The sequence below is a fragment of the Rubrivirga sp. S365 genome (assembly GCF_032248475.1).
GTDB classification, from domain to species: Bacteria; Bacteroidota; Rhodothermia; order Rhodothermales; family Rubricoccaceae; genus Rubrivirga; species Rubrivirga litoralis.
Genome location: NZ_JAVTTN010000004.1, coordinates 1 through 55319, shown reverse-complemented (window position 1 = coordinate 55319; position 55319 = coordinate 1). Strand labels below are relative to the sequence as shown.

At 75.1% G+C, this 55319-nt stretch carries 52 protein-coding genes and 2 pseudogenes; 31 read left to right on the top strand and 23 right to left on the bottom strand.

Translation table 11 applies throughout. The features are described 5' to 3' along the window. Both RQM47_RS16425 and RQM47_RS16420 read left to right on the top strand, forming a co-directional pair. Nucleotides 1-1025: pseudogene (locus RQM47_RS16425) on the top strand (class I SAM-dependent methyltransferase); the annotation flags it as partial. Next, entirely contained in the window at nucleotides 1022-1963 is a 942-nt protein-coding gene (locus tag RQM47_RS16420; protein ID WP_314009736.1) for a XamI family restriction endonuclease, read from the top strand. The pseudogene RQM47_RS16425 and the gene RQM47_RS16420, both read left to right, overlap by 4 nt. Before the next feature lie 88 nt (nucleotides 1964-2051). On the opposite strand, the gene RQM47_RS16415 is transcribed toward RQM47_RS16420, so the two are convergent. Together RQM47_RS16415 and RQM47_RS16410 are read right to left on the bottom strand one after the other, a co-directional pair. Further along, the gene (locus RQM47_RS16415) at nucleotides 2052-2378 is read right to left on the bottom strand and encodes a hypothetical protein (RefSeq protein WP_314009735.1); all 327 of its coding nucleotides are present in this window, start codon (nucleotides 2376-2378) and stop codon (nucleotides 2052-2054) included. A 763-nt stretch (nucleotides 2379-3141) separates the two neighbouring features. After that, entirely contained in the window at nucleotides 3142-3282 is a 141-nt protein-coding gene (locus tag RQM47_RS16410; protein WP_314009733.1) for a hypothetical protein, read from the bottom strand. A 398-nt stretch (nucleotides 3283-3680) separates the two neighbouring features. On the opposite strand from RQM47_RS16410, the gene RQM47_RS16405 reads away from it, so the two are divergent. Further along, nucleotides 3681-4154 carry a hypothetical protein gene (locus RQM47_RS16405; RefSeq protein ID WP_314009732.1) on the top strand — a complete coding sequence of 158 codons (474 nt, stop codon included), beginning with the start codon at nucleotides 3681-3683 and terminating at the stop codon, nucleotides 4152-4154. On the opposite strand, the gene RQM47_RS16400 is transcribed toward RQM47_RS16405, so the two are convergent. Next, nucleotides 4151-5491: an aminotransferase class I/II-fold pyridoxal phosphate-dependent enzyme gene (locus tag RQM47_RS16400; protein ID WP_314009731.1), complete on the bottom strand. Its 1341-nt coding sequence runs from the start codon at nucleotides 5489-5491 to the stop codon at nucleotides 4151-4153. The two genes, RQM47_RS16405 and RQM47_RS16400, sit on opposite strands and share 4 nt — an antisense overlap. 192 nt (nucleotides 5492-5683) lie before the next feature. On the opposite strand from RQM47_RS16400, the gene RQM47_RS16395 reads away from it, so the two are divergent. Together RQM47_RS16395 and RQM47_RS16390 are read left to right on the top strand one after the other, a co-directional pair. Next, on the top strand, nucleotides 5684-5884 hold the full coding sequence (locus RQM47_RS16395) for a hypothetical protein (RefSeq protein WP_314009729.1): 201 nt from the start codon (nucleotides 5684-5686) through the stop codon (nucleotides 5882-5884). Nucleotides 5885-5973: 89 nt separating this feature from the next. Further along, complete coding sequence (locus RQM47_RS16390; protein ID WP_314009728.1) at nucleotides 5974-6228, top strand: hypothetical protein; 255 nt, start codon at nucleotides 5974-5976, stop codon at nucleotides 6226-6228. Here the strand turns inward: RQM47_RS16390 and RQM47_RS16385 are convergent. The 4 genes from RQM47_RS16385 to RQM47_RS16370 form a co-directional block, all read right to left on the bottom strand. After that, a complete protein-coding gene (locus RQM47_RS16385) occupies nucleotides 6208-6597 on the bottom strand; it encodes a hypothetical protein (RefSeq protein WP_314009726.1) in 390 nt (129 codons plus the stop codon). The two genes, RQM47_RS16390 and RQM47_RS16385, sit on opposite strands and share 21 nt — an antisense overlap. Nucleotides 6598-6790: 193 nt before the next feature. After that, nucleotides 6791-7270, bottom strand: a complete 480-nt coding sequence (locus RQM47_RS16380) for a hypothetical protein (protein WP_314009724.1) — start codon at nucleotides 7268-7270, stop codon at nucleotides 6791-6793. A gap of 12 nt (nucleotides 7271-7282) precedes the next feature. Then, complete coding sequence (gene dnaG, locus RQM47_RS16375) at nucleotides 7283-8695, bottom strand: DNA primase (protein ID WP_314009722.1); 1413 nt, start codon at nucleotides 8693-8695, stop codon at nucleotides 7283-7285. 63 nt (nucleotides 8696-8758) lie between these two features. Next, nucleotides 8759-9145, bottom strand: coding sequence for a hypothetical protein (locus tag RQM47_RS16370; protein ID WP_314009720.1), 387 nt, complete (start codon nucleotides 9143-9145; stop codon nucleotides 8759-8761). Nucleotides 9146-9778: 633 nt separating this feature from the next. Here RQM47_RS16370 and RQM47_RS16365 point away from each other — a divergent pair. Further along, nucleotides 9779-10186 carry a hypothetical protein gene (locus RQM47_RS16365; RefSeq protein WP_314009718.1) on the top strand — a complete coding sequence of 136 codons (408 nt, stop codon included), beginning with the start codon at nucleotides 9779-9781 and terminating at the stop codon, nucleotides 10184-10186. 55 nt (nucleotides 10187-10241) lie between these two features. Here the strand turns inward: RQM47_RS16365 and RQM47_RS16360 are convergent, their stop codons facing one another. The 12 genes from RQM47_RS16360 to RQM47_RS16305 form a co-directional block, all read right to left on the bottom strand. Continuing rightward, entirely contained in the window at nucleotides 10242-10772 is a 531-nt protein-coding gene (locus tag RQM47_RS16360) for a hypothetical protein (RefSeq protein ID WP_314009716.1), read from the bottom strand. Between the two features lie 283 nt (nucleotides 10773-11055). Further along, on the bottom strand, nucleotides 11056-11412 hold the full coding sequence (locus tag RQM47_RS16355) for a hypothetical protein (RefSeq protein WP_314009714.1): 357 nt from the start codon (nucleotides 11410-11412) through the stop codon (nucleotides 11056-11058). A 456-nt stretch (nucleotides 11413-11868) separates the two neighbouring features. Next, nucleotides 11869-12168 carry a hypothetical protein gene (locus tag RQM47_RS16350; RefSeq protein WP_314009713.1) on the bottom strand — a complete coding sequence of 100 codons (300 nt, stop codon included), beginning with the start codon at nucleotides 12166-12168 and terminating at the stop codon, nucleotides 11869-11871. Between the two features lie 63 nt (nucleotides 12169-12231). After that, nucleotides 12232-12501 carry a hypothetical protein gene (locus RQM47_RS16345; protein ID WP_314009711.1) on the bottom strand — a complete coding sequence of 90 codons (270 nt, stop codon included), beginning with the start codon at nucleotides 12499-12501 and terminating at the stop codon, nucleotides 12232-12234. A 10-nt stretch (nucleotides 12502-12511) separates the two neighbouring features. After that, nucleotides 12512-12844, bottom strand: coding sequence for a hypothetical protein (locus RQM47_RS16340; RefSeq protein WP_314009709.1), 333 nt, complete (start codon nucleotides 12842-12844; stop codon nucleotides 12512-12514). Nucleotides 12845-12938: 94 nt separating this feature from the next. Then, on the bottom strand, nucleotides 12939-13433 hold the full coding sequence (locus tag RQM47_RS16335) for a JAB domain-containing protein (RefSeq protein WP_314009707.1): 495 nt from the start codon (nucleotides 13431-13433) through the stop codon (nucleotides 12939-12941). A 174-nt stretch (nucleotides 13434-13607) separates the two neighbouring features. Beyond that, nucleotides 13608-14321, bottom strand: coding sequence for a hypothetical protein (locus RQM47_RS16330; RefSeq protein WP_314009705.1), 714 nt, complete (start codon nucleotides 14319-14321; stop codon nucleotides 13608-13610). A 373-nt stretch (nucleotides 14322-14694) separates the two neighbouring features. Continuing rightward, nucleotides 14695-16167: a DUF6166 domain-containing protein gene (locus tag RQM47_RS16325; protein WP_314009704.1), complete on the bottom strand. Its 1473-nt coding sequence runs from the start codon at nucleotides 16165-16167 to the stop codon at nucleotides 14695-14697. A gap of 139 nt (nucleotides 16168-16306) precedes the next feature. After that, nucleotides 16307-19717, bottom strand: coding sequence for a strawberry notch-like NTP hydrolase domain-containing protein (locus RQM47_RS16320; RefSeq protein WP_314009702.1), 3411 nt, complete (start codon nucleotides 19715-19717; stop codon nucleotides 16307-16309). Between the two features lie 196 nt (nucleotides 19718-19913). After that, on the bottom strand, nucleotides 19914-20981 hold the full coding sequence (locus RQM47_RS16315; RefSeq protein WP_314009700.1) for a hypothetical protein: 1068 nt from the start codon (nucleotides 20979-20981) through the stop codon (nucleotides 19914-19916). 56 nt (nucleotides 20982-21037) lie between these two features. Further along, nucleotides 21038-21871 (bottom strand): hypothetical protein, encoded by an 834-nt coding sequence (locus tag RQM47_RS16310; protein ID WP_314009698.1) that lies wholly within the window; start codon nucleotides 21869-21871, stop codon nucleotides 21038-21040. Continuing rightward, nucleotides 21868-22533, bottom strand: a complete 666-nt coding sequence (locus tag RQM47_RS16305) for a hypothetical protein (protein ID WP_314009696.1) — start codon at nucleotides 22531-22533, stop codon at nucleotides 21868-21870. The genes RQM47_RS16310 and RQM47_RS16305 overlap by 4 nt, the downstream gene beginning before the upstream one ends. 354 nt (nucleotides 22534-22887) lie before the next feature. Here RQM47_RS16305 and RQM47_RS16300 point away from each other — a divergent pair, with 354 nt between their 5' ends. From RQM47_RS16300 to RQM47_RS16220, 17 genes are all read left to right on the top strand, one after another. Next, nucleotides 22888-23739: a ParA family protein gene (locus RQM47_RS16300; RefSeq protein ID WP_314009695.1), complete on the top strand. Its 852-nt coding sequence runs from the start codon at nucleotides 22888-22890 to the stop codon at nucleotides 23737-23739. Nucleotides 23740-23750: 11 nt separating this feature from the next. Further along, nucleotides 23751-24152, top strand: coding sequence for a hypothetical protein (locus RQM47_RS16295; protein ID WP_314009694.1), 402 nt, complete (start codon nucleotides 23751-23753; stop codon nucleotides 24150-24152). Continuing rightward, on the top strand, nucleotides 24149-24703 hold the full coding sequence (locus RQM47_RS16290; RefSeq protein ID WP_314009691.1) for a S26 family signal peptidase: 555 nt from the start codon (nucleotides 24149-24151) through the stop codon (nucleotides 24701-24703). The genes RQM47_RS16295 and RQM47_RS16290 overlap by 4 nt, the downstream gene beginning before the upstream one ends. Nucleotides 24704-24850: 147 nt before the next feature. Continuing rightward, nucleotides 24851-25459, top strand: a complete 609-nt coding sequence (locus RQM47_RS16285) for an ECF-type sigma factor (protein ID WP_314009689.1) — start codon at nucleotides 24851-24853, stop codon at nucleotides 25457-25459. A gap of 35 nt (nucleotides 25460-25494) precedes the next feature. Then, on the top strand, nucleotides 25495-28125 hold the full coding sequence (locus RQM47_RS16280) for a serine/threonine-protein kinase (RefSeq protein ID WP_314009688.1): 2631 nt from the start codon (nucleotides 25495-25497) through the stop codon (nucleotides 28123-28125). 124 nt (nucleotides 28126-28249) lie between these two features. After that, nucleotides 28250-29227 carry a P-type conjugative transfer ATPase TrbB gene (trbB, locus tag RQM47_RS16275; protein WP_314009686.1) on the top strand — a complete coding sequence of 326 codons (978 nt, stop codon included), beginning with the start codon at nucleotides 28250-28252 and terminating at the stop codon, nucleotides 29225-29227. A 145-nt stretch (nucleotides 29228-29372) separates the two neighbouring features. After that, nucleotides 29373-29711, top strand: coding sequence for a TrbC/VirB2 family protein (locus RQM47_RS16270; RefSeq protein ID WP_314009684.1), 339 nt, complete (start codon nucleotides 29373-29375; stop codon nucleotides 29709-29711). 94 nt (nucleotides 29712-29805) lie between these two features. Then, entirely contained in the window at nucleotides 29806-30138 is a 333-nt protein-coding gene (locus RQM47_RS16265) for a VirB3 family type IV secretion system protein (RefSeq protein WP_314009682.1), read from the top strand. Nucleotides 30139-30177: 39 nt separating this feature from the next. Next, entirely contained in the window at nucleotides 30178-32874 is a 2697-nt protein-coding gene (locus RQM47_RS16260; RefSeq protein ID WP_314009681.1) for a hypothetical protein, read from the top strand. A gap of 17 nt (nucleotides 32875-32891) precedes the next feature. Next, nucleotides 32892-33662, top strand: coding sequence for a hypothetical protein (locus RQM47_RS16255; RefSeq protein WP_314009679.1), 771 nt, complete (start codon nucleotides 32892-32894; stop codon nucleotides 33660-33662). 64 nt (nucleotides 33663-33726) lie between these two features. Next, a complete protein-coding gene (locus tag RQM47_RS16250) occupies nucleotides 33727-34266 on the top strand; it encodes a hypothetical protein (RefSeq protein WP_314009677.1) in 540 nt (179 codons plus the stop codon). A gap of 48 nt (nucleotides 34267-34314) precedes the next feature. Next, entirely contained in the window at nucleotides 34315-35349 is a 1035-nt protein-coding gene (locus RQM47_RS16245; protein WP_314009675.1) for a TrbG/VirB9 family P-type conjugative transfer protein, read from the top strand. A gap of 29 nt (nucleotides 35350-35378) precedes the next feature. Then, a complete protein-coding gene (locus tag RQM47_RS16240) occupies nucleotides 35379-36929 on the top strand; it encodes a TrbI/VirB10 family protein (RefSeq protein ID WP_314009673.1) in 1551 nt (516 codons plus the stop codon). Between the two features lie 11 nt (nucleotides 36930-36940). Further along, a complete protein-coding gene (gene trbL / locus RQM47_RS16235) occupies nucleotides 36941-37957 on the top strand; it encodes a P-type conjugative transfer protein TrbL (protein WP_314009671.1) in 1017 nt (338 codons plus the stop codon). 8 nt (nucleotides 37958-37965) lie between these two features. Then, nucleotides 37966-38904, top strand: coding sequence for a VirB8/TrbF family protein (locus RQM47_RS16230; RefSeq protein ID WP_314009669.1), 939 nt, complete (start codon nucleotides 37966-37968; stop codon nucleotides 38902-38904). Between the two features lie 4 nt (nucleotides 38905-38908). Beyond that, nucleotides 38909-40981, top strand: coding sequence for a type IV secretory system conjugative DNA transfer family protein (locus tag RQM47_RS16225; RefSeq protein WP_314009668.1), 2073 nt, complete (start codon nucleotides 38909-38911; stop codon nucleotides 40979-40981). Nucleotides 40982-41062: 81 nt separating this feature from the next. Continuing rightward, complete coding sequence (locus RQM47_RS16220) at nucleotides 41063-41743, top strand: N-acetyltransferase (RefSeq protein ID WP_314009667.1); 681 nt, start codon at nucleotides 41063-41065, stop codon at nucleotides 41741-41743. 53 nt (nucleotides 41744-41796) lie between these two features. On the opposite strand, the gene RQM47_RS16215 is transcribed toward RQM47_RS16220, so the two are convergent. From RQM47_RS16215 to RQM47_RS16205, 3 genes are all read right to left on the bottom strand, one after another. Next, complete coding sequence (locus tag RQM47_RS16215) at nucleotides 41797-42267, bottom strand: DUF6252 family protein (RefSeq protein ID WP_314009665.1); 471 nt, start codon at nucleotides 42265-42267, stop codon at nucleotides 41797-41799. A 40-nt stretch (nucleotides 42268-42307) separates the two neighbouring features. Beyond that, nucleotides 42308-45538, bottom strand: coding sequence for a relaxase/mobilization nuclease domain-containing protein (locus tag RQM47_RS16210; protein ID WP_314009663.1), 3231 nt, complete (start codon nucleotides 45536-45538; stop codon nucleotides 42308-42310). Between the two features lie 502 nt (nucleotides 45539-46040). Beyond that, on the bottom strand, nucleotides 46041-46586 hold the full coding sequence (locus RQM47_RS16205) for a plasmid mobilization protein (protein ID WP_314009661.1): 546 nt from the start codon (nucleotides 46584-46586) through the stop codon (nucleotides 46041-46043). Nucleotides 46587-46957: 371 nt separating this feature from the next. On the opposite strand from RQM47_RS16205, the gene RQM47_RS17525 reads away from it, so the two are divergent. The 4 genes from RQM47_RS17525 (at nucleotide 46958) to RQM47_RS16190 (ending at nucleotide 50785) form a co-directional block, all read left to right on the top strand. Next, nucleotides 46958-48058 (top strand): peptidoglycan DD-metalloendopeptidase family protein, encoded by a 1101-nt coding sequence (locus RQM47_RS17525; RefSeq protein WP_409946022.1) that lies wholly within the window; start codon nucleotides 46958-46960, stop codon nucleotides 48056-48058. Next, entirely contained in the window at nucleotides 48055-48549 is a 495-nt protein-coding gene (locus RQM47_RS16200) for a hypothetical protein (RefSeq protein WP_314009659.1), read from the top strand. Before RQM47_RS17525 ends, RQM47_RS16200 begins: the two co-directional genes overlap by 4 nt. Before the next feature lie 83 nt (nucleotides 48550-48632). Further along, complete coding sequence (locus RQM47_RS16195; RefSeq protein ID WP_314009657.1) at nucleotides 48633-49040, top strand: hypothetical protein; 408 nt, start codon at nucleotides 48633-48635, stop codon at nucleotides 49038-49040. 452 nt (nucleotides 49041-49492) lie between these two features. Continuing rightward, nucleotides 49493-50785, top strand: coding sequence for a replication initiation protein (locus RQM47_RS16190; protein WP_314009653.1), 1293 nt, complete (start codon nucleotides 49493-49495; stop codon nucleotides 50783-50785). A 395-nt stretch (nucleotides 50786-51180) separates the two neighbouring features. Here RQM47_RS16190 and RQM47_RS16185 read toward each other — a convergent pair whose 3' ends face one another. Continuing rightward, complete coding sequence (locus RQM47_RS16185) at nucleotides 51181-51759, bottom strand: recombinase family protein (protein WP_314009651.1); 579 nt, start codon at nucleotides 51757-51759, stop codon at nucleotides 51181-51183. Nucleotides 51760-51935: 176 nt separating this feature from the next. On the opposite strand from RQM47_RS16185, the gene RQM47_RS16180 reads away from it, so the two are divergent. From RQM47_RS16180 to RQM47_RS16165, 4 genes and pseudogenes are all read left to right on the top strand, one after another. Next, entirely contained in the window at nucleotides 51936-52421 is a 486-nt protein-coding gene (locus RQM47_RS16180; RefSeq protein ID WP_314009650.1) for a hypothetical protein, read from the top strand. 333 nt (nucleotides 52422-52754) lie between these two features. Further along, entirely contained in the window at nucleotides 52755-53462 is a 708-nt protein-coding gene (locus tag RQM47_RS16175) for an ATP-binding protein (RefSeq protein ID WP_314009649.1), read from the top strand. A gap of 671 nt (nucleotides 53463-54133) precedes the next feature. After that, on the top strand, nucleotides 54134-54616 hold the full coding sequence (locus RQM47_RS16170) for a MerR family transcriptional regulator (RefSeq protein WP_314009647.1): 483 nt from the start codon (nucleotides 54134-54136) through the stop codon (nucleotides 54614-54616). Nucleotides 54617-54619: 3 nt separating this feature from the next. Next, nucleotides 54620-55319: pseudogene (locus RQM47_RS16165) on the top strand (hypothetical protein); the annotation flags it as partial.

Here is a 55319-nt window from a genome sequence, read left to right as displayed (position 1 = left end):
CGAGCAAGCTGGCCGGGCTCCACGTCCACTTCTTCCTCGCCACCGCTGAGACCGCGCGGGCCGGGGACTACGGCGCGTTCGTCACGTCGAGCGAGTGGCTCGACGTCAACTACGGCCAGCTCGTCCGCGACCTCCTGGTGGGCGAGCTCGGCGTGGACGGCGTCCACGTGATCGAGCCGACGGCGATGCCATTCGAGGACGCCCAGACCACGGCCGTTGTCACTACGTTCGAGGTCGGCGCGTGCCCGGAGAGCGTCGGGCTCCGGCGGGTCGCCGACGTGGGCGCGCTCGGCTCGCTCCAGACGGACCAGCGCGTCCACCGGGACCGCCTGGCGTCGGCCCGGCGGTGGACGCCGCTCACGCGGACGGCGCGGGAGTACCCCGACGGGTTCGTCGAGCTCGGCGAGCTCTGCCGGGTCCACCGGGGCCAGGTGACGGGGGCGAACAAGGTGTGGATCGCCGGCGCGCACAGCGAGGGCCTCCCCGGCGACGTCCTCTTCCCGACGGTGACGCGGGCGAGGGAGCTGTTCGAGGCCGGGGCCGCGCTCGACGAGGTGGCCCACCTCCGCCGCGTGATCGACCTGCCCCCCGACCTCGACGAGCTCGACGGCGCCGAGCGGAAGGCGGCCGAGCGGTTCCTCCGGAAGGCGAAGAAGATGGGTGCCCACGAAGGCTACGTCGCTCGGCACCGCCGGGCGTGGTGGTCAGTCGGGCTCCGGGAGCCCGCCCCGATCCTCGCCACTTACATGGCCCGCCGCCCGCCCAGGTTCGTCCGCAACGGGGGGGACGCCCGGCACATCAACGTCGCCCACGGGCTCTACCCCCGGGACCCGCTCGGCGACGACGTGCTCGGCCCGCTCGCCTCCTACCTCAGCGGGAGCACGAGGCTCGGGCAAGGGCGGACGTATGCGGGGGGGCTCACGAAGTTCGAGCCGAAGGAGATGGAGCGCCTGATGGTGCCCTCGCCCGAGGTTCTGTCCGACCCCGACCGTCTAGCGGCGGTCACGGCCGAGATCGCCGAATGAGGACGAAAACGTGGACCGACGCGGAGTTGGAGAGGGACCGCCAGATCGCCATCCGGGACTTCGTACAGGAGCGGCTCGGCGAGCCCCTCGACGTGTACCTCGGCGACTTCGACGACGCGCAGGACGCGGTCGAGAACCTGCTCGAGGAGACGCTAGACCTCCACCTGCTGCTGCCGAACCAGCCGGTCGCTGAGCTCAGGGAGAGGCTGGCCACAATCGTGTCGGACAAGGCGCAGTACGACGCATTCCGGTACCTAGCGGGTCCGCCGATCTCCGAGGCGGACCTCCTCAACGTCTCCGACGTCCCGTCGATCGCGCGGTCCCGGATCGCGGGCGACCCGACCATCCTTGACCGCCTGGCGAGCACCGTGCTCTCAGCCCACGACCGCCGACGGTTCCCCTGGCTCACGGAGGGGAGGGAGCCGGAGCCCCCCGAGAAGCAGGCGGCCATCATCGCGACGGCGTCGCTGATCGCCTACCAGAAGAACCTCACGTGGCGGCGGAACAAGAGCAAGAGCGAGCAGGAGCAGCTCGTCGCTGACACGCTGGTAGCGGCAGGTTTCCGGGAGGTCCCCACGCGCGTCATTGAGTACGCGCAGGACGCTCCACAACCAGGCGAGTTTTGCCGCGAGACTAAGATTCGGACGGAGAAGGCTGACATCGTCGTGGGCCTCTACGACCGCCGTGTGGCCCCGGTCGAGTGCAAGGTGTCGAACTCGTCGGTCAACTCGTATAAGCGTCTCAATCGGGAGGCGGCGGGGAAGGCGCTCGTCTGGTCCTCCGTTTTGGGCGACCAGTTCGCTCCGGCGTCCGTGCTGAGCGGCGTGTACGCGATGCCGAGCTTGCAGCAGGCCCAGAACCGGGGCCTCTCGCTCTTCTGGGCGCACGACCTCCCCGCGCTCACGCGGTGGGTCGAGGGGACCCGGCCGGGGGTCTGAGCGGCGAGTCCGCTCAGAGCCGGCCGGTCCCGAGCCCCTACGACGACCCCTCGCTCGCACACCGAAGGCCGGACGGGTCGGCCACGGGTCAGCGCGCGGGTGGGCCGAGGGCGCTCTGGAAGAGGCCGCGCTCGTAGTCGCGCCGGAGTTGGCTGACGTTGCGGAAGGCGTAGGTGCTGGCAGCGGCGTCCCGGACGGGCTGGACGTCGAGGAAGCGGACCGCATCGCCGGGGCTGAACCCGTCGTAGCCACCGTCCTGGAACAGGAACGAGTAGCCGGACCGGCCGCCGACCTCGTACACCTCGTAGCAGACGCCGACTTCGCCGGCGCGGCAGACGGCCGAGTCGCGCGCGGCGACGGCGAGGGTTCCGACCTCGACGACCGGGGGCGGGGCGGTGGGCTCTCGTAGGGGCATGGGGGGCGAGGGTAGGAGCGGGTCAAAACTCACAGCCGCGAGCTGCGGTCCCGGGCGCTCGACGTGAAGGTCGACCCGCCCAGGGTCCTGGCCAGATAGGTGCAATGAGGTACGGTAGCGGCTCGTCGACTTCGCGTTTCACCGTGAGAGCGAACCGAGACTCCACCGGATCGCCTTACAGAGCCCGTCAGAGCGCTGCCGCTTCCCCGCCCCTAGCAAGACTGCGCAGTCAACGGGCCGGAGCGAAGTCGAACCTCGACGTGGTTCCCGGGGAGCGCTTCGGGCCGGCGGAACGCGACCTCACGGTCCCTGGACGTGGCGGGGCGACGGATTCGACCGGCGGACAGGACGGGGGGCGGAGACTTCGTCGCGCGGTTCGACCGCGACGGCGTCGTGGAGGCGCGGGCGCCCTACGACCTCCCTGGCTTATCGGACCCGTCCTGCGCCTCCGCCCTCACCGACGGCGCCGTGGGATCGTGACCCGGACGGCCCACCGGAGACGCGAGCGGACCCGCCCCCAAGCGAGACCGCGTGGGGGGGCGGGCGACACGCCGGCCCGACGAGCGGCGGCGACGTCCCCGGCGTGGAGCGACGTGCGGAGCCACCGGGCGAACGGCTGGACGTCGCGGCGGGCGGCGGCGGCGGGGCGGGAGGGGCGGGACGCGAACGAGGGCATGGTGCGAGAGCGGGGCGGTTCGGCCGGTAGACGCGCCCGCACTGGGAACGTAACTGGAGCGCTGAACGGGACGGCCTCGTGGTAGCCCTACCCCCCGCGCCGGGCTCCCCCGAGCGCCGCCCTGTAGCGGCGGGCGTCTCGGAGGGCCGGGCCGTACGTGCCGGGGTCGCCCGAGAGCAACCGGCGGACGAGGCTGGCCCGCCACGTGCCGTGGTCGGAGACGGTCACGCCCGGCCCCAGGGGGATCGGTCCCAGGGGGACCAGCCCGTCCTGGGGTCCGACAAGTAAACGCGCAGGATTGTCCGGTAGCCGATCTCGAACGCCTCCCCTGGGCTCTAGAGCGATTGCGAGGGCGAGGTCTCCGACAACCACTGGCTCTCGGACACGCGGCGCCGGGGGGGTGAGGACCGCACATGACGTGCCGCCGTGGCCGCCTAACGGACCGATGGTCTTCGCCAACCGGACAATCCTGTTCCAATGGTTGTCGGAGGCCTAGAGGGCGCGCGCGGTCAGACAGCCGGGACGCGGCCTCCGCCGCCCGAGCGCCAAGCCTCGGCCATGCCGGAGGAAGAAGTCGGCGGAGTCGCCGTCGGGGGGTAGGTTGGCCCCCGCGCTCCCCCCGCCCCATGCCCCACGAGGCCCCTGACCCGACGGGTCACCCGACGGGTCACCCGCCCCGAGAGACGGCCGTGTTCGCCGCCGACCACTACGGGCTCATGCAGCCCCGGCGGGCCGTGACGGCCGACGTCGTCGTAGCCTACGGGCTCGCCGTGGCGACCCACCCCGACTGGCGCCCGGGGTTCACGGAGGTGTGGGACCTCCGGTTCGCCCCCGTCGTCGACCTCGGCCCGGCCGACGCCCCGGTCCTCCTCGACCTCGAGCGCCGGACGGCCCGCGCGCTCACCGGGAGCGCGACGGTCATCGTGGCCACGCGGCCGTCCGTCCTGTTCTCGGTCAAGTTCTACGCCCGGCTCGCGAACCCGCTCGGGCGGACCGTGGTCGCCGTCGGTACGGAGGCCGGGGCCACCGCGCTCCTCGGCGTCGCCGCGCTCCCCGACCTCCGCTCCGCCCGCCGGCCCGCCCAGCGAGCGGTCCGCTAGGCCGCGGGGTCCGAGACCGCGGCGACGCCGGACGGGGCACCAGACGGGGCACCGTCGGGGGCGAACCGCGCCCACGCCTCGGCCACCACGTCGGTCGCCCGGTCGAGGTCGGCCCGCGTGTGCGAGGCCATGACGCTGAACCGGAGCCGCTGGCGGTGGACGGCGACGGCCGGGTACTCGACGGCGTTGGCGAAGACGCCCTCGTCGTGGAGGAACCGGGTGACCCGTCGGACGCTCATGCCCTCGGGCACCGGGACCGGGACGATGGCCGAGCCCGAGGCGACGTCGAACCCCTGCGCCCGGAGCCGACCGACGAAGTACGCCACGTTCTCGTGGAGCTCGCCCAGCGGGGCCTCCCCGCGCTCCAGGAGGTCGAGGCCCGCGAGGACGGCGGCGACCGTCGCCGGCGAGAGGGACGCCGAGAAGACGTTGGCCCGGGAGAAGTGGCGGAGGTAGTCGGCGACGGCCCGGCTCGTGCACGCGACGCCGCCGGTGACCCCGAACACCTTCGAGAACGTGCCCATGAGCACGTCGCAGTCGTCGGCCACGCCGGCCGCGTCGGCGGCCCCCCGGCCCTGGCGCCCGAGGACGCCGAGGCCGTGGGCGTCGTCGACGACCGTGAACGCGCCGCGGGCCTTGGCGACCGGGACGAGCTCGGCCAGGGGGGCCGGGTCCCCGTCCATCGAGTACACGCCGGCCACGCACACGAACGCGTCGCCGTCGGGGTACGCCTCGGCGTGGGCGTCGAGGTGGCGCCCGAGGTCGTCGGCGTCGTTGTGGGCGAACGTGACGGCGTCGCCCTGGGACATGGAGAGCCCGTCGAACGTCGAGGCGTGGCTCCGCTCGTCGCAGTACGCCACGTCGCGGCGGCCGACGAGCCCGGAGAGCAGGCCGACGTTGGTCCCGTAGCCCGAGTTGTAGAGGACGGCGGCCTCGGTCCCCTTGAACGCGGCGATCCGCTCCTCGAGCTCGCGGTGGAGCGCGGAGTACCCGCTGAGGAGCGGGGCGCCGCCCACGCCGGCCCCCCACTCCGAGACCGCGGCCCGGACGCGCTCGACGACGTACGGGTGGTTGGTCAGGCCGAGGTAGTTGTTCGACCCGAACATGAGCATGGGCCGGTCCTCGCCCGTCCGGTCGTCGCGGACGGTGACCTCGCGGTCGACGGCCGAGGACACGACGCGGTGGTAGAGCGACTCGCCCCGGCCCTGGACGCCCTGGATCCACTGGGAGTAGGCCCGGGTCCGGTCGCGGACGCCCAAGCGCCGGCTCCGGAGCAGGATCGAACGGAGGTCCATGTCGTCGGGGAACTCGGGGGCGGGGGTATCGGTGGCGCTCATGGGGTGTGGTGGGATCAGCGTTAGGATCAGACCGGACAAGCCCCGTGCCCTAGGGCTATCTAGGGCAAACGAGCAAGCTCGGGTCCTGGAACCGGCCCGTTTCTGCCCCATGTAGGATCAAATCGTACGGCCGGCCCGACCTTCTCTCTGGCGGCCCTCCGGTCCGAAACTCCCCCCCCCTTCCCCCCACCTATGCCCCCGAGCCCCCTGAGCCCCCCCCTCCCCGCCCCCCGCCTCCGCGTGCTCGAGGTCGCCGACGGCGACCCCGCCTTCGCCGCGGCCCTCCGCGGGATGATGTGGGACGCCTACGTACGGGCCGGCCGGCCGCTCGGCCCGAGCGAGGACGACATGTTCACGTGGTGGTCGTACGGCCGGGCCACGACGGTCCAGTAGCCGGCCCCGTCGCCGTCCGACTTTCCTTGGGGCCGCGGGGTTACGCCGGCCGGCCGGTCGCGTCTACCGGGTCCGCGCCCCCGACCCCTATGGCCGCCGCCTTCGACCGCCGCCGGACCCTGCTCGACCTCGCCGACACGCTCGACCGGGCCGGGCTGCACGCGAACGCCGGCCGCCTCCGCGCGCTCGCCGACGTGCCCCCGCCCCCACGGACGGCCGCGGACGAGGCCGAGGGCCGGGCGATCTGGGCCGAGGTCGAGGCGTTCGGGGACGCGCTCCTCGACGGCGACGGCCCCGACGAGGGGCACCGGCCGCGCGGGGCCTCAGCCGACGGCGGGCGCTGAGAACCCCCGGAACCGGCGGACGGCCCGGACCACGCCGCCGGCGTCGCACAGGGCGAGCTCTACGTCGGGGGGGGGCGGGGCGGCCCCCTCGGGGAGATCGACGGCGGCCTCGGCCGCGAGGTGGCCGGGGCTCCCCGGCGCCCCGACCTCGACGAGCACGGCGGCCGCGCCCGAGGGGGCCTCGCGGAGCCCGAGCGCGACCGGCCCGCGCTGGAGGGCCTCGCACGTGTCCTGGGTGGGGTCGTCGACGCGGAGCACGATCTGGACGCCGCCCTCGGCCACTCCCGCCCGGCCGCCCCCGAGCGGGATCGCCGCGACGTCGACCGCCGAGGGCGGGGCGGGTTCTCCTACCGTGAATACGTGGGTCATAGGGGTCGGGGTCGGGGGGGCCAATTTACGCCGCACCTCCGACCGCCCCCTCCTTGGTGGACCCAGCACGCCGTGTGGCCGACCGGCCCGGCCCGCCATGCGCTCCGGCGGTGGCGGGGGCACGGCGCTCCCAGGCGCATGACCGGCAGAGGCCCAGAGCGGAGGGGCGCCGAGCGCCCCGGAGTGGGGCCGTCTAGGACCCGGCCGCGGAGCGGCTCCCTCGTGGAGCGGTCCTCTCGCCCAGCGGTTCGGGCACCCGGTCCAGGACCGCGCGGGCGAGCACCTCGGCGCTCTCGACCGGGTATTCGTCGCCGAGCCGGGCGCGCATCCCGGCGTGCCGGAACCGGGCCGCCTCGGCCACGGCCTCGTCGAGCCCGCGGCGGCCCGCGTGGCGGCTGAACCGCTCGGCCCCGAACCCTCCGATCGCGGGGAGCTCGGCCTGGACGACCCGGTATTCGGCGGCCCCCTTCGTCGACGTCGTGACGCGGACGCCGAGCCCGGTCTCCCCGAGCAGCTGGCCTCGCGCCCGGCGGTCGCCCCCGATCGTGCCCATCCTCCGAGCGGCCTCGGCCCGGCTCAGCGTGACGGCCCCGTCGGGGAGCCGGCCGGGCTCGGCCGGACCGGGCTCGTCTGGATCCGTCGTAGGGCCGACGGACTGCGTCTTCTGAGGCATGGGCGGGGAGGGTTACGCGGGCACGGGGGCAGGTACGGGAGCGGGCACCAGGGCGGGTTCGGCGGCCGCCCCCCACCCGAGGGCGGCCTCGACGGCCCCCGGTCGCATCCCCGAGACCTCCGCCGTCCGCTGGAGGTAGGCCTCCCGGGTCAACGGGTCGACGACGCCCTCGATCGCGCGGACCACGGCCCGGACGGCGTCGAGGTGGCCCTCGACCGTCTCCCGCCCCGCCCGGACCGCCTCGTAGACGTAGGTCACCGCGTCGGTGGCCCGGGCCTCGAGGGCCGTCTGGGCGTCGGCGACCTCGGCCGCGGCGGCCAGGTACGACGCCGGGTCCTCGCCCTCGGGGAGCGTGGCCACGCGCGCCCTCAGCCCGGCGGCCAGCGCCGTCCGAACCGCGTCGACCGCGCCGGCCAGGCCGCCCGCGTCGGCGTCGTACACGACGAGCACGCGCTCGCCGAGCCGCCGGAGCGCGGCGGCCTGCTCGGCCGTGAACGCCGTCCCGCCCGCGGCCACCGCGCTCGTGACCCCGGCCTGGTGGAGGGCGAGGACGTCGGCGTACCCCTCGACGAGGACGGCCTGGCCGGACCCGAACGCGCTGCGCCGGGCCTGGTGGAGCCCGAAGAGCGCCTCGCGCTTGTCGTAGCCGCACTCCTCGCTGGTGTTCACGTACTTCGGGCACCGGTCGTCCTGGGCCGACCCGGCCCGGTCGAGCCGGCGTCCGGCGAACCCGAGGACGTGGCCCCGGACGGGGTCGAGGACGGGGAACACGATCCGGCCCCGGAACACCTCGTAGTAACCGCCCCCCGCCCTCCGGCTCTCGCGCACGAGCCCGGCGGCCACGAGGTCCTCGAGCGCGACGCCTTCGAGGGCCGCCGCGGCCGCGAGCGGGGTGGGCGAGGCGGCCAGCCGGGCCGCCCGGGCCTCCCCCTGCCGCGGGGCGTACCCGACCCCGAACCGCCGGAGCACGGGGGGGGCGAACCCCCGCCGGCGGAGGTACACCCGGGCCGGGGCGCCGGCCTGGGACTGGGCGAGCTGGCCGTGGTAGAACCGGCCCGCGAACGCGAGCGCCCGCCGCCGGCGCTCGGCCGGGCCGTCCGGGGCCACCACGCCCGGGCCGCCGTCGTCGTGGGGGAGGTCGACGCCGCCGACACGGGCCAGCTCGCGGACGGCCTCAGGGAAGCTTAGCCGCTCGCGCTCCTGGAGCAGGTCGAGGTGGTCCCCGGCCTTGCCGCAGCCGAAGCACTTGAACTGCCCGCGCTCGTCGTCGACGCGGAAGCTCGGCGTCCGCTCCTCGTGGAGCGGGCAGAGCCCGAGGAGCGCGCCGCCGCCGGCCGGGCGGAGGTCGGTGTAGCGGGCGGCGAGGTCGGAGAGCCGGACGGCGCGCTTGGAGGCGTCGACGGCCTCTCGGGGGAAGGATCGCATGGGTCTGGGGGTCTGGGGTGGTGTCGTCGGGGGCGGCCTCGGGAGGGCCGAACCCCGAGCGCCTTAGTGCTCCTCGTCCTCGGCCGGGACGACGAGCCCGAGCTCGCCCGAGTAGTCGAGCCCGGCCACGACGGGGACGAGCCCGCGGCTCCCGGCCGGGCGCATCTCGTACCCCAGCCGGAGCACGGTCCGGACGGGGACCGCGAGGAGCAGGGCGTCGACGTCGGAGTCGAGGACCGGCGGGTCGGCCTCGTAGAGGAGGCGGCCGAACCGGCCACGCACGTCCTCTCGGCGGACGGCGAGGACGCTGTGGCCGCCGTCGGCGAGGTAGACGTGCCACGGGGCGAGGTCGTCGGGGAGGACGCCGGGGTAGGGCCGGGCGACGACCGGGAGGCCCTCGAGGTCGGCCGGCTCGACGCCGTAGAGGGTCCGGGGGTCTCGGAGGCTCATGGGTCCGCGGGGCGCGCTGGGGGGCGTCGGCTGTTGGAGGGGGGTGGGGCCGGCATCTCGAGCGGTCCCTACTCGCCTTAATATAGCTCTTTCGGTACACGAAATCAAGCGTAACGCCTCCTTACGCAAGGTTTATCGGCCCCGCCGTCCACCGAGCGCCCCCCCCGCCGAGGACTGGGGAGCCCCCGGCCTGGGGGGCATAGGTGCGCCTTTTCAGGCCCGGCGGAGGGGGGGGCAAAGCGGACCGACGGTCCGCGGGGCCGCGCGGAGCCACGGGCACCCCGGCCCCCCGTGGGGGCCGGGGGCGCATGGCGAGCACGGAGGGAGGCGGACCCCCCGGTCCGTCCGACCGGCCCTTGCCGCCCCCGGAGACGGGACCCACCTTGTGCGCGCCCCCCAGGCACGGACAACACGCGGCCCGTAGGGCCGTCCTCGGAGCCCGCCCGGGCGACCCCGCGCCGAGAGGCGCCTGCCCTTCGGGCTCGGCCGCGGCGGGCCGGGCGCGAGGGGTGCGTCCCGGACGTCGCCCCCCGTTGGAACGTGGGGCGAAGGGGGCACGCCGTCCGGGGGCCTAGTTTGTCCAGGACGCGCCGGACACCCCGCCCCCTTTGCGCCTCCCCTCCCCCCCGCCCCATGCCTGACAAGGAGACGGCCGTGTTCGCCGCCGGCCGCTACGGGCTCATACAGCCCCGGCGGACCGTGACCGCCAAGGTCATCGTCGAGCTCGGGCTCGCGCTCGTGGACGACCCCGGCTGGCGGCCGGGGTTCACGGAGGTGTGGGACCTCCGGTTCGCGCCCGTCGTCGACCTCGTCCCGGCCGACGTCCCGACGATGCTGGACCTGGAGCGCCGTACGAAGGAGGCGCTCGCGGGGAGCGCCACGCTCATCGTGACGGCGAAGCCCCTGATCTTCTACTCGGTCAAGTTCTACGCCCGGCTCGCGCGCCCCTTCGGCCGCGAGGTGACGGGGCTGGAGACGGCGGCCGAGGCCGCGGCGGCCCTGGGCGTCGACGTGCTCCCCGACCTCCACCCCCGGCCCTGAGCCCGCCGGGTGGGTCCCGGCCTCCCCTGGGAGGCCGGGCTCGGGGGGCCGCCCCTCAGTAAGTCCCCGCGATCTCGTCGGCCGCGAGCCCGGCGAAGTACAGCTCGGTCATCGCGTCGGGGATCGGCGTCCCCGGCTGGAAGTCGGGGTCCGACACGAGGTGGACCCACGGCGAGCCCGGCCCCTGGGCGTCGACCGCGGCCGAGCCCGCTCCGGCCAGCGAGTGCCGGTCCCACACGGCCCTCAACGCCCCGTTGGCGACGACGTCCGACGCCGGCGGCGGGGGGTCCTCGGCGAACCGGCCCGTCTCGGGGTCGAACGACCGGAGGGGCTCGGCCCGCTCGCGGCCGAGGGCGGCGTGGAGCGCCGGGATCATGACGCCGCGTCGCGTGGCGACGGCGGGGTCGGCGAGGATCGGCCGGTCGTAGAGGGCGAGCGAGATCCCGTGGGCGACGTAGACGAGGTGGCCGACCTCCGGCCCGGTCACGGGTCGGGGCGGGACGACGGCGCCGTCGGCGTCGACGCCGGTGGAGCTGGCGGCTCGGATGACGGCGTTGGCGAGCGAGCGGGCGGTGTAGGTCGTCATGGCCGTGGGGGCTGCGTGGAGCGGATGTTAGCGTCCGGCGGCCGGGCGCGCTCCCCCCCCCCGCGCTCGGCCGTCGGGCGCAGCCCGGCCGCGACGACGGCCCCCCGCCCGCCCCGGCGGGCCGCCCGTCAGGGCGGAGTGCGCGCGGCGCGCGCGGGGGGGGTCCGAGGAGCGGCCGCCGTGGGGACCGCCGGCGCCCCGGCCGAGCTCGGGTGGCCCGACCGGGGCGCCGGCCTGGGAGACGGCCCGCCGACGCCGGAGCGCCGACGGGCCGTGCTGTGGCCTACTCGGTCCGGCCCCGTCGCCGGGTCTTCAGGAGCACGAGCGTCGAGGACCACACGACGCCCAGGTAGAACGCCGCGGCCGCAACGACGACCGCCGGGCTCACGCCGAACGCGACCCGGTCGTCCGCGGTCACGGTGACCGAGGAGGCCAGCGCGAGGACGGTGACGAGCCCGACGCAGAGGACGACGAGCCCGACGTAGAGCGAGGCGCGCATGGCCTCGTCTCCGGGGTCCTCGTCCGGTTCCTGGGACCGCTTGAGCCGGTAGAACGTGAGCCGCTCGGCCTCGGTCCCGTGGAGGAGCGTGCGCTCTTCCTCGGCCGTGAGCGTCATGGTGAACTTCGGTGACTTCGACATGGTGTTGCCTCAAAGGCTGCTTATGCAAGACGAACGGCCCGACGCGTGAACGCTGGGCCGCCCGGAGCGCCGACGGCGCACCCCTTTAAGCCGCCCCCGCGCGCACCGGGGGCAAGGTGGAGCCGGGCCGCGCGCACAGCGACCGTCAGAAACCCCTCCCCGGGGTTTCTGTCGCAGCGCGCGCACGGGGGCCGGACGACCTTGCAGGGCCGTCTTCGGCCCGGCCCCGGGAGCACGGGGGGTAATTTGTAAAGAGCGCCGCCGCCCCCTTCCCCCCACTCAGGGCACCCGCCGGCTCTGCCGGCCCGGGGACCTGGGCCGCGCCCGCGGCCTCCGTCCACCGGCCGTCGGCCCGTCGGGGCGAGCCCTGGGCGTGAGGGCGGGGCGGAGGCCCCGCTGCGCGCCCCGGGCGAGGCGCGGCGACCGTGCCCGGACGGGTCGAACTCGGGGCCGGGCTCAGCCGCCGGCGAACAGGTCCGTCTGCGTCGTTGGTGGGGACGCCTGCGAAACCGCAGGCGCCGCCCTACCGACGCAGTCGTGGCCGTAGAACCCCCGGTCCTTCGCGGCCAGGTCGCGGGCCGCGTGGAACGGGACGAACGGGCCGGAATGCCCGGAGGGCCGGCGGCAGTAGGACCCGGCCCTCGCCCCGCAGTCGGGGCAGGCGACCTCGAACGGGGGGTCCTGGGGGTAGCGCTGCCCGCAGTCCCCGCACGAGACGGGGACGCCGGGCTTGGCGGCAGCGAGGAGCGCACTCATGGGTCCACCGTTGCTTGCGGCCCCACCGTCGCCACAGGGCGCGAGACGGCGGACCGGACGGCGTCAGACGTCGTAGGCGTTGGTCCCGCGGCTCTCCGTCGTCCACTCGGCCAGCCCCCACTCCGTGGGGCGCCCGCCGAGCACGGCGTCGAGGACCATGTCGAGCATGACGTGGGGCTCGGGGACGTCTCCGGGGTCGGCCGGGTCGTCGACCGCGAACGCCTTGTCGGCGTCGGGGACGAGCGCGCGCCAGGCCCGCTCGAGGGCGTCGGCGTCGGCGAGCTGCCACGAGTAGTGGAGGTCGATGTGGAGCCGCTGTTCGGGGTTGGGCATGGGGTCGGGGCTAGTATTCGGAGGGGAGGAGGACGGTGGTCGACGAGCGGTCGGCCTCGGTGATGACCCAGATCCGTCCGGCCCGGGTCTCGTAGGACGAGAGCACGCGGCCGTCGCCGTCGTCGGCGGCCCGGTCGTTGGCGCGGGCGTCGTGGGCCGAGAGGTCCCCCCAGTCCCCGCGCCGGTGGCGGTGGAGGAGGGCGACGACGTTCACGCCGTGCTCGCGGGCGGCGTCGAGCGCCCCGGGCGTCGCGACGACGTGGCCGAGGGGGAGGAGGGCGGTCCGGGTCCGGCGGTCGGTCCGGGACGGGCGGTCGGTCTGGGACGGTGAGACGGTGCTCATGGCGGTGTCGGGAAAGGTTGGGGGTCCCCCGGGGCGGGGGCGTTCGCCCCCCGGCGCGCCCGCCCCGGGGGACCCCGGCCGGGCGCGCCCGGCCCTACATGAGCCCGCGCTCGGCGAGGCTCGTGAACCCGTGGTCGAGCACGATCAGGTGGTCCATGACCGGGATGCCCATGACCCTCCCGGCCTCGACGAGCTGCTTCGTGACGGCCACGTCCTCCCGGCTCGGCTCCGGGTTCGAGGAGGGGTGATTGTGCGCCAGGATGACGGAGGCCGCGTTCGCCAGCACGGCCGCCTTGAACACCTGGCGCGGCTCGACGATGGACGCGGCGAGCCCCCCGACGGAGGCCACGTGGATGCCGGTGAGGGTGGACGCAGTGTCGAGGAAAACGACCACAAACTCCTCCCTATCACGGTCCTCGAAGTACTCCGACAGCACGGCCGCCACGTCGGCCGCCGTGCGGACCTGGTCGCGCGTCGCGAAGGCGAACGTCCGCTCGCGGACGAGCCGCGTCGTGACGAGCGGGACGCCGGAGAACAGGGCGTCGCGGTAGGCGCCCTTGAGGGCGGGCGGGGCGGTCGTGGTCGTCATGGGTGTCGGCGGACGGGCGTCCGGTCGTCGCTCCACACGGGGTCCGACGGCCGCGGTGGGAGCGCCCCCGTCGGCCGTCGCCCCCAGCGGACGGCGGGGGCGCCCCGGGCTCGGCGCCCCCGCGCCTCCCCCCCACCCCTCGCGCCCTCGGTCGGGGCCGCCGGCCCCGTGGGGCTACCGGCCCCAGTCGTCGTCGGGCTCGGTCTCGCCGTAGGGGTCGGTCTCGCCGGGGTCCCCGTGGCCGCCGGCCCTCGTGCTCAGCGTGTCCCGGTAGCTCGCCCGGTACGCGTACGGGCTCTCCTCGGCCTCCGCGTGGGCCTCGGCCCAGGCCCTCCGGTCGTCGGCCCAGTCGAGCCACGCCGCCGCGGCCTCGTGCGCCCGGCTGACCGCGACGTGGACCCCCTCGGCCCGGCCATCATCGGCCGGGATGCCCCCGGTCACGTGGTACCGGAGGACCGGGCCGGTCCCGTACGCGTCGGCCTCCAGCCGGATGAGGGGGGCGACCCACAGGGCGTCCTTCGCCGGCAACCGGCCCAGGTACCGCTTCTCGGTCTGGGTCCCGGTCCGGTCGGCCACTTCGAGGAAGAGGCGGACCTCGTCGGCCGTCGGGTCGTCGGGGTCGACCTCGTGGACCCGCGCGACGACCTCGGGGTACCGTTCCCCGCGCGCCGTGCGGTCGGCCAGCTCGGCGAGCCCGCCCGGGGCCGTGTCCTCCAGCGTCGTCGGGAATACGAGGCCCTTCGCGCGCATCCCGAGGCTCGCGCTCAGCGCGTGCTCCTTCGTGTGGTACGGGCTGAACGCCGGGCACGACGCGCGCCGTAGCGACCGAGCGAACCGTTGCCAGGTCCGGGCTTGGGCGTAGTACGGGCGGGAGTAGGTACGGGGCATGACGGGGCCTCCTGAGGAGGGTCTTGTGATCGGCCCCTGTGCCACCGGGACCCGTGTGGTCCCCGCAGCCAGCGGCTTAAAAAAAAGCCAACAGGCATAAAAGCGGGCACGAGTCAAGGTGGAGCCGGCCGCGCGCACAGCGACCGTCAGGAACCCCTCTTCGGGGTTCCTGTCGCAGCGCGAGCACGGGGCAGGACGACCTTGACGCGGCCCGTTTTTACTGCCTAATTTGTCTAGAACCGCTGCCACCACCGCGCCGCCCCTGCCGGCGCGGCCCCGCCGCGCCGGCAGGGAGACCCGCGGGGCCGGAGGCCCCTTCCGTCCTCCTCCCCCCCGGGCGGGGCGTCCCCAACGGGCGGGGTGGCCCCGGCGCTCAGAGGGCGCGGGCTCGGCGAGGCGGCGGGGCGCCCTGGCCCCGGGCGCCCCGCCGTCGGGCGCCGTGGTGCTCGGCCCAGGCCCGGACGTCGGCGGCGCGGAGGAGGCCGCCCTCGGCGGGGACCGACCCGACGACCTCGGCCTTGAACCGCTCGTAGAGCGCCTCGGCGTCGCGCTCGCCGACGAGGGGGCGGAGCACGCTGAGCGCGAGGTCGGACGGCCCCGACCCGAGGTACCCCCACTCGATCCCGGTCGGCGAGTGCCGGACGACGTGGGGGACCGAGGCGTGGGCGACCCCCTCGAGCGTCCGCCAGAGGACGACGTCGTCGGGCTCTCCGGTCAGCGACTCGTGCTCGGGGCGGACCGGGACGGTCACGGGGGGCGGAGCGGGCTCGACGAGCCGGAGGGCCGCCCCGCCCGGCTCCGCCTCGGCCGCGCGGGCGGCCGCGCGCGCCAGCGCGCGGCCGACGTCGACGAAGGCGACGTTGCACCCGAGCCGGTAGTCGCCCCCGCCCGTCACACGCGTGAGCCGGAGCCCGAGCCCGTGGGCGAGGAGCGGCCGGACCCACGCGGCGTGCTTGGGCTGGACGCCCCCGAGCGCGGCCCCGCCGTGGGAGACCTCGATGGCGCCCTCGGTGGCGCGGAGGTCGAGCCGGGTCCACCCGTCGCCGAGCGCGTCTCTCGCCGCGGCGGCGAGCGCGCCCTGGTGGCACGACGTGCCGACGAGCTTGGACGGGACGGCCAGCGACGGCGTCCCGTGGTGGACGCTGAACGCGCAGGCCCCGAACGCCTTCGCGTCGAGCGTGGACGGGCGCATCCGCGAGCGGTCGGCCGCGAACGCGCGCCAGGCCTCGGCCTCGCGGGCGAGCCGCCCGGCGCGGAGCTCGGCGTTGGGGACGGGGGTCCCGGCCGTCGTGCGGGTGGTGTGGGCGGTCGCGCGGTCGGCCGCGCGCGGGGTCGCGTGTGTCATCGGGATCGGGGCCTCCCCCGGTCGTGGTGAGACGGCGTGCGGGTCGGTCCCGCACCGCCGGGTTAGGGGAGCGTCGAGGTCGGCCGCCGCGCGCGCGTGGCCGTCGGGGTCGCCGACCGCCGACGGGAGCCCGGCGCCGGCGTCGTCGTGGCCGGCGAGGTAGGCGGGGAGGTCGAGCCCGTATTGGCGCCGGAACCACGCCGCGTGGGCGGCCTCGCTCGCGTGGTGGTCCCGCCAGGAGAGCCCGGCGAACAGGCCCGGCGCCGGCCGGCGGACGACGCGCCGGCCGTCCCAGACGGGCCGGGCGTCGGTCCGGTAGACCCACTCCGCCAGAGGCCCCTGGTCGTACCCGTCGGCGAGGCAGGCGTCGTAGCCGGCCTGGTAGGACGCGCCCTCGTGGGGGTCGCCCCAGCGGTCGTCGTCGGGCGCGGGCCGGCACCGGCACGTGGTCCGGGCGCACCCCGGGCAGAAGTCGCTCGGGTCGGGGAGGGGTCGGGGCATGGTCCCGGGGTTCTCAGGTGGGCTTCGGACGGCCCCCAGCCGTGTGCTGGGGCCGCTCCTCACCCGAGGGGAGCGGTCCCAGCACGCCCCCAGAGGCCTCCCCCCAGGGCCGCCCTCCAGGGCCGCCCCCCAGGGGGGCTCAGGCGGCCCGGCGCGCCGGGCCGGTCACGCCGACGACGGGCCGGTGGGCCGTCACCGCCCGGAGGACGGCGGCCGCCCGGTCGCCCCAGGGGACGAAGAACCGCGTCCTGAACGAGTGGACCTCCGCGAACACGCCGTCGGCCTCCAGCTCGCCCAGCACCGCGTAGTCCGGCCCGACGAGCTCGATCCGCCGCTCGTGCGCCACCACGCGCCGGCGGAGCGTCCAGCCGTTGGCGAGGTCGGCCTCGGACCCGCCCATGACCGCGTCGGCCAGGCCCCCGGCCGTGATCTCGACCGGCTCGGCCGCGCCCAGCGCCGTGAGCGTGGCGTCGAGGTGCTCGTCCGCCACGGCCCGCCCGATCATCCGCTCGCCGCCGTCGGTCTGGACCCGGTAGACCCGGGGGTGCCCGGCGATCCGGTCCCAGACGGGCAGGACGGTCCCCGTGACGAGGTGGACCGGCTTGGTGTAGGTGTCCGGCGCGTCCGCGATGGCCTGGACCCAGAGCGCCTCGGCCTCGGTCGTCGTGACCGGACGGTGCCCGCCCTCGGACCCCGGCTTGTGCACGTCCTGCTCGTCCATGAGCCGGTTCGACCGCACGCCGACCCGGCGCACGCGCTGCACGATCCGGCCCGCGTCCGTCGTGCGGCTCCCCGCTCGGACGAGCGCGTAGGGCCGCTCGCTCACGGTGTTCTGGACGAACCCCATCCAGTAGCTCCCCCGCTGGGCCTCTTTGGCCAGGTCCCACACCTCGCCCCACCCGAGGACCTCCGTCCGCCGCGTGACGTCGAGCGTGACCACCTGCGTCGTGGCCCCCGACCGCTCGTGCGTGTAGACCTTGCGCTCGCCGGTCTTCACGACGGCCAGGCCCCGGATCGTCTCGACGCCCACGTCGAGCGTCCCCGCCTCGCGCGCGGCCTCCGTCGCGTCCTGGAGGTAGCTGTACCACGAGTCGAACACGGAGTCCATGTCGCCCGTCCGGAGCGAGAGGAGCCGGTTGAGGAACTTCGGGACGTCGGGGACGGCGCCCGCGTTGAGCTGTCCGTCCTCGTCCAGCACCTTGATCCCCATCTGGTCCTCCACGAGCGCCACCGTGACGCCGGACGCCGCCGCACGGCCCTCGCCGCGGTAGAGGTCCACGAACCAGTTGTAGAGGCTCGCCGCGGACAGCGGGGTCTCCAGGTTGAACTCGCTGGAGAGCAACCCCTGGCTCGCCGTCTGCCGCTGGCCCTTGGTCAACGCCCCGAGCTGGTCGAGCCGCCGGGCGATGGTGGAGAGGAACCGGCGCTGGGCCTTCAAATTGGTGGTCACGAGCACGAGCTCCGGCGCGCACGCCTGGCCCGCGCGGTGGACCCGCCCCATGCCCTGCACGCACCGGGCGCTGCTCCAGCCGGGCTCGACGCAGTAGAGCACGCGGCGCTGTTGGTTCTCGACCGCGAGGTCGGCGTGGTAGCTCCGGCCCGTGCCCCCGGCCTGGCTGAACACGAGCACGCGCCGCTTGCCGGCCATGAACTCGTCGGCCTCGGCGTCGCAGGTCCTCCGGGTGCGGCGCTCCTCGACCACCTGCTCGACGCCGTCGACGGTCTTGGTCACGAACCGGCGCCCGCGCCCGGTGACCTCGGCGACCGCCTCCGGTCCGAAGTGGGCCACGACCTGGTCGAGCACGCCGTGGGGGACGTTGACGGACCCGACCTGGACCATGAGCCGGTCCCGGGCGCGCACCGCGTCGGGGGACTCGACGAAGTCGCCCGCCGCGCTCCGTACGGGCCGCGAGCGGACGCGCCCGTCGTCGTCGCGGTACTCCTCGTAGAGCGTGGTCGGGAAGCTGGCCTCGACGAACTGCATGAGCTGGTCCCGGGGCGTCACGTCGAGGTCCCGGAGGTCGTCGCCGTCCTTGACCGCCTTGGCGTACGCCCGCTCGGTCGCGGCCTCCATCGTGGACACGAGCTGGACCACGCACGACTCGCCGGCCGCGAGCTTGGCCTCCATGTCGCGGATGAGGCTCGGGGCCGCCATCGAGACGAGGACGTGGAGGAAGAACCGCTGGTGGGCGCCCCAGAACTGGCTGTAGGCCGTCGCTTTGGCCCGGCCGTTCTTGTCCCCGCCCGTCACTCCGAGGGCGTCCTGGATGTTGCGGAGGACGACCTGCCACGCCTCGGCGCACCGGTCGTAGACGGCCGCCTGGTGGGGCTCCAGGTCGTGGACGAGCGTCCGGTAGCCGACGCCGTCGTAGGAGACGGACCGCGCGAGGTAGAGCCCCATCGACTTCAGGTCCTTCGCCACGAGCTCCATCGCGGCGATCCCGCCCGCGCTCACCTTCTCCACGAACGACTCGACGGTCGGGAACGGGGTGCCCCGGCCCCAGAGCCCGAGACGGGACGCGTAGGCCAGGTTCGAGACCTCCGTCGCGCCGGTCGCGCTCGCGTAGACCACGCGCGCGTTGGGGAGCCGCTCCTGGAGGTCGACCACGGCGAGCGCCCGCTGGGACGCCCTCTTCACGCCGCGCCCGCCCGGGGTGTCCAGGGCGCTCGCGGCGTTGTGGGACTCGTCGAAGACGATGACCCCGTCGAAGTTCTCTGCGCCCTCCGCCCCGGCCATGCCGGAGAGCCAGGACACGACCTGCTCGGTCCGGTCGGCCCCGACCTCCACGCCGTCCTTCTCGCGCGGCTTGCCCTTGAGCGTGTCGTAGCTCGCGAAGCACACGCCGGTCGCAAAGGGGATCGGCCCCTTGCAGGCGCCGAGGTCGAAGAGGAAGTCGGCCGGCCCCCCGAGCGCCGTCCAGTCGCGGACGGCGTCGCGCATGAGCGACTTGTTCTCGGACACCCAGAGGGCGCGGCGGCGCCCCTGGAGCACGTTGTCGAGGATGACCCCCGCCGACTCGCGCCCCTTCCCGACCCCCGTGGCGTCCCCGATGAAGAACCCCTGGCGCGGCCCCCGGCCCCCCGCCTCGCCCGGCAGGTGCTCCGCGTGAGCGGACCCGGCCCGGGCGACGGTCTCCAGTTGGGCGTCCGAGAGGTGCCCCCCGGTCACGAGGTGGGCGGGCAGGACCGGGCGGTACTCGCACTCCGGCGCGACGGCGGCCGCCATCGCGGCCGACTCGACGAGCCGCGTGGGGTGGCCCTTCGAGCCGGGCACCCGGACGGCCGGCCGGTAGGCGTCGAACACGCTGGCCGTGAGCGCCCCGGTCTGGAGCGTCCGGACGGCGGCCTCGACGCGGAGCGGGAGGGCGCCCTCGAACGGCCACGTGGGCGTCTCGGGACGGGCCGCCGAGGCGGCGGCGTCGTGGTCCGGCGCCACGCGCGGCGTGGCGCGGAGGGCCGGCGGCGCGAGCGTGGCCACGCGGGGCGCCAACATGGCGAAGAGGTCGAGCTGTTCGGTGTCGGGAGCGACTCGGGGAGCGGAGGGGGCCACGGTTTTTCGGGCTAAGACGGAGGTTCGGAGCCCCACCGGAGTGCCGGTGGGGGCTCCGGCCCGTCGCGGTGACGGGCTCGCCCAACGGCCCGTCACCGCGACGGAGAGGAGCCGGCACGCCGTCCCCACCCCGCTCCCCCGCCGGCCTGGGCACCCCGGGGCCGCCCCGCAGTAGCCGAGCTCACCGGCCCCGGACTCACCGGCCCCGGACGGGGGCCAGAGCGCGGACGGCCCCGGCCACGTCGTCGACCGCCCCCTCCACCAGGGCTCCCCCCTCCCCGGCCCTCCGACCCGCCCCCCCGCCGTCCGGGCCGTCGCGGTCGACGACGAGGACCCGCGTGCGGACGGACGTCCCGTAGGGGCGGTAGACGGCCCCGCCGACCTCGACGTCGGCCCGGAGCCGGAACGGGTCCCGGTCGATGGCCCCGAAGAACTCCCGGTGCGTGGGCTTCCCCCTGCGGACGCCCGCGCTCAGCACGGCCACGAGGCGGCCGCCGGCGTCGAGCCGGCGGAGGGCCTGGAGCACGTGGTCGGTCCCCACCGTCAGGACGCGGCGGCGGCCGAGCCGCCCGGCCGTCTGGGAGAACGGGGGGTTCATCAAGACCACGTCGGCCCGGACCTCCGGCGGCAAGATGGCGTCGAGGTGGTCGGCGTTCTCGCGCGTGAGCGCGCCCGGAGGGGGACCCCCGGGGTCCCAGCCCGTCTCCTCCAGGAGGACGGCGAGGAGGTCGGCCCGCCGGTCCGAGAGCTCGTTGGCGTGGACCGAGGCCCCGGCCGCGAGCGCGAACGCGCACAGCGAGCCGGTCCCGGCCGAGGGCTCGACCACCCGGTCCCCGGCGCGCACCCCGCTCACCCACGCGCAGAGACCGGCGTAGGCGGCCGGCGTCGAGAACTGCTGGTAGTCGTTCTGCTCCACCGTCCGGCGCGTCTGGCTGGGGAGGAGGGCCGAGAGCCGCTCGACGTCTGCGAGCACGTCGCCGGCGGCCCCGGGCTCGGGGGGCAGGCGCCCGACGGTGCGGACGAGGTGGAGGTGGAGCCCGAGCTCGGCGGCGTCGTAGGCGTCGCGGGGCGTGAAGGCGCCCTGGGCCAGCGTGCCGCCGTGGGCCTCGGCGGCCCACGCGAAGAGGGCGCCCGCCGGGAGCGGGCGCGCGTCGGCGACGGCGCCCCGGACACGGCGGGCGAGGGCGGCGGCCGGCCCGTCGCCCGGCGTTACGGGAGCGGGCTCAGGGGCGGTCGGGGCGGCGGGCGGATCGAAGAGGGTCATGGGGGGGGTGGGGGTGGTGTTCGCCCCAGGACACCGCCCCCACCCCCCCCCCCTCCTCAGCCCTCCTGCTCGCACTCGACCAACGTGGGGACCGCCCCGATGCCCAGGAGTTCGGCCGCCTCCTGTTCCGTCTTGCACACGACGATCGACCGCCCCAGCGGGCGCATGAGCTTGGCGTACAACCGGGCCGAGAACGTGAGCGCCCGCCGCCGCGGCACCACGATGAGAGTGCGGGAGCCCGACAGGTCCTGCTTCGTCTCCAGTTCCAGGCTCATCAGCCGACCCATGTCCGACGGGTGCAGGACGGTCTCGTCAGCGAACCGGAGGTCCCAGACCTCGGTGAACCCCGGTCGCCAGTCGGGGTCGGCGAGGACGGCACGCCCCGCGGCCACCCAACTGTCGGCCCCGAGCCTCCCCCTCGGTTGGACGAGGCCGTACCGGTCCGCCGGGAAGACCGCGACGCAGAGGGCGACCTCTTCCGGCGCCCCCCGCTCCCCGTTCTGGAGCCCGATCCCAGGCCCCACGAACTCGCGCCGCGCCCGGCACACCCCCGACGCGTCGCAGAGGGCGAGCTCGACGTCGGCGTCCCACAGCCTCTGCGGCCGCTTCCACTCGGCCGGTCCGATGTCTATGACGGCCTCGGCGTGCCCCGTCCCACCGCGTTCGCCGACCTGGAGGAGCAGGACGGACTCGGCCCCCCTCCGGTCTTGGACCCCGAGCCCGACCGGGCCGTGTTCGACGGCGGCGACGTGGTCCGCGGTCGGCTCGTCGACCCTCAGTACGACCTCGAACCCGCCGATACCGGCGAACGCCCGGGCCTCCCCCGTCTTCAGGTCGGCCGTTTTGAAGTAGCTGGGGACGGTCTCGCCTACGGTGAACGTGTGCGTCATGGGGAGGAGGAGTTGCGGACCTTCGCGAGTCGGTCGAAGAGGGGGGGGCCGTAGAAGGCCGCCCCGCACTCGGGGCACACCGGCCGGCCGTCGGCGCCGGCCCCGTAGTCGCCGGCGTCGACGGCGGCCCCGCACGAGGGGCACGGGAGCGGCCGGGCGTCGAGCCACTCGACCATCCGTGGCCCGGCCACGCGCTCGAACTCCGCTCGGCGCACGGGGTCCGGGTCGTCCGCGAGGCCGTCGCCTGCGAGCTCCCCGAACGTGGGCCGGGTGGGGAGGGGCGGGGACGGCTGCGGAGCGCCCACGGCTCGGCTCAGGAACTGGCGGACGTCCTCGCCCCCGCCCGCGTAGACCCGCCGGGTGAACCGGTCCAGGACGACGTGGGGTTCGGGGTCGCCCTTCGAGGCGTCCGAGCTCAGCGACGGCCACACGGACGGGTGGTGGGACCACGTCTGGAACGGCCCGTGGTAGCCGACCCGCTCCGCGAGCCCGTCCCCGACGACGGGTCTCCCGTCGAGCCGGAGGTGGAACGAGACGTACCGCCGGTCTCCAGAGTAGCCCACGAGCGCCTCGAAGTGCGGAGGCGCCTCGACCACCCCGCCCCCGAGGGCGGGGAGGGGGGTCAGGCGGTGGCGGTCGGGGTCCGGCGTGGTCGGTCTCATTGCGGGGGCGGGTCCCTGTCGGCCCCGTTAGGATAACGAGGCGCAGCGGGCGTCCCCTCTGCGGGCGACCTCGGGGCTCTGCGCCCGAAACGCCACGGCCTCCGTATTCGTCTCGTAACGCCGCCCGAGCCACTGGCCGCCCCCGTACACTGGACCGCTGCCCGGGTGCCCCCTGAGGCCTCACGGGGGCCTCTCGGGGGCCGTGTGGGTCCGGCCCGCGCCGCACGGGGAGGACGGGGCTGGCGCGACGGCTTCTCGAGTTACTTCAAGTAACTTTGCACTAGCACCGAGATGGCTTGCAGTTCCTGAAAGTTACTAGTTACTTTCGGCGCCCTTAGACCCGCCCCCCCGACCATGCAGACGATCGCGTTCACGAACCAGAAGGGGGGGGTGGGCAAGACCACCTCGGCCGTCACGCTCGCCGCCGCCGCGGCGGAGCGGGGCGTCGACGTGCTCGTGGTCGACCTCGACTCCCAGGGGTCGGCCACCGAGCTCCTCGGACCCGACGCGCCCCCCGCGGCCGGCGTCGCCGACGTGATCGGGACCGGGCCGGACGAGCGCGGCCGCGACGTGCCCCCGGCCCGGTGGTCCGACGTGGTCCTCACGGCGCGGGAGCCGGGCGACGTCGCCCCCGGGTCCGGGAGGGTCGACCTCCTCCCGGCCACGGACATGCTCGTCGCGTCCGAGGAGCACCTGTACTCGACGGGCGACCTCTGGGCGGTCGGGGCCGTCGTCAGCGGGATCCGGAAGACGGGCCGGTACGGCCTCTGCGTCCTCGACTGCCCCCCCGCCGTCAGCCGGCTCTCCGTCAACGCCGTGGCCGGGGCCGACCTCGTCGTCGCCCCGGCCACGCTCTCGTCCATGACGATCCGGGGGATCGAGCGGCTCCACCAGCTCGTCGAAGTGGTCCGCGACGACCTCGGCGAGGCCCCCCGGGTCCTCTACCTCCCGTGCGCCGTCGACGCGCGGTACTCGGAGACCCGCCGGCTGCTCTCCGAGTTCGAGGGCGCCTTCGGGGAGTACCCGGGGGGCGACCTCCTCCCGGCCGTCCGCACGAGCTCCGCGGCCGGCCTCGCCTTCGCCCGGCGTCAGACGGCCGTCGAGTACCAGCCCGACGGCCGTCTGGCCCAGGACTACCGGGCGGTCCTAGGCGTGCTCGCCGAGAACGGGGCCGTCCACCTCCCGGCCACCGCCCCCCTCGCCTGACTTCCACCCCCGTGCCGAACGACCCGAAAGACAACGCCTTCAGCCGCTTGTCGAAGCCCGCCCCTGGGCTCCGCCGGACGGCCGCCCCCCGACCGGCGCCGCCGGACGCCGCCCCGGGGTCCGGGACCCCGGAGCGTCCGGCCGGGGCGGCGTCCAGCCCTGAACAGGGGAAGAAGAAGAAGAAGCCAAAGAAGGAGCCGAACCGGGGCAACTACAAGGGGGGCGGGATCTACGCCTTCCAGGGCAGGGACACCAAGAAGCTCATCGTCTACGTCGACCCCGACGTCCACCAGGCGGTCAAGGTGGCGGCCGCCCAGCGCGGCGTGACCATGAGCGAGGTGGTCGGCGGGGCCATGCGCACGGGCGGGTTCGGCGGCTCCCCGACGTCGTCGGCCGACTCCGAGGCGGCGTGAGCGCGCCCCGTTCCCCGGCCCGACGACGCGCCCTCCGCCTCGCGGCCCGGTCCTCCCTCGCCCTCGGCGTCGTCCTCCTCGCCGTCGCGCTCGTCGCGCACGTGGTCGGCGTGCGGTTCAACTACACCACGAGCCTGCCCCGGGGCCTGTACCTCACGACGGCGTTCGACCCCGCGGCGGCCCACCGCGGCGAGCTCGTCGCCGCGTGCCCGTCCGAGGAAGCGGCCGAGGCCGTCGCGGAGTACCTCCCCCGTGGGTCGTGCCCGGGCGGGGTCATCGAGCTCGCCAAACGGCTCGCCGCGGTCCCCGGCGACACCGTCGTCCTCGACAGCTCGGGGGTGTGGGTAGCGGGCCGGCTGCTCCCGGACAGCGCCCCGCTCTTCTACGACCGCCGGGGCCGCCCGCTGTACCCCCGCCTCGGCCGGTTCGACCTCGGACCCGGCGAGTACTGGCTCTTCTCGAACCGGGTCCGGACGTCGGTCGACTCCCGCTACGTCGGCCCCGTCTCCGACGTGCGGTCGGGGCTCCGGCCGCTCCTCGTCGAAGACTGAGGCCCTGGGACAAGCCCCTTTGTTTCACACCCGAAGGCGCCCCCGCCCCCACAGGAGTACACAAAACGCCTATACAAGCCCAAAGTGGCTTGTGAGACGGGCGCCCGTGTGTTACAATGGCGTCCCACGAACGCACTCCGAGGACGAATGAGCCGCACTGGAGACCTCGACGCGACGACGCGGATCAAAGGCCGCCCCGGGAGCACCCCCTGTCCCGTCGCGAGGGCGGCGAAGCAGGGCGGGAGCGGGAACGTCTACGACCGGCTCCGCCGGATCGCCGGCGGCCTCCACCGGAACGAGCACGCGCTCACGGTCGGGGCGACCGGCCTGGTCCACGAGGCCCTCCTCCGCGCGGGGACCGACGTGCTCTCCGACCCCACGGCCCACCAGGGCGCCGTGTGCCGGGAGATGGGCCGGGTCGCTGTGGACCGGGCGAGGGGCCGCAACGCGCTCAAGCGGTGGGGGCGGCTCGTCCGCGACGACCGGACGCCCCTCGACGAGATCAACGTGGACCCCGAGCACGAGGGCCGGGCCGCCGACGGGCTCGACCTCCGGCTGGCCCTCGACCGCCTCGAGGCGGTCAGCCCCCGCCTCCGCGACGTCGTCCGCCTCCGCTACGAGCTCGGCCTGAGCGAGGAGGAGGCCGCCCAGTCCCTCGGCGTCACCGCACGGACCGTCCGCCGCGACTCCGTCAAGGCCCGGGGGCTCCTCGCCCACCTCGTCGACGGCGGCCCGGCCGGCCGGACCCTCGACTGAAGCCGGGCCTCCGCGCGCCGACAACCAGCCCGCCCATGTCGACTCCAACAGCAACGACGGACCCGTGGCTGGAGAACGAGTGGGACGCCGTAGAGGACGCCTTCGACGCCGTCTACGCCCTCCCGGAGGGGGACCGCGAGGCGGCCGTCGACGCGCTCCCCGACGGCCCTGTCAAACGGGGGGTCCTCGTCCTGTTCGCGGCCGAGCCCCCCCCGCCCGCCCCCCGACCCCGGCGCGGTCACGTGGCGCTCCCGAACGGGACGCCGCTCGGGAGGTTCGTCGTCCGCCGCCGGGTCGGCGAGGGCGGGACGGCCGTCGTGTTCGCGGCCGAGGACCCCGTGCTCGCTCAGAAGGCCGCCGTCAAGGTCCTCTCGTCGGAGGACCCCGACGACGCCCGTCGGTTCGCGCGTGAGCAGGCGCTGCTCGCCCCGCTCGACCACGAGGCGGTCCCGACGCTCCTGGACTCGGGCTCCACCCCCGACGGCCGCCCCTACTTCGCGATGGAGCTCGTGCACGGCGTGCCGATCACGGCGTTCGCCCGGTCCCGGTCGCTCGGGACCGTCCGGCGCCTCGAGCTCTTCGCGCTCCTCTGCGACGCCGTCCGCTACGTCCACCGCCGCGGCGTGGTCCACCGCGACGTCAAGCCGTCGAACGTGTTCGCGTCCGAGGAGGACGGCCGCCTCCGCGTCCACCTCCTCGACTTCGGCGTCGCGAAGCCGCTCACCGACTCGGCCCGCGGCCCGGCGGGCGGCGGGCTGACAGGAGCCGGGGTCGCCCCGGCGACCCCGGCCTACGCCGCCCCGGAACAACGGGGCGGCCGGTCCACGACGGGGACCGACGTGTTCGCCCTCGGGCTCGTCCTCTACGAACTCATGACGGGCGAGAGGCCGGTCGACGTCCGGGAACGGCGCGGAGCCCCGTCGGCCTCCGTGGACCTCGGCGTGGGGCGGGGCGAGGCGTGGGCCATCGACACGGTCGTGGAGCGGGCCATCGACCCCGACCCGGGCCGCCGCTACGCCTCGGCCGACGACCTCCTCCGCGACGTCCGACGCGTCCTCGGGGGGCGGTCTCCGGCCGGGGCCGGTCGGGGCTGGGCACCGGCCGCCCTCTGGTTCGGCGGCCGGCGCGTCGGGCTCGCCGCCGCCGCCCTCGCCGTCTTCACCTTCGTCGTCGCCCTCGCCCTCACCGACCGGCGCTGGCGGTCGTCGGCCGAGGCGGCCTCGGCCGCCCAGGACCAGGTAGTCGCGGTGGCCACCGACGTCGTCCGGTCCCAGCTCCCGGCTGGTCCGGAGGGCCGGGAGTTCCTCGTCGGAGCCGCTGAGGCCGCGCGCGACGGCCTCCGCGACGCCCCGGAAGCGGAGGCCGACCTCGCCCTCGCCATCGCGGACCAGCTCGCCGCTCGGGGCGCTTGCGGGGAGGCCGTCCCCCTCTACGGCCGGGCCGTCCTGCTCCGGTCGGCGACGGACCCCGACCACCCCGTGGCGGTCGCCGGGTACCGGGGCCAAGCCCGGTGCGCGGCCGGTCCCATCGGGACCGGGTCGGCGTCCCAGGCCCGCCGGGCGGCCGAGCACGCGGAGCAGGCGCTCGCCCTCGCCCGTTCCCGGTACGGCCCCCGGAGCGCCGTGGCCGCCGCCGTCGCCGTCGACCTCGCGCTCTACCTCGTCCTCGCCGGCGACCCCGTCCGCGCCGCGGACGTCCTGGCCTCGGCCGAGGCCGCCCTCGCCGTCGCCGGGTCCGACCCCCGGGGGGAGGCCCGGCGGTTCCGCCGGGTCCAGGAACGGGCGGGGTCGTCCGACGCCGCCTTCCCGGACGTCGCGGGCGAGGACGGACCGGCCCTCACACGAGCGAGGGCCGGGGTGGTCGCGGCCGTCGCCCTCATGGCCCGGGCCGCCTACGGCCCCGCGGCCGCCCGGGCTCGGCGGGCGGTCGCCCCCCTCGTGTCGTCCGGCGGCGCCCCCGGGATGGCCCGGCGGACCGGCCCCTGGGCCGAGACCGTGGCGTTCGGGCTCACCACGGGGGCCGAGGCCCTCCGCCGGGACGGCGAGCTCGGGCCGGCCCTCGACGCCGCCGAGCGAGCCACCTCGGTGCTCGCGCTCCACTTCGGCGAGGGCGACCCCAGGACCGTGCGGGCGCGGGCCGCGAGCGCGGCGCTCGCGGCCGAGCGCGGGGCGGACCCCGACGCCCAGTTCTACGCCGTCGTCCGGGGGGCCGAGGCCCTCGGCGACGACGGGCTCCTCGGGGCCGTGCTCGCGGCCCAAGGATGGGCGTTCGTGGAGGCGGGCCGCTCGGCCGAAGCCCGGTCCGCGCTCGAACGCGCCGTCACCGTCGGCCAGGGCGCCGAGCCCCGGCCCACGTCGCGGGCCTACGCCGCGCTCGCGGACCTCGACCGAGCGGTGGGCGACGTGGCCGGCGCCCTCGACCGCTCGGAGCGGGCGGTCGAGCTCGCCCAGGCCCTCACGCCGTCGGTGGGCCTCTCGCTCGGCGCCCTCCTCACGGCGACCGTCGCCCGGGCCGACGCGCTCCTGGCGGCGGGCCGCCCCTCCGAGGCCGTCGGCGTCCTCGGCCCCGTCCTCCGTGCGGCCGAGTCGGCCCCGGGCGGGGCGGCCCGGCCGTCCACGATCGACCGCGCACGGGGCGTGCTCCGCACGGCGACCGAGAGGGGCTGAGGGGGCTCGTAAGGGGGCCGCAAAAAAAAGTGGCCGGGGCGTGTCCGGTTTGGGGCCGGTCCTCCGCCCTACGCGAAATGAGGCCCCCCTGTCCGGTCGGCCCGCTCGCCCCGCTCCGCCCCCCGTGACGACTACGCCCCCCGAGAACGCTACGGACGAGAAGGAGGCCCGCTACCGCACCCTCATGGAGCGGTACCTCGGCCCCGACGTCCTGGAAGCCTTCGCCGACGACGACGTCACCGAGGTCTACGTCAACGCCGGCGACGCCGTGCTCCGCGCCGACACCCACTCGCGCGGCAAGGTGTCCCTCGGCGCGACCCTTCAGGGGGAGCAGGTCGAGCAGTTCCTGAACGCCGTCGCCGCCCTCCGGGGCGACCGCCTCGGCCCGACGGCCCCCTCGGTCCAGGCCGAGCTCCCGGTCGAGACGTTCGGGGGCGCCCGGCTCCAGGGGTTCATCGCCCCCGTCGTGCCCCGCGCCTGCTTCGTGATCCGCAAGCCGGCCCGGCTCGTGTTCGCGCTCGACAGCTACGTCGAGCACGGGACGATGACGGCCGCCCAGTGCCAGGCCGTCAAGGACGCCGTCGGCGACCACCAGAACATCCTCGTCTGCGGCGGGACGGGCTCGGGCAAGACCACGCTCTGTAACGCGGTCTTGCTGGAGATGAGCGAGCAGTACCCCCGCGAGCGGGTCGTCGTGCTCGAGGACACGGGCGAGCTCCAGTGCCGGGCCGAGGACCACCTCCAGCTCCGGACGTCCGACGACGTCTCGCTCTCCGACCTCGTCCGGTTCACGCTCCGGTGCACGCCGGACCGGATCGTCGTGGGCGAGGTCCGCGACGAGGCCGCGCTCCACCTCCTCGACGCCTGGGCGACCGGCCACCCCGGCGGGTGCGCGACGGTCCACGCGACCGACGCCCGCGGCGCGCTCCGCCGGCTCAACCGGCTCGCCATGCGCGCCCAGGTCCCCCCCCAGCACGAGCTCGTGGCCGAGGCCGTCGGGGTCGTCGTCGTGATCCAGGGCGGCAACGAGGGCCGCCGCGTCCGCGAGCTCGTCCGCGTCGGCGGCCACGACGGCGAGCGCTACGTGCTCCACCCCACCTGACCTCCCAACCGGGGACGCCCGCCCACGCGCTGGACCGCTACGGCCTCGGGCCACCAACGGTCCGGCGCGTCCTCCACCCCCCGCCGGGGACGCCCGGCACCACCAGCCCTCACGGGTAGCTCTCATGAACACTCTCTCCCCCTCCATGAAGGACTCCACGCAGGACCGCGACGCCCGTAACCGGGCGCTCTTCCGGGGCCTCATCGCCCTCGCGGTCGGCCTCGTCGTGTGCGGCGACGCCGCCGCCTCCGGCGGCGCGGCCATGCCGTGGGACGGACCGCTCCAGATTGTCGCCGACGCGCTCACCGGCAACACGATCCGGCTCGTCGCGGTGATCGCGCTGGCCGCGGGCGGCATCATCTGGGCCTTCACGAAGAACGAGGAGGGCGTCAAGCGGATCGCCCAGGTCGTCATGGGCCTCGGCGTCGCCATCGGCGCGGCGTCGTTCGCCGCGACGCTCGGGATCTCCGGCGCCGCCTTCTAGGCGCCCCCCCAGGACGCCCCAGGGGTGGGGCTCCGGCCCCACCCCCCCCCCGTCCCCGCTTAGCGGGGCCACCCATCGCCCCTCAGCCCCTCCCATGCCCCCCCCGCCCGAACGCCTCCCGGAGCGCCCGGTCCACCAGTCGCTCGTCCGTGTCCCCCTCTACGCCGGGGTCGACCGGAGCTTCTTGGTCCTCGAGGTCACGCTCGTCGTCTGCCTCGTCTACCTCCTCGGCGTCTCGGTCGCGAGCGTCGCCATCGTCGTCGCCGTCGTGCTCGGGGTCCACCCGCTCATGAAGAGGCTCTCGGACGTCGACGCGCTCCTGCCCCAGTTCGCCGCCCGCGCCCTCATGCAGGCCGACGCCTACGACCCGCTCCCCCCAGCCCATACGGGCTCCCGGAAGCCGGCCCGGGCCGTCCCCGGCAAGTAGCCCCGACCGTCCCACCACCCCCCCCAAACGGTCCACACCATGAGCCTACTCGCCGCCGCCGCCGGACTCACCGCGGGCGCCATCGGGGCCGCCGGCCTCGGCCGGCTCCGCGAGAACCAGAAGACCCCCCGGGGCCTCTCGGACCTCTTGGGCTGGGGGTTCCTGGTCGGCGAGGGCGTCGTCCTCATGAAGGACGGGTCGTTCCTCGCCGGCTGGCGGGTCCGGGGCCGGGACCTCGCCTCGTCGACGGCGTCCGAGGTCGCCAACCTGGCCGCCCACGCGAACACCGCCCTCGCCTCGCTCGGCGACGGGTGGATGGTCCACGCCGACGCCGTCCGCCGGAGCGCGGTCGGGTACGCCCCGCCCGAGCGGTGCCACTTCCCCGACCCCGTGAGCGCGGCCCTCGACGGCGCCCGCCGCGACCGGTACACGGCCGTCGGCGAGCACTACGAGACCGACGCCGTCCTCGCCGTGACCTACACGCCGCCCTCGGCCCTCGCCGGGCGGCTCCAGCAGAGGGTCGTCAAGGGCCGCGGGGCCGGGACGCCCTCCGACGTGTGGGACCGGCTCGTGGGCCAGTTCGAGCGCGACCTCGGAGCCGTCCGCGACCGGCTCTCGGCGTCCATGCGCGTCGAGCGGCTCGGGAGCGCGGGCCTCCTCCGCCACCTCCACGAGTGCCTCACCGGGCTCCCCCACGCCGTCGGCGTACCGGGCCACGGGGCCTACCTCGACTACGCCCTCTCGGACCAGACGTTCGTCGGCGGGTACGAGCCGCGCGTGGGCCAGAAGCACGTCCGCGTCGTCGCCGTCCAGGGCTACCCCAACGCGACGACGCCCGGGCTCGCCGACCCCGCCCTACGGCTCCCCTTCCCGTACCGCTGGAGCGTCCGGTTCCTCCCGCTCTCGCCGGCCACGGCCACGAAGGTGATCGGGAAGAGCCAGCTCGGGTGGTTCCAGAAGCGGCGCGGCGCCGGCGACTGGGCCAAGGACATGGCCTCGAAGGAGAAACGGGAGGACACCGAGATGGATCTGGCCTTCCAGGACGGGAACGCCACGGCGATGGTCCACGACGCCGGCGCCGCCCGCGCGGTCAACTCGGGCGGCGAGGTCCGGTTCGGGTTCCTCACCGTCGGCGCCGTCGTGATGGCCGACGACGCGCGGTCCGCCGACGACCGGGCCGGGGCGCTCCTCAAGGCCGTCCGCGACCTCGGGTTCACGGGCCGCGTCGAGGACGTGAACGCCGTCGACGCCCTGCTCGGCACGCTCCCCGGCCACGGCCACCCCAACCTCCGCCGGCCGCTCCTCACGACGGAGAACGTCGTCGACGTCCTCCCGCTGACGGCCCCCTGGGGCGGCCCCGAGGCCGTCCCCTCCCAACTGTTCCCCCCGGACACCCCCCCGCTCCTGTGGGCCAAGACGGACGGGTCGACCCCGTTCCGCCTCGCGCTCCACGAGGGCGACGTCGGCCACACGCTCATCGTCGGGTCCACGGGCGCGGGCAAGTCCGTGCTCGTCGGCCTCCTCCTCGCGCAGTGGCGCCGGTACGAGCGCGCGCGGACGGTGACGTTCGACGTCGGCTACAGCCACTACGTCTCCGGCCGCGCGATGGGCGCGGCGCACTACGACCTGGCCGGCCCGCTCGCGGCCCGGAACCCCGTCCAGATGCAGCCGCTCCGCGACGTCGACCGCCCCGACGTCCGGACGTGGGCCGTCGACTGGGTCGAGTCGCTCGTCGAGCTCCAGGGCGAGGCGCTGACCCCCGAGGAGCGCGGCCGGCTCACCCACGCCGTCGGGCTCCTGGCCCAGAACCCCCCCGAGCTCCGGACCCTCACGGCCCTCATGGCCAACCTCGGGAGCGAGCGGCTCCGCTCGCTCCTCCGGCCGTACACGCTGGAGGGCGACTACGGCAAGATCTTCGACGCCGACCGCGACTCGTTCGGGTCCTCCACCGGACCCGGCGGGGCGGAGGGCGTCCGCCACCAGGTCGTCGAGCTCTCGCACCTCGTCGGGATGTCCGACCGCGTGCTCGTGCCGGCCTTGATGTACCTGTTCCGCCGCGTCGAGGAGGGCCTCGACGGCTCGCCCACGCTCATCGTCATCGAGGAGGCCTGGGCCGCGCTCATGCACGGCCGGTTCGCCGACCGGCTCCGCCAGTGGCTCCTCACGCTCCGCAAGCGGAACGCGGCCGTGGTCATCGTGGCCCACTCCCCGGCCCAGTTCCGCGACCCCGCCGTCAAGAACGCGCAGCTCATCGTCGAGAGCTGCCCGACCCGGATCTTCCTCCCCAACCCCGACGCCGCCGAGCCCGACACGGCCGCGCTCTACACGTGGCTCGGGCTGAACCGGGCCGAGGTCGACCGGCTCTCGAAGGCGCGCAAGAAGCGGGACTACTACTTCCGCTCGCCGTCGGGCGCGCGGATGTTCGACCTCGCCCTGTCCCCGGTCGAGCTCGCCGTGCTCACGGCGCTCCCCGGCCGCTCCGCCGACGAGACCGTCCGCGAGGCGGCGCGGCTGGCCGCCGAGCGCGGCCCGTCGTGGCCCGTCGACTGGCTCCGCCTCGCCGGGCTCCCCGCCGAGGCCGACGGCTTGGCCCCCGCGTGGGCCGCCGCCGGCGACGGCGCGGTCGCGGGGCCACCCAGCGGACCGGGCACCCCGCCCCACGGGGGGGGGGCGCCCGGCCGGGCGCCGGCGACTCGCGCCGACGTCACCCCCGGGCCGGCGTCGCCGGCCCCCTGACCCACAGCCCTAGCACCATGCACAGGCACTCTCTCCCCCCCCCGCGGCCCCCGAAGGCCGCCCGCCCACGGTCCACTCACCGGGCCCGATGGCTCCTCGTCCCGCTCGGCCTCCTCCTCCTGGCCCCGAACCAGGAGGCGAAGGCGCAGTGGGCCGTCATCGACCCGGCCCACATCGCCAAGAGCGTGTGGAACGGCCGTCAGATCGTCCAGCAGCTCCAGGCGCAGAGGGCCCAGGTCAACGCGTTCGTCCAGAACGTCCAGAAGCTCCGGAGCTACAACCTCCGCGACGTGACCGGGTTCGTCGACGCCGTCGACCGGACCCTGCTCTCGGCCACGAACGTGGCGTACAACTCGTCGTCGCTCGTCGGCGACTTCGACGCGTTCTACCGAGGGGCCGACCCGACCGCGACCGCCGCGACCGCGGCGTCGTGGACCGAGGGCGAGCTCGGCGGCGCGCTCGGGACGCTCCGGTCGATCCGCGAGCACGCGGTCCAGATCCGGGCCGCGAGGCCCGACTTGGCCGCGTTCCAGCGCCAGCTGACGTCGGCGACGACGGCGCAGCAGGTGGCCGAGGCCCAGGGGACCATCGAGGCCTACGCGGTCCAGGAGTCCCAGCTCCTCCGCCAGGCCACGCTGCTCCAGATCGACCAGGCCGCCCGCGCCCAGGCCTCCGCCGCCGCGCGGCGGGCCTACGTGGTCGACGTCGGCCGGACGGCGAAGGCCCGGACGCTCCAGAGCGCCTCGGCCATGACCGGCCGGGACTACAACGCGACCGGCATTTTCTAGCCCTCCCACCAACGGCCCCGCCCCCTGGGGGGCGGGGCCACAGGGCGCCCAACCCCTCCGACCCATGAAGCTCCCCCGCCGGTCCCCCGAAGGCCCCCCCTACACGCTCACGCTCCGCGACGCGCTGCTCGCGTCGGTCGGCGCCGTCCTCGCGACCGTCGCGTTCGCCGGCGGCTGCAACCGCGGCGACGCCGTACCCCGTGCCGAGCCGGTCGTGCGCCTGGCGGCCTGCGTCGAGGCCGCCCCGTCCGAGCCGTGCGCCCGCGTCCCCGGCGTCGGCCCGGCCTACTGGCTCGCCGAGCAGGGCGACCGGACGGCCACCTACCTCGACGCCGCCGAGATCTGCCTCGGGGCGCTCCTCGACGGCGCCGTCGTCGGCCGCCGCGGGGCGTGCGTCGACGTCTACGACGCCTACGTCGCCGACGCCAAGGACGGCCGGCGCGACCTCGACGGCCGGCTCGACGCGGCCGACGCCGGCCGGGCCTTCGGGCTCGCCTACAGCGCCGTCGTCGCCCGCCGGACCCAGGCGGCCGGCCAGGCCACGACCGGCCGGGACTACAACGCCGCCCCCCTCTTCGGCGGCGACTCCCCCGACCCCCGCTGACCCCGCCCCGTTCCCCGACCGCCGACGGTTACGCCCCCCCCCGAACCCATGACCCGCCTCCTCCCGCGCCCGACCGCCCTCGCCCTCGCCCTCGCCCTCGCCCCCGGCCTCGCCCACGCCCAAGACTCGTCGCCGAACGGCGCGCTCACCGTGTCGCTCGCCGACGGCCAGGCGGCCACCGTCGCCGCGCCGGGTCCCGACGGCCGCCCGGTCGGCGACGGGTTCACGGACGGGGCCGTCGTCGTCACGCCGGCCCAGATGGAGGAGGCGCTGGGCGAGCTCGTCCGCGAGTACGAGCGGACCGGGCGGGCCGGCGTGCTCCGCCAGTCGACGGTCATGACGTTCCCGTACGGCCACAGCCAGCCGGTCCTGGCCGCGGCCCCCCTCCGGGCCTCGATCATCGAGCTCGAGGCGGACGAGGTCGTCCTCGGCGTCGTCGCCGGCGACACCGAGCGGTTCGCCATCGAGCAGACGCAGACGGGGGCCGGCGGGGCCGTCCCGCTCGTCGTCGTCAAGCCGCTGGCCTACGACGTGACCACGAACCTGGTGATCTCGACCGACCGCCGGGTCTACCACGTCACGCTCGACGCCGCCCCGTCGCCGCGCGCGGGGCGGCGCGGCGAGAACCCCCAGCCGCGCTACGCCCGGCATATCCGGTTCTACTACCCCGACGACGCGCTCGCCGCGAGCGTCGCGGCCGCGCAGGCCGCGCGTCCCGTGGAGCCCGAGCGCCCGCCCGGCGACCTCGCTTCGCTCGACGAGATCGACTTCGACTACCGCGTCGTCGGCGACCGCGAGATCACGGAGCTCGTGGCGCGCGTGTTCGACGACGGCGTCCACACCTACGTCCAGCTCGACCCCGAGCGCCTCCGGGGTGGGGTGGTCCCGGTCCTCTACGTCCAGGGGCCGAGCGGTGACCGCGAGATCCTGAACTACGCCTACAGCGAGGGCACCTACGTCGCCGACCGGACGGCGGGCGTCTTCGAGCTCGCCCTCGGGACGACGGTGCGCACGGGGCTCTTCGGCCTCGGCGGCAAGACGCAGGTCGAGCGATCGGCCCGGATCCTCCACCTCGACGACTAACCCTCTACCCGGCCGTCAGCGGCGCCCCCATGTCCTACACCGATCCCGACACCGACTCCACCCCACGCGCCCCCGTCGGGGGGGCCACCTACGGACCGCCGTCCGGCGTGGTCTCGCCCTCCAACGGGGCCGCCGGACACGGGCCGACCGGGGCGGGGGAGCCCCCACGCACGGCGGCCACGTCGGCCGAGGCCGCTCCCGCCGACGTGCTCGACCCGGCCACGGACGGCCGGACGACGCCGGTCGGCTTGGACCGGAAGGTCGTGCTGGCCGGGCTCGCCATCGTGGGGACGGTCTTCTGCCTCCTCCTACTCATGTTCGCGGGCGACGACGAGGTCGACGTGGTAGCGCAGGCCCCGCCCCCCACGTCGCCTCCCGGAGCCTACATCGACGAGCAGACGGCGGACTACTACGGCGACATGGCGGCCGACCCCACCGTCCCCGTCGCTGGGGCTCCCGCCGGACCGTACGGTCCGGACCCGTACGGGGGGGACCCGTACGCGACGGGCTCCTACCCCGCGAGCGGCCCCGACTACGCCACGACCCAGCCGTACTCGCCGCCGCCCGTCGCGGCCGGCGCCCCGCCCACGCCGGCCCGTCCTACGGACCCGTCCCGCGACGCCTTCGAGCGGGCCGTGGCCTCGCCGCTCCTCGTCGGTTCCTCCCAAACGGGCGCCCCCCGAGCGCCGACGGCCGACCCGGCGTTCGCCGAGCAGAACCCGGAGTACGCGGCCGAGATGGCGTACATGAAGGAGGTCGCGGAGCTGTTCCCCACGAGCCCGCCGCCCGGGTACGGCCCCGGCGCCGCGGCGCCGGCAGCGGCGCCCCCCCCGGCCGCCGCACCCACCGCCGCGCCCACCGCCGGCCTCCCCGCCGGTCCCGGGACCCGCTCCGCGTTCCTGGACCGGACGTCGCGGTCCGGCTCCGGGGGCTCCCAGTACGGCGCCGTCGTCCGCCCGACGGCCGCGCGCGCGCTCACGCTCCGGGCCGGGTCGGTCGTCCCCGCCGCGCTCGTGACCGGGATGAACTCGGACTTGCCCGGCACGGTCATCGCGCAGGTGACCCGGAACGTCTACGACTCGGGCGCCCAGCGCGACGTGTTGATCCCGGCCGGGACCCGGCTCGTCGGCGAGTACGACGACCAGATCGCCTACGGCCAGGGGCGGGCGCTCGTCGCGTGGAGCCGGATGCTGTTCCCGGACGGCTCGTCGGTCGAGCTGCCGGGGCTCCCCGGCGTCGACCTCCAGGGCTACTCGGGCCTCACCGACGAGGTCGACCGCCACTACGCCCGGCTCTTCGGCTCGGCCGTCATGCTCGCCGCCGTCGGCGTCGGCGTCGAGCTGGCGTCGCCCGACCAGGAGGTGTTCGGCGGCGCGCCGTCCCCGCAGGAGGTCGCCTCGCGCCAGGTGGCCATCGAGCTCTCGCGCGTGGCCACCGAGGTCATCAAGCGCCAGCTCGACGTCCAGCCCACGATCAAGGTCTCCCCGGGCTACCGGTTCTACGTCCTCCTCGCCCGCGACCTCACGTTCGCTGGCCCCTACCGCCCGCGCCCCGACGTCGGCCGGTTCCCCCGCCGGTGACGGCCCGACCCATGACCCGCCCCCTCCGGCTCCCCCCGCCCTCGGCCCTCGCCCTCGGCGCGCTCGCCGTCGCCGTCGCCGTCGCGCTCGTCCCCGAGGCCGCGGCCCAGACGCCCCCCCCGATCTCGCTGCCCCCGGTCACGGTCCCCCCGGGCACGCCCGGCCCGACGCTCCCGGCGCTCCCGCCGATCCCCCCGCTCGGGCCGCCGCCGCCGTTCCTCGACACTATCGTCGAGGACTTCCGGACGGCCGTCGAGGCCGCCCGCCCGGCCCTCATCGCCATCGCGACCGGGACGTTCGGGGTCCTCGCCCTCATCGAGATCGCGATGAGCGGGATCATCTGGACGTTCAAGAAGGAGGCCTGGAGCGACGTGCTCGGGTCGCTCGTCCTGAAGCTCGCGTGGATGGGGTTCGCCTTCAGCCTCCTCGCCTCGTTCAGCGTGTGGTTCCCGCCGATCATCGAGGGGTTCCAAGCGGCCGGGCAGGCCGTGGCCCCCGGGACCGTGTCGCCCACGGACATCCTCGGCCTCGGCATCACGCTCTCGGGCTCGCTCCTCCAGTCGTTCTTCGAGGGCGTCGGGCTCCTGGACTTCTCGTTCTCCATGCTCGGGACGGCCGTGTTCGTCGGCCTCGCCTGCACCCTCATCGTCGTCTCGTTCGCGCTCGTCGCCGCCCACGTCGTCGTGGTCCTGGTCGAGTCGTTCATCGCGCTGGCCGCCGGCGCCCTCGTGCTCGGCTTCGCGGCGTTCCGGGGGACGGCCTCGCTCGCCGACCGGTTCGTGGCCTACGTGTTCAACCTGGGGATCCGCGTGTTCTCGCTCTTCCTCGTCGTCGGGATCGGCCAGCGCGTGGTCGAGGGGTGGGTCCCGTACGTCCTCAACGCCGCCGACGACCTCTCGGCCATGCTCGCCGTGCTCGGGGGAGCGGTCACGTTCGCGCTCCTCGCCTTCGTCGTGCCCATCAAGGTCTCCTCGCTCCTCACGCGCGACCTCGCGGTCGGGTTCGAGAAGGCCCTCAGCAACGCCTAAGCCCCACCATGTCCTTCTTCTCCCGCTTCAAGACCGGGCGCGCTACGCCCGATGTCCCCCACGGCGACGGCGCCGCTGGCGTCCCGCCGCCGGACCCCGGCGGCGTCCGCCCCTCGACGCCCCCTGGCGAGGGCGTCGAGGGGTGGGCCTACGGCGAGAAGGCGTCGCCCGACGTCGTCCGCGGCCGGTACGAGTTCGCGCGCCAGTTCTCGGACCTCACGCGGGGCAAGCGGAACTGGCAGGTCACCGCGTTCGCCTCGCTCGCGCTCCTGGCCCTCTCGGTCGTCGGCCTCGTCACGCTCGCGCTCCAGAGCCGGGTGGTCCCCTACGTCGTCGAGGTCGACCGGACCGGGCGGGCCGTGGCCATCGCCCCGGCCGAGGCCGTCCCCTCGGTGGCCGACCGCGTCGTGACGTCGGCCATCGCCGGGTTCGTCTCCAACATCCGCACGGCGTACCCCGACCCGGTCGCCCAGCGCGACGCGGTCTACCGGGCCTACGCCTACGTCGCCGGGGACGCCCGGACGTTCCTCGAGTCCTACTTCTCCGACCCCGCCAACGACCCGCGCCAGCAGGGGAGGGGGTACCGCCGGAGCGTCGAGGTCACGAACGTGCTCCCGGTGCCCGGCGGCGTCGAGGGCGGGCCGACGACGTACCGGGTCCAGTGGAACGAGCGCGAGGCCTCGCCCAGCGAGGGCGTCCGGGAGCGGGCGTGGGAGGGCTACCTCGCCGTCGTGGTGAGCCCGCCGACGACGACCGAGGGCGTGGAGCGGAACCCGCTCGGGGTCTTCGTGACCGACCTCTCGTGGAGCCCGCTCGCCGCGGCCGCCCCGGTCTCCGCCTCCGTCGGCGCCCCCGTCGGCGCCCCCGGGGGCGCCGCTGAGGGCGCCCCCGAGACCGGGGCCGCCCCGCCCCCCCGCCGCACGGTCGGTCCGCCGCCCGCCCCGTAGCCCCGTGTCCGCCCCCTCGCCGTCCGCCGCTCCGTCCTCGGGCCGCCGCTCGCCGGCCTCGCTCGCCGCCGTCCTCGTCGGGGCCGCCCTCGTCGGGGCCGCCTACGCCGCCGCGGCGCTCGCGTGGCGGGCCGGCTACGCCGCCCACCTCGGCGTCCCGCTGTGGCACCCGGGGGGCTCGGCGCTCGTGGCCGTCCGGGCCGCCCTCGTGGTGGGCGTGGGCGCCCTCGTCGTCCTCGTCGTCTACGGCCGCCGCCGCGAGGCCCTCGTCGTCGCCCTCGCCCTCGTCGCTTGCGCGCCGGCCTGGGGCGGCCCCGTCTACTCGCCCGCCGCCGGCATCCGGTGGACCGTCCAGGTGGCTCGGAGCGCGGGGCTCGACTCGGCGCCCGGCGCGCTCGCGGTCCAGGCCGGCGCGGCCGGCGGTCTCCTCGCCCTCGTCCTCCTCGGCGTGCTCACGTCGCCGCCCCCGAAGGCCCCGTCCCACGCCCACGGGACGGCGACGTGGGGCGAGGGCCTCCCGCTCGTCGAGGCCGAACGTGGACTCGTCCTCGGGCGGGGCGGCGAGCGCGTCCCCGCCGTCGGCCACGCCGTCGAGCGCGCGCGTCGGCGGCGGCGCGCGGCGGCGCGCAGATCGCCCGGCGTGCTCCTCCGCCACAACGGACCCGGCCACGTCCTCACCGTCGCCCCCACTCGGGCCGGGAAGGGGGTCGGCGCCGTGATCCCCAACCTCCTCGACCACCCCGGGCCGGTCGTTGTGACCGACCCGAAGGGGGAGAACCTCCTGCTCACCGCCCGCTACCGGGCCGACGTCCTCGGCCACAACGTCGTAGCGCTCGACCCCTTCGAGCTCGCCCCGGACGCCCTCTTCGACCGGGGACCCGTCGAGGACGGCCGGGGCTCCGTCCGCCGCGGGGGGCTGAACCCCCTCGACATGACCGGCCCCCGGTCCCCCGACGCCACCGGCGACGCCGCGCTCCTGGCCGAGATGCTCGTCGTCGGCGACGAGTCCGGGGGCGACAACCGGTTCTTCGCCGACGAGGCCAAGGCGCTCCTCGCCGGGCTCATCCTCTACGTCGGGACGCGGGACGACGGCGAGGACCGGTCGCTCCTCGCCGTCCGCGACCTCCTGACCCTGGACGGGGGGGGGCTCCAGACGCTGATCACGGACATGAAGAATGACGACGACGCCCTCGTCAAACGGGCCGGGAACCGCCTCGACCAGAAACACGGGAAGGAGCTGAGCGCGGTGATCTCGACGGCCCAGAGCCACACGCACTTCCTCGACTCTCCCCGGATGGCCACCGTCCTCAGGGGGTCCACGTTCGACCCCGCGGCTCTCCGGCCCGGGCACGGGTCGAGCGGCGACGGCCGCCCGCTCTCGGTCTACCTCCTCCTCCCGCCCGACCGGCTCGACGCCTTCTCCCGGTGGCTCCGTCTCACCGTCGCCACGACGATCACGGCGCTCGCCAAGCTCGGCCCGCTCCAGGGCGGGGCGCCGCCGCCGGAGCGCCGGGCGCTCTTCCTCCTCGACGAGTTCGCCCAGCTCGGGCCGATGCCCCCGGTCCGGCGAGCGTTCTCGCTCATGGCCGGGTACGGCGTCCAGGTGTGGCCCTTCCTCCAGGACCTCGGCCAGCTCCGGCGGCTCTACCCGAAGGACTGGGAGTCGTTCGTCGCCAACTCCGACGCGATCCAGGCGTTCGGGACGACGGACCAGTTCACGGCCGAGTACCTCTCGAAGATGGCGGGCACGGCGACCGTCTTCCACTTCTCGCAGTCGGCCGGCCGGAGCCGGGGGAAGCACACGTCGCGGTCGGCGGGGGCCGGGACGTCCGAGACGTCCCGCCCGGTCATCACGCCGGACGAGCTCCGGCGGCTGGGGGAGGAGGACCAGGTCCTCTTGGTGCGCGGGGAGGACCCGGTCCTGGCCCGGCGGATCGCGTACTACGCGGACCCGACGTTCGACGGCCGTCTGAAAAAGGCCGAGGCCGCGAGGAAGGCGGAGGCCGAGCGCAAGGAGAAGAGGGCCGCCGAGCGGCGGGAGCGGGCCGCCGAGCCTGCGCCGGCGGCCCCGGCATAGTTTGTGACGGAGCCCCTGGGGCTCCGGACCTGGCCGGCCGCAGCACTGCTCCTCATCCTCTGCCCGCCACCCCACCCCGTCATGGAGCCCCTCTTCCGTCGCGCCCAGCCCTCCGACTGCGAGGGCGCCGTCCCGCTCGTCTACAGCTCCGGTCCCGACGTCCTCGACTACTGTTTCCGCGCCGGCGGCCGGACGGCGGCCGACTTCCTCCGCTACGCGTTCTCGGACGGCCGGGGGTTCTTCGGTTGGCGCACCCACACGGCCGTCGTGCACGGGCCGCGGCTGGTCGGCGTGGGGGCGTTCTACGGCGGGCGCGACCACGCCCGCCTGAGCCGCGAGCTCGTCGTCCAGGTCGTCCGGTTCTACCCGCTCGTGGCCGCCCTGGGCGTGATCCGGCGGACGCTCCAGGTCCGCGTCATCATGCCGCCCCCGCCCCGTTCCACCCACTACGCCGCCAACCTAGGCGTGCCCCCCGACCTCCGCGGCCGGGGCATAGGCACGGTCCTCCTCTCGCACGAGGCGGCCGCGGCCCACCGCGTCGGACGCCGGACGTTGGCCCTCGACGTCACGGTCAACAACCCCCGTGCTCAAGCGCTCTACGAGCGCCTGGGCTTCGCCGTCACCCGCTACCAGGAGTCCCCGTGCTCGCCCGGCGGGCTCCCCAGCAGCCGGCGCATGGAGCGCACCCTCCCAGTCGGCCCGCCGATGGGGGACGGCGCGGCCACCGCCGTCCCCGCCCTCTCCGTGGCGGCGACGGCCTGAGCAGACGGCGCCGCGTCGTCGTCCTCTACGAGAGCGCCGAGGCGCCGGTCCGGTCAGAAGTCGAGGTCGAACCGCCCGCCCGCCACCTCGTCCCCCGTGGTCGTCACGAACGAGAACGTCCCCTCGGCCCCGCCGGCGAACGACGTCACAGTGACCGAGCCCTCCCGCGCGACGGCCGTCGTCTCCGGGCTCCGCCCGTACGACGCGCCCGTGGCGCCGTCTCCGCCGAACACGTACGTCCCCGGCTCCGTCCCGCTGACGTAGAGCTCGATGGTCTCGCCGCCGAGCGAGCCCGACCCCGGCTCACGGGCGATGGCGACGAGGAGCCCCCCGTCGGACGTCACGTCCACGCACGCGGTCTCAAAACCGCCGGCCGGCGTCGTGGCCACGACCGTCCCAGCCTCGGCGACCCCTATCGACGCGCACGTGACGTCGTCGGCGGGGTCCGACGCCGTGTCGCACCCCGCCGAAGTGGCCAGCGCGGCGACGACCAGTAGGAGCGGTCGGGGGGACAAGCGGCGCATGGTCCAGTCGGGCTCAGAGCCCCGAAGGTAAGGGCGCCCCTCACTCGCGGCCGCGGCCGCGGTCGATCGCCCTCACCGCCCGCGCGACGGCCTTGAGCCCGGCCGCCCCCACGCGGGCCTCGAGCGCCCGCTGGACCCGTGTCGGCGTCCCCTTCCCCTTCGGTGCCCCCTTCGCGTCGGGAGCCCGGCCCGAACGCCCCGTGAGGCCGTGCCCCCCCCGGTGGCCACCGCCCGGGTCCGCCGAGCGGCCCGGAGTGGTCTTCGCCCGAACCGGGCGACCGACCCGCTCGGCCAGCCGCCCGATCGCCCGCTCGACCTCGGCCGGCCGCCACCGCCCCCTCGACGGGCCGGCCGCCGGCGAGAGCGCGTCCCGCGCCCGCTCCGCCCGGGCCACGACGGCCTGGACCCCCGGGGCCTCGCGCGCCCGGGCCGCCGCGAGCGCCGGGTCCGCCCGCACGAGCTCCGTCCGGAGCGCCCGGGCCGCCCCGACCGCCGCTTCCTTCCGGTCCGAGAGCGAGACGTGCGCGGCCCCCGCGCGCGCGGCCTCCGGGGACGCGGCCCGCGCGGGCTCCGTCGTCTCCGCCTTGAGGAGCCCGAACGCCCGCTTCGTCTCGGTGGGCCGGAGCGGCCCGAACGCCTCCGGCCGCTCGGCCAGCGTCTTCGCCGCGGCGTCCGGGCCGCCCTCGCGGACGGCCCGCCCGAACGCGGCCCACGCCTCGGACGGCTCGTCGTAGACGGAGGCGAGCGCGCGGCCGAACGCGCCGCGCGCGTGCTTCTCGTCGACCGTGAGCACCTGGGCCGCCCGGGCGCGGACGGCGAGCACGGCCGACTGGACCCGGGCCGGGGCCGAGTGCGCGGCTTCGATCCGCCGGAGCGCCCGGTGCTCGGCCACGAGCACGGCGAGCCGGTCGACCCGGCCGCCGGGCCGGACGTCGCGGTGGACGGCCCGGGCCTGGAGCGTCCGGCCCGCGAGCGGGGCGCGGCGGCCTCCGGTACGGGGACCCCCGGCCCGCGCGGCGGCCAGCGTCCGGGCGGCGCCGAGGGCCACGCGCCCGGGGTCGGCCTCGGGCTCCCCCTCGCGCCCGAGTGTACGGACCGCCGCCTGACCGACCCTCAGCCCCGCTCGACCCGTGCGCCCCCCGCTCCGCGCACGGGCCGGGGCCGAGTGCGCCGCGCCGGGCGTCGACGCCCCGGGACCGTGCGGCGTCAGCGCCGCCGACGGGCGCCCACGCGGCCCGTCCTGGAGCGCCTGGGCCACCCGCCCCGCCGCTTCCGACCGGCCCCTCACGTCGAGGTAGACGGCCCCCGCCCGCCCGGCCTCCCCGGCCGCGGCCCGCGCCCCGCCCGTCTCGCGGAGCGGCCCGAACGCCTCCGGCCGCTCGGCCATCGCCGCGGCCGCCGCCTCCGGCCCGTCCCGCCGGGCAGCCCGCTCGAACGCGGCCCGTGCCGGGCCGCGTTCGACGTAGGCCGTCCCAAGGGCGTGGTTGAACGCCCAGTTCGCCTCGCCCCGCTCTCGTCCCAGTGCGGAGGCCTCCCGGACGACATCGCCGGCCCGACCCCGCGCCCGTACGTAGGCGACCCCCGCCGGCCCGGCCTCCCCGGCCGCGGCCCGTGCCCTCTCGGTCTCGCGGAGCGGCCCGAACGCCTCCGGCCGCTCGGCCATCGTCTTCGCCGCGGCCTCCGGCCCGCCCTCGCGGACCGCACGCCAGAACGCCGCCCGCGCCTCGCCGGGGTCGGCGTACGCCGTTCGGAGCGCGCGGCCGAACGCCCGCGCGTTCCCCCTTACCTCCCCCTCCAACGCCCGGGCCGTACCCTCGGCTCGCGCCTCCAACGCCTGCGCGGCCCGTTCGCGAACAACGTCGGCGCCGGCCTGGACCCCTGAGAGCCCCCCGTGGTCCTCGACGAACCGGGCGAACGCCCGGCTCTCGCTGGCGCGGACCGCGAGCCGGTCGAGCGTGCTCGTCCCTTCCGAACGGGCCTCCATAACCTGGGCCACTTGGGCGGCGGCGTCGGCACGGTCGCGCGCGAGCACGTAGGCACCGCCGACCCTCCCAGCCTCAGCCGCCGCTGTCTGCGCGGGCTGCTTGGTCCCGCGGACGAGCCCACCGGCCCTCTCGGTCTCGCGGAGCGGCCCGAACGCCTCCGGCCGCTCGGCCATCGTCTTCGCCGCGGCCTCCGGCCCGCCCTCGCGGACCGCACGCCAGAACGCCGCCCGCGCCTCGCCGGGGTCGGCGTACGCCGTTCGGAGCGCGCGGCCGAACGCCCGCCCCGCCCCACTCGCCTCACCCGCCAACACTTCGGCCCTCCGTCCCCACGACCGGGCTGCCGCCGACGCCCTCACATCGTCCCACGCCGTCCGGCCCGCCTCCCTAGCGGGCCGGACGGCCTCGGCGAACGCGCGCCGAACCCGGACCTGGGCCGACGGCGCCCGCGCCGCCGTCCGGGGCCGGCCCGGCCCCCCGCGCGGGCGGGGCGGGGCGGGCGCCTTCTCCGGCGACGGCGGCCGCCCCCGCTCGTGGTCGCGGAGCGGGCCGAGCCGGGCCTCGAGCCGCGAGCGCCCCACGGTCCGGCTGACCGACGAGAGCTTGGCCTCGCGCGCCCCGTCGGTCACGACGGCCCCCTGGCCCCGGCGCTCGACGCGCCACCCGCGGGCCGCGAGCGCGGCGTCGACCTCGCCCCACGTCTTCGCCCCCTTCAACTCGGCCAGCGCGGCGGCGCGGACCTCGTGCGCGAACCCCCGGCCGTCGGTCGGCGTCCGCGCCGCGGGGACGGGGGCCGGCGCCCGGCCCTCGCCTGGCCGGTCGGCGTCCGCCCGATCCGGCGCCCGCTCGAGCCCCCGGTTCCGGCCCGTCCACCGGACCCCGAGCTCCCGTTCCTGGGCCTCCATCGACGCCCGGAGCTTGACCCGGTCCCGCCACGGCGACCACACGGCCCTGTCCTCCCCGACCCGGTTGACCATGACGTGGACGTGGGCGTGGTCCGCGTCGTTGTGACGGACGACGAGGGCCTGGTGCTTCTCTAGTCCGAGGTCGCGGAGCGTCCGGTCGACGGCCGCCCGGAGCTCGGCGTCGGTCGGGCGGTCGTCGGGGTCGAACGCGATGGCCACGTGGTACGCCGGCCGGTCCGTCCGCTCGGCCCCGGCCCGCCGGTCCATCTCGGCCGCCACCTCGCGCGGCGTGAACGGGGCCGGCCCGGCCCCGTCGCTCCAGTCCCGCCCGGCCGCCATGTTCCGGGTCTCGGCCCACTCGACCCGGTCGGGGTCCCCGGCCAAGTAGTTCGCGAGCCGGCCGAAGCTCGACCCCAAAGACGACGCCCCGATCACGGCCGTGCCCCCGTCCAGCCCCCGCCCCCGAGCCGCGCGTTCGTGTCCCCCCGCGACGTCCGCCCGGCCGCGGTCCGGTACCGCTCGGCCGTTCCCCCTAGCGCACCGCCCCCGCCCGCCCTAGTGCGACTGCCCCCCGCCCCAGTAGGTGCACCCACCCCATAGCCCCCCGGCCGACCGATACGTGCGGCGTATCGACCGCGGCTTCGCGGACGCCCCGGTCCCCCACGTGCCCCCCCTTCCACCGCGCCGGTCGGTGCACCGCCCGCGTTGAAGTTTCGGGCGCCCCCGTCGTGCACGTCGGGACACGGTACGGCGCGCCTCGACCTCGCTCGGAAACCGACGCCGTGCCCCCCTCCCCACGTCCCCTCCCAAATCGCCAAACGTACGTACCCGCCTAGGGGCGACCCGCCCTCGGTGGCCTCGGCTGAGCCCCCGGCGCGAGCCCGCGTCACGACGGCCGCGGCCCGTCCCCGCCCGCCGGCCGCACATATACCGGCCCGCCCTCCGCGGCCCGCCCGCCGTCCCCGTCCGCCGCCCGTCCGAGCGCCCCCGCCGCCGCTCGGACTCCGGCCACAGCCGCCCGGACCTCGTCCGCGAGCGCGGCCCAGTCCGGCCCGGCCCCGAGCGGTCCGCCCTCGTTCGCCCGCCGCGCGAGCTGGTTGAGGTTGACCCCGACCCGGTTCAACTCGGTCGCGGCCCCGACGAGGCCGCCCTGGGCCGCGTCGACGGACCGGCCGAGCGCGAGCGGGGCCACGGGCCGCCCGAGCAGCCGGCGGCGCGCGTACGCCGAGGCCGAGAGCCCGGCCTCGGCCGCCGACCGCTTGACGCCCCCGTGCTCGTCCGGCGTGAGCAGGACGTAGAGCGTACGGGTCCGGCCCTCGCCCGGCGCCTTCTTCGGCCGCCCCACACGCCGGCCCCCGCCGCCCGCCGGCGACGGGCCGGGCGGCGTCGGGTCCTGTCGGTCGAGGCCCTGTCGGTCGGGGGGCGGCGTCATCGTCGGGGGGTCGGGGGCTCCCGCTTGAGCATCGCCCGGAGGGCGACTGCGAAGGCGGCGGGGCGGGGCGGCCGGGGCCGGGCGTCTGAGAGTTTTTCCCCGGAGGGGAATCTAACTTGCCAAAATTACCACCCCGCCGCCGTACCCCACCAAGATACGGCCTCTGAGGGCGCCCGTGCCTCCTGCCCGGAGCCCCCGACGAAGGGCGCTCCCACGTCGGCGCCGGCCTCACCACCGCCCGGCCCACGCGGGGCCGGCGACGATGACCGTCGGCGACGCTCGGAGGGGAGGCGCCGACTTCTTAGACCCCGCGTGTCCGGTCCGCTCGCCGTCTCACGCCCTACCCCTTGAGCCCCTCCGCTTCCCCGACCATGTCCGACCCCACTGGCCCCCGTGCCCTCCGTGACCGCCCCGCCCTCCGCCGGTTCGCCGACGCCCTCGCCGCCCACGACGCGCCCCTCCGTCCGGCCCCGGTCGTCGTCGCCCGGGCGGTCCTCGACACGGCCCTCGGGAGGACGACTCCGACGCCGGCTGCTGGGGCGGGCAGACCCGAGTCGGGGTCGGCCCCTACCCCGGTCCCCGTGCCGCCGCTCCGCCGGCTCGTCGGGTCCGCGTCGTCGGCCCGAACGTTCGCCCTCGTCGTCGTCGGCGCCGCCTCCACACTCACCGCCCTCACCCTCGTCCCCGTCCGAGCGGAGGCCACCGCTCCGTCCGTCGACGTTCCTCCAAAGGGTCCGTCCACACACATATCGCCGTCTGCCGCTCCCCCCAGTTCCGCCCCCCCCGACCCGAGCGCCGGCGTCCCCTCCCTCCCCGACGACGTCACCCTCGGCGACGCCGTCGTCGCGGCCCGGCTCTCCGTGCACCCCGCCCTCGACGTCGACCTCGCCCGCCGCCTCCGATCGGTCCGCCGACGCCTTCCCATCCCACCCGGTCTCCCCCTCGGTACCCCCGTCTCGGTCGGCGTCGTGAGCTCCCCGTACGGCCCCCGCCGCCACCCCGTCTCGGGCCGTTCCCACCTCCACGCCGGTACCGACTTCGCCGTGCCTACTGGGACCCCAGTTTTCGCCACGGCCGACGGGCGCGTGAGGGCGGCCGCTCGGCGCTCGGGTTACGGCCTTGTCGTCGAGGTCGGCCACTCGGATCCTTCGGGGTTATCGACTACGACGATTTACGCCCATCTATCGGGTGCACTCGTTCGCCCGGGTTTCCGTGTCCGCCGCGGCCAAGTCCTCGGCCTGAGCGGGGGGGGATCCCCACACGACGGGGTCTCGACCGGCCCCCACCTCCACTACGAGGTCCGGGTCGGCTCGTCCCCCGCCGACCCGGCGTCGCTCCACGAGCGCGTGCTCGTTTGGCGGGCCGGGACAGCCCGCGAGCTCCGGGCCGTCGCCGCCGAGGCCCACGCCCGCGACGCCCGCCGTCGGCACGCCGTCCCCGCCCCGCCCCCCGATCCATCCCCCCACCGATGACGCCGCCCCGCCCCTCGCTCGCCGCCCTCCTCGCCGTCCTCCTCGCCTCGTGCTCTCCCGGCTCGGACTCCGCCCCACCTCGGCCGACTCCGCCAGCGGTCGCTGACGACCCCGTACCCACCGCCCTGGTCCCGCTCCTCGGGGTGTGGGACCTCGCCGAGTCCGACCCCGCCCTCGGCCCGTGCCACCTGGCCTCCGTCGGCTTCCGGTCCGACGGGCAGTACATGGCGAGGTCCGGCGACCAGGTCGTGACCGGCCGCTACGTGGCCTCCCCCGTTGTCGTCTCGGGCCGCCCCGGCTACCTCGTCGTCCAGCGTCCGGACGCCCACAACGGCGAGCCCAACTGCCAGAACATCCCTGCCGACGTGTCCGTCGGGTCCGCCCCGCCCGACGCCTTCTTCGAGGTGGTCGGCGACGAGGCCCACGTGTACTTCAGCGCTCTCGTGGATCGTCCGGCGGCTTCGTTCGTCCGGCGGACCTTCGGCCAATGAGCGCGGTCGTCCTCGGCCGTCCGCCGAGCCTTCGGGCCGTGCCCGGGTATATTTCTCCCCCGGACGCACGACCTCCCCGAGACTTGAGCCTGCCGAAACGAGAGACCCCGAGCGACGCCGTCCCGGACGAGCCGTCTGGAGACGACCGCCCAGACGGGGCGGTCGACTGGCTCAAGGGGGAGCCCCCTCCGAACCCCAACCGGCGGGCGTCGAGCCTGAACGTCCGTATGAAAGTGGCCGATCGAGAGCGGCTCGACCGGACGGCCAAGGCCCTCGGGGTTTCCACCTCGGCTTACGCCCGGTCGCGGCTGTTCGCTGCTGGCCCGGACGTCCAAGCGTGGCGGAGGACGTACCAGATCATCCTCTCGGCTATCGAGGTCGCCGAGGGTCTCGGCGTCTCCGACGAGGTCGCCGATGTCCTCCACGACCTCCAGGAGACCTTCGAGGACGTGGCCGCTACGGTCTTCCCGGAGTCGGCTGAGGAAGGCTAGGGTCCCAACAACCTCACTCCGTGGTTCTTCTCTTCCCCAATCCATTCAAAACCGCCGTCGTCGTTTAGAGAGTTTAGGAAGGTTTAATACCGTTTAGATTCCGAAACCCGTTGTCTCCCAACAGTATCCGCCGACAAAGGTGCCCGTCTATGGGGCGTGAGGTGCCCGTCTATGGGGGCAAAGGTGCCCGTCTGTGGGGCGTGAGGTGCCCGTCTATGGGGCAAAGGTGCCCGTCTGTGGGGTGAGAACGGCCGGCCTCGTCCTGAGAACCCCCGCCGTTCTCCTAAAAGGGCGTTTCCGGACCGGATCGGCCGTTCGTCACCGTCTCTCACGTTCCGAATTGGTGGCGTCCAAGTCGCCGGGGATGAAAGGTGCCCGTCTGTGGGGCGAGTGCTTCACGCCGGTGTGTCACGGTATATTGAGGCCACCTGGCGTCCCCCGCCCCCTACTACATGGCGCAGAACTCATCGCTGGAGCTAAAAAAGCACGTCGGCGCCGTCCACGTGAAGGGCGTCCTCTCGCTCGTCGAGCGGAAGACCGCGAACGCCCTCCTCCTCAACGCCTACCACGAGCTCCCCGACGAGTCCGTGACTCGGCACGAGATCCTCCTCAGTCAACTCGCCCGGGACATCGGCCTCAACTCGAAGAACACCGAGCACCTCAAGGACGCCCTGGGTGACCTCGTGGACCGGAAGGTGGAGTGGAACGCCCTCGACCGCGACGGGGTCGAGAACTGGGGGACGTCGACGCTCCTCGCCGCCGCGCGAATTCCGGAGGGCTCCGGCGTGTGCCTGTACCAGTACTCGAGCGACCTCCGCGAGCTCCTCTACAACCCGAGGGTGTACGCCCGGATCAACCTCGGCATCCAGACCCTCTTCACGAGCCAGTACGCCATCGCCCTCTACGAGAACTGCCTCCGGTTCCTGCGGGTGGGGTCGACCGGGTGGCTCTCCGTCGAGGAGTGGCGGGGCCTCCTCGGTGTCGGCGAAGGCCAGTACGCCACGTACAAGAAGTTCCGTCAGCGCGTGCTCTCCCCGGCCGTCGACCAGGTCAACGCTATCGGCCACATCCACGTCGAGATGCACGTCCGCAAGTCGGGTCGTAGGGTGGTGGCCCTCCGGTTCGACGTCCGACCGGGGCGCGTTCCCGCGTCCCTGTTGGAGGACGCCGGTGACGACGGGGCCGACATCGGCGTCTCAGCGAGGCTCCTCGACCTCGGAGTGTCTCGCGACCTAGTCGACGACCTCAAAGACCACCAAGTCGCTGCGCTCTCGAGGGTCGAAGTCGAGCAGGTGGCCAGGAACGTGGCCCACGTCAGGGGAGAGCTCGCCCGTGGGAAGGCGATTAGCAACCCGCTCGGGTACCTCTACGCGGCCATCACGAGGGACTACGCTGCGGGCAGTAGCGCCCAACCGGACCTGTTCAACCCCTCGGCTGTCGCCGAGCTCACGGCCGCCGAGCCATCGCCTGTTCCCGCGGGCGAAGCCCGTCGCCGGTCTCAGGAGGACGAGGAGAACCGCCGGGTCGACGAGAGAATAGAGGGCCTGGACGCCGACGGCCTGGCCGCGCTCAACGCGGACGCCGTCGGCCGCCTCCAGGAGCGCGGGCACTACAGCTGGCGCCAGATTGACGAGGCCGTCTCTCTAGGGCTTACGGGCCAAGACCTCAAGGGCGCGCTCGGCGCGATCCTCTACGGCACCCTGCGAGCCGAGCGCCGGGACGTCATGAGGGGACGGGCGCTTTGAGGAAGGTGAGGTGCCGTTTTATCTCGGCATTCTGTTATTGCACGGCCGCTCCCCCAGTGACAGAGGGATACGAAGAACGGGTGCCCGTCTACAGGGCGATAGGTGCCCGTCTACAGGGCGATAGGTGCCCGTCTACAGGGCGATAGGTGCCCGTCTACAGGGCGATAGGTGCCCGTCTACAGGGCGATAGGTGCCCGTCTACAGGGCGATAGGTGCCCGTCTACAGGGCGATAGGTGCCCGTCTACAGGGCGATAGGTGCCCGTCTACAGGGCGATAGGTGCCCGTCTACAGGGCGGGGCCGGAGGGCACCGGAGAGACCGGACCCCGGGCGGGGACGACGTCGCCCTCGGAACGGCCGGCCGCCACCGGCCGGGCGACGGGGCACGGGCGCCGGCTAGCGGTCGGGCATCTTGCGGACGTCGCCGGTCGGCGAGACGTGGCGGTAGAGCGTGGTCTTCGAGACCCCGAGCGTCTCGCACACGGCGCCGACGTCGGTCTCCCGGTCGGCCAGGAGCACGGCGGCCTGGCGGACCTTGGCCCGGGTCATCTTCGACGGCCGCCCCCCCTTCCGCCCCCGCGCGCGGGCCGCGGCGAGCCCGGCGAGGGTCCGCTCCCGGATCAGCTCGCGCTCGAACTCGGCCAGCGCCCCGAACACGTGGAGCACGAGGCGCCCGCCGGCCGTCGTGGTGTCGATGGACTCGGCGAGCGACCGGAACCCGACCCCCCTCCCTTCCAGCTCGGCCACCCGGGCGATGAGGTCCTTCAGCGAGCGGCCGAGCCGGTCGAGCCGCCAGACGACGAGGACGTCGCCCGCGCGGAGGTGCCCGAACGCCTCGGCCAAGACCGGCCGGTCGGCCCGGGCGCCGGAGGCCCGCTCCTCGAACACGCGCTCGCACCCGGCGGCGCGGAGGGCGTCGAGCTGGAGGGCCGGGTCCTGGTCGGCGGTCGAGACGCGGGCGTAGCCGACGAGCATGGGGGCGGGGTGGGCGCCCCGAAAGGTACGGCGCGGGGGGGTTCGTGACGTAGATTACGCGACGGGTTCCGAAACGGAACGCGGGCCGCAGGGTCCACTCCGCTCCGGCCGCTTGGGCGGTCCTGTTAAGGACCGTTTCTGACACGCCCCCCGGTCCCCTCCCCTCCCCTCCCCCCATGAGCGCCCCCGCCCGCACGTACTCCGAGGTCGACGCCGCCGCCGTCCTCCGCGAGGCCGCCCGCCGGCACGGGGCGCCGGCCCCGCTCGGGCTCACGCTCGCGGAGATCGAGGAGGCCGCCCGCGCGGCCGGGGTCGACCCGGCCCTCGTCCGGGCCGCCGCCGCCGACCTCGACCTCGGCCACCCCACCGACGACGCCCCCCGGAGTCCGCGCCGCGCCCCGCGCGCGGCCCCCCCGGTCTTCCAGGGGTTCCCCCCCGAGACCGCTGGCGAACGGCTCCGTCGGCGCGCCGGAGTCGCCGCCGTCGTCGTCTTCGTCTTCGTCGGCCTCCTCGTGCTCGCCGCGTCCGGGGCTGAGAACCCCGTGTGGCTGCCCGAAGACCCGTCCTCGACTCGCTCTCAACTCCCCGCCCCCGGGTTCTGGGACTACCTGGGAAAGATGTACGAGCCCTGGCTCCTCGGTCCCCGAGACCACTTCCCGTGAAGGGGTCCCCCCCCGAGGCCGTTGGAGAACGGCTTCGTCGGCGCGCCAGAGTCGCCGCCGTGGTGTGTGGGTCGTGATCCCGGGTGAACCCGCTGCGTGGTGGAGGTTGACCAAATGCAATAACGGTACACGCAGCCCCAGGCACTGTTCCCCTGCTCACCGCCCCCTTGAACCGGCCGCCTGGAGCCCCTCCCATTAGACCGAACCCCTCCCCACGACTGGAGCGGGACGGCCTATACTCCGGCGTCCGTTCTGCAATCCGGGCGTCCCGCGGGGCTTCAGGCAGCGGGACTCCACTGAGATTCAGGTTCTGCAGCATTTCAACCCACAGTAGTGGTACCGACTAAAAATATCCACGAGAGCTTTTCCAGGTTCTTTGAAGAGCCTACCAGAGAGACGCTGCGGGATTTGCTACGCACCAACTTCGGCGAGACCGACCAACTCGACTTCAAGGCTAGCTGGCCCGATTTTCCGAAGGTCGCTCGGCACGTTCTGGCAATTGCTAACTCCGGCGGGGGAGCTATTGTGTTTGGGGTAGAGGAGGCGGAGAACTCTCTCGACCCGAAGGGGCTGAGTGACTTCCGCGATAAAGCCGAAGTCGCACAAGGCTTAAAAAAATATCTGCCGAATGATCTACGTCACGAGACGCTGGACTTTGCCTACGAAGCAAGCGAGTACCCAGCCCTGACAGGGAAATCGTTTCAAGTCATTGTTGTGGAGCATGACGACACCTCGATTCCGTATCTCTGCCTTCGCGAGGGAAGCGACGTCAAGGACAACGTCGTTTACGTGAGGCGCGGTACCGAGTCAGCCGCAGCCAACCATGATGAGTTGCAGCGGATAATCGACCGGCGCTTCCGGGTCATGACAGAAGAGCGGCAGAACAGCTTGGAAGAGGACCTTTCGCAACTTTCTACTCTCAGGCTAGAGCTATTCAAGTCTCAGCATGTTCTGGCCTTCGCAATGCACGGCCATAATGATTTCCTGAAAAATTGCATTGCTCAAAAGGAGGAAGTCATTCTCCGCAAGCTACAGGCATGAGCTACGCTGTATAAACCGCCGCTGCAAGCCGACGTGAAGCGCCAGCGTTTCCACTTTGACCGGGCCTCGGTGTCTCCGCAGCTTCCGCCCACCGCCCCGCTCGTGCCCCTCGCGGCTGAGCGTCGTTGAATCGCTGTGCCTGAGATGAGTTTGGCGAAGGAAGTACTGGACGCTGTCACGGACTTCTACTTAGCGTCCCGAGACTTCAACGGGCTGCCTGACAGTGGCATTGAGGCTGACCGAGACGAGCTTCGTCAGGCGCTAATCCATTTGGTGGAGGCGAGTAAAGGGTAGGGGGCAGAGCGGTGTAGAATCCCGCAGTAGCGATCCCGAGCTCGGGGCGAGACGGGCGGGTTTAGACGACCTCCTCAGAACCGTACGGTTCTGAAGAGCGCGCTTTCTGAGTCGGCAGGGCTGTTTCCAGCCTGCCCAGCGTCTCAGAACCCTCCTCAGAATCATCCACTCAGAAGCCGGCGGCTCTTCGGTTCTGAAACCGACCCATCTGGGGTAGGGGGCGATCCCGGAAATGGCTCATACGGTGCCTGTGCGAGGGGGCGACCACCCTACTGCGGGATTTTGCCCGGCACCCAAAGCTGGCCCTTGGTGGGGGTCCCCAGAACGTACCGGCAGCCGTACATTCCGGTCGCGACCCCACGACCCACAACCCCACGATGGCCGGCTGGACCGCCCGCGCACTGGCCGCCCACACCGGGACGCCCCCGACGACGCTGTCCTCGTGGATCGGGGCCGGCCTCGTCACGCCGGACCGGCTCGGCGTTGGACGGGGCGGCCACACGATCGGCGTGGTGGGGCTCCTGGAGTTGCTCGCGGTCAAGGAGCTCAAGGCCGCCGGGTTCTCGCTCCGCGCGATCCGGCGGGCCGTCGGGAACCTCCGCGGGCTGAGCGGGGAGGACCGGCCCCTCGGCCGCCTCTCGCTCGTCGTCCACGGCGACGACATCGCGTGGCGGGACGCCTCCGCCCTCGACGGGATGACAGTCAGCGCCCTCCGCCATCCTGGCCAGCGCCTCATGGTCTTCCACGTCGGGGAGGAGCACACCGATGTCGTCCGGCGGCTCACGGAGCGGGTCCCCCGCAACCGGCCACCCCTCGCCCCGCCCGCTCCCCGCCCGTCGGCCCCCCGCCCCGCCCCCTGACCCATGTCCGCACGCCCCCCCCGCCGACGGGCCGACTCCCCCATCCGCGAACGCCTCCACGCGCTCCCGAAGCAGACCGAGATCCCGTACGTCCTGGCCGAGTCGGAGGACCACCTCGTCGCGCTCGCGCTCGCGCTCGGCGCCCGCGACGTTGGGGGGTGGAGCCCGGAGGAGGAGGCCGTCGCCACCGCCGCGCTCGCGGCCTCGGGCGCCCCGCCCGACGCGAAGCGGCTCGATGCCGTCCGGAGCGAGGTCGACGCCGGAGCGGACCCGCTCGGGGACGCGCTCTGCGCGCTCCGGAGCCCGGAGGACCGCCGCCCGATGGGGGCCACGTACACGCCGCGCGAGATCGTCGTCTCGATGACCCTGTGGTCGTGGCGCCACGCGACGCCGGCCCGTGTGGTGGACCCGGGCGCCGGCTCCGGGCGGTTCCTGGTGGCCGCCGGGCGGGCGTTCGACGGGGCCGACCTCGTCGGCTCCGAGCTCGACCCCGTGGCCGCGATCCTGGCCCGCGGCCACTTGGCCGCGGCCGGGCTGGCCGCCCAGTCCCGCGTCGTGCTGGGCGACTACCGCTCCCTCGCGCTTGCCCCGATCTCGGGGCGGACGCTGTACCTGGGGAACCCCCCGTACGTCCGCCACCACCTGATCTCGCCGGAGTGGAAGGGGTGGCTGGGCGACACGGCCCGCCGGCGGGGGCTGAAGG

Bases quoted from the DNA above. Each gene is read 5' to 3' on its own strand.
- RQM47_RS16420 (WP_314009736.1), top strand. From the start codon at position 1,022: ATGAGGACGAAAACGTGGACCGACGCGGAGTTGGAGAGGGACCGCCAG.
- RQM47_RS16415 (WP_314009735.1), bottom strand. From the start codon at position 2,378: ATGCCCCTACGAGAGCCCACCGCCCCGCCCCCGGTCGTCGAGGTCGGA.
- RQM47_RS16405 (WP_314009732.1), top strand. From the start codon at position 3,681: ATGCCCCACGAGGCCCCTGACCCGACGGGTCACCCGACGGGTCACCCG.
- RQM47_RS16400 (WP_314009731.1), bottom strand. From the start codon at position 5,491: ATGAGCGCCACCGATACCCCCGCCCCCGAGTTCCCCGACGACATGGAC.
- RQM47_RS16395 (WP_314009729.1), top strand. From the start codon at position 5,684: ATGCCCCCGAGCCCCCTGAGCCCCCCCCTCCCCGCCCCCCGCCTCCGC.
- RQM47_RS16390 (WP_314009728.1), top strand. From the start codon at position 5,974: ATGGCCGCCGCCTTCGACCGCCGCCGGACCCTGCTCGACCTCGCCGAC.
- RQM47_RS16385 (WP_314009726.1), bottom strand. From the start codon at position 6,597: ATGACCCACGTATTCACGGTAGGAGAACCCGCCCCGCCCTCGGCGGTC.
- RQM47_RS16380 (WP_314009724.1), bottom strand. From the start codon at position 7,270: ATGCCTCAGAAGACGCAGTCCGTCGGCCCTACGACGGATCCAGACGAG.
- dnaG (WP_314009722.1), bottom strand. From the start codon at position 8,695: ATGCGATCCTTCCCCCGAGAGGCCGTCGACGCCTCCAAGCGCGCCGTC.
- RQM47_RS16370 (WP_314009720.1), bottom strand. From the start codon at position 9,145: ATGAGCCTCCGAGACCCCCGGACCCTCTACGGCGTCGAGCCGGCCGAC.
- RQM47_RS16365 (WP_314009718.1), top strand. From the start codon at position 9,779: ATGCCTGACAAGGAGACGGCCGTGTTCGCCGCCGGCCGCTACGGGCTC.
- RQM47_RS16360 (WP_314009716.1), bottom strand. From the start codon at position 10,772: ATGACGACCTACACCGCCCGCTCGCTCGCCAACGCCGTCATCCGAGCC.
- RQM47_RS16355 (WP_314009714.1), bottom strand. From the start codon at position 11,412: ATGTCGAAGTCACCGAAGTTCACCATGACGCTCACGGCCGAGGAAGAG.
- RQM47_RS16350 (WP_314009713.1), bottom strand. From the start codon at position 12,168: ATGAGTGCGCTCCTCGCTGCCGCCAAGCCCGGCGTCCCCGTCTCGTGC.
- RQM47_RS16345 (WP_314009711.1), bottom strand. From the start codon at position 12,501: ATGCCCAACCCCGAACAGCGGCTCCACATCGACCTCCACTACTCGTGG.
- RQM47_RS16340 (WP_314009709.1), bottom strand. From the start codon at position 12,844: ATGAGCACCGTCTCACCGTCCCAGACCGACCGCCCGTCCCGGACCGAC.
- RQM47_RS16335 (WP_314009707.1), bottom strand. From the start codon at position 13,433: ATGACGACCACGACCGCCCCGCCCGCCCTCAAGGGCGCCTACCGCGAC.
- RQM47_RS16330 (WP_314009705.1), bottom strand. From the start codon at position 14,321: ATGCCCCGTACCTACTCCCGCCCGTACTACGCCCAAGCCCGGACCTGG.
- RQM47_RS16325 (WP_314009704.1), bottom strand. From the start codon at position 16,167: ATGCCCCGACCCCTCCCCGACCCGAGCGACTTCTGCCCGGGGTGCGCC.
- RQM47_RS16315 (WP_314009700.1), bottom strand. From the start codon at position 20,981: ATGACCCTCTTCGATCCGCCCGCCGCCCCGACCGCCCCTGAGCCCGCT.
- RQM47_RS16310 (WP_314009698.1), bottom strand. From the start codon at position 21,871: ATGACGCACACGTTCACCGTAGGCGAGACCGTCCCCAGCTACTTCAAA.
- RQM47_RS16305 (WP_314009696.1), bottom strand. From the start codon at position 22,533: ATGAGACCGACCACGCCGGACCCCGACCGCCACCGCCTGACCCCCCTC.
- RQM47_RS16300 (WP_314009695.1), top strand. From the start codon at position 22,888: ATGCAGACGATCGCGTTCACGAACCAGAAGGGGGGGGTGGGCAAGACC.
- RQM47_RS16285 (WP_314009689.1), top strand. From the start codon at position 24,851: ATGAGCCGCACTGGAGACCTCGACGCGACGACGCGGATCAAAGGCCGC.
- RQM47_RS16280 (WP_314009688.1), top strand. From the start codon at position 25,495: ATGTCGACTCCAACAGCAACGACGGACCCGTGGCTGGAGAACGAGTGG.
- RQM47_RS16270 (WP_314009684.1), top strand. From the start codon at position 29,373: ATGAAGGACTCCACGCAGGACCGCGACGCCCGTAACCGGGCGCTCTTC.
- RQM47_RS16265 (WP_314009682.1), top strand. From the start codon at position 29,806: ATGCCCCCCCCGCCCGAACGCCTCCCGGAGCGCCCGGTCCACCAGTCG.
- RQM47_RS16260 (WP_314009681.1), top strand. From the start codon at position 30,178: ATGAGCCTACTCGCCGCCGCCGCCGGACTCACCGCGGGCGCCATCGGG.
- RQM47_RS16255 (WP_314009679.1), top strand. From the start codon at position 32,892: ATGCACAGGCACTCTCTCCCCCCCCCGCGGCCCCCGAAGGCCGCCCGC.
- RQM47_RS16250 (WP_314009677.1), top strand. From the start codon at position 33,727: ATGAAGCTCCCCCGCCGGTCCCCCGAAGGCCCCCCCTACACGCTCACG.
- RQM47_RS16245 (WP_314009675.1), top strand. From the start codon at position 34,315: ATGACCCGCCTCCTCCCGCGCCCGACCGCCCTCGCCCTCGCCCTCGCC.
- RQM47_RS16240 (WP_314009673.1), top strand. From the start codon at position 35,379: ATGTCCTACACCGATCCCGACACCGACTCCACCCCACGCGCCCCCGTC.
- trbL (WP_314009671.1), top strand. From the start codon at position 36,941: ATGACCCGCCCCCTCCGGCTCCCCCCGCCCTCGGCCCTCGCCCTCGGC.
- RQM47_RS16230 (WP_314009669.1), top strand. From the start codon at position 37,966: ATGTCCTTCTTCTCCCGCTTCAAGACCGGGCGCGCTACGCCCGATGTC.
- RQM47_RS16220 (WP_314009667.1), top strand. From the start codon at position 41,063: ATGGAGCCCCTCTTCCGTCGCGCCCAGCCCTCCGACTGCGAGGGCGCC.
- RQM47_RS16215 (WP_314009665.1), bottom strand. From the start codon at position 42,267: ATGCGCCGCTTGTCCCCCCGACCGCTCCTACTGGTCGTCGCCGCGCTG.
- RQM47_RS16205 (WP_314009661.1), bottom strand. From the start codon at position 46,586: ATGACGCCGCCCCCCGACCGACAGGGCCTCGACCGACAGGACCCGACG.
- RQM47_RS17525 (WP_409946022.1), top strand. From the start codon at position 46,958: ATGTCCGACCCCACTGGCCCCCGTGCCCTCCGTGACCGCCCCGCCCTC.
- RQM47_RS16200 (WP_314009659.1), top strand. From the start codon at position 48,055: ATGACGCCGCCCCGCCCCTCGCTCGCCGCCCTCCTCGCCGTCCTCCTC.
- RQM47_RS16190 (WP_314009653.1), top strand. From the start codon at position 49,493: ATGGCGCAGAACTCATCGCTGGAGCTAAAAAAGCACGTCGGCGCCGTC.
- RQM47_RS16185 (WP_314009651.1), bottom strand. From the start codon at position 51,759: ATGCTCGTCGGCTACGCCCGCGTCTCGACCGCCGACCAGGACCCGGCC.
- RQM47_RS16180 (WP_314009650.1), top strand. From the start codon at position 51,936: ATGAGCGCCCCCGCCCGCACGTACTCCGAGGTCGACGCCGCCGCCGTC.
- RQM47_RS16170 (WP_314009647.1), top strand. From the start codon at position 54,134: ATGGCCGGCTGGACCGCCCGCGCACTGGCCGCCCACACCGGGACGCCC.